Origin of the sequence: Acerihabitans sp. TG2 (genome assembly GCF_035013185.1) — a bacterium.
In the GTDB taxonomy this organism is placed as follows: Bacteria; Pseudomonadota; Gammaproteobacteria; order Enterobacterales; family Enterobacteriaceae; genus Acerihabitans.
In genome coordinates this window covers 1-56,893 of the sequence record NZ_JAYGJO010000008.1, presented here as the reverse complement: position 1 = coordinate 56,893, position 56,893 = coordinate 1, and the positions used below count along the sequence as shown (strand labels likewise).

Genomic DNA, 56,893 nt, shown 5'->3' with positions numbered 1-56,893 from the left:
GGCAATGGCTTTGGGCGCTTCGGAGTAGTGTTTAAATTCCATGGTATAGGTCGCACGTCCTTGCGACATAGAACGCAGGGTAGTGGAATAACCGAACATTTCCGCTAATGGCACCTCAGCGCGAATCAGCTTGCTACCCAGAATATCCTCCATGCCCTGTACCATGCCGCGGCGTGAAGAGAGATCACCCATCACGTTACCCATGAAATCTTCCGGCGTTTCGACTTCCACTGCCATCATCGGTTCCAGCAGAATCGGCTGCGCCTGACGCATACCATCTTTAAACGCCATCGACGCCGCCATGCGAAACGCATTTTCATTGGAGTCGACTTCATGGTAGGACCCGAAAAACAGCGTGGCCTTAATATCCACGACCGGATAACCACCAAGCACGCCGGCGGTCAGGGTATCCTGAATACCCTTGTCAATGGACGAAATATATTCGCGCGGCACCACACCGCCTTTGATGGCATCAACAAACTCGTAGCCCTTACCGGCCGGTTGTGGTTCGAGCTTCAATACCACGTGACCATACTGTCCTCGACCACCGGTCTGCTTGACGAACTTTCCTTCCACTTCGTCAACCGTCTTTTTAATGGTTTCCCGGTAGGCAACTTGCGGTTTGCCCACCGACACCTCTACGCCAAATTCACGCCGCATGCGTTCCATCAAAATTTCTAGATGCAGCTCGCCCATGCCGGAAATAATGGTCTGGCCCGAATCATCATCGGTTTTAACCCTAAAAGAAGGATCTTCTTGCATCAACCGACTCAGCGCGATGCCCATTTTTTCCTGATCGACCTTGGTCTTAGGTTCGATGGCTTGCGAAATCACCGGATCCGGGAAGACCATGCGTTCCAGGATGATGGGATGTTCGGGATCGCAAAGCGTATCGCCGGTAGTGACATCTTTCATACCCACGGTGGCGGCAATATCACCCGCATGAACTTCTTTAATGTCTTTGCGTTCGTTGGCATGCATCTGCAACAAGCGTCCCAGACGTTCTTTTTTACCCTTAACCGGGTTGTAAACCGAATCACCGGTGGAGATCACCCCGGAATAAACACGGAAAAAGATCAACTGACCGACAAACGGGTCGGTCATGATCTTAAACGCCAGCGCGGAGAAGGGTTCGGTATCGCTAGGGTGGCGTTCGGACTCATTATCATCTTCATCATGACCGGCGATGGCCGGCACGTCGATAGGCGACGGCAGATAATCTACCACGGCGTCAAGCAACGCCTGCACCCCTTTATTTTTAAAGGCGCTGCCGCAGAGCATCGGTACGATCTCATTGGCGATGGTCCGTTTACGCAGCGCGCCCTTAATTTCATCCTCAGTAAGGGATTCGCCGTTAAGGTATTTAGTCAAGAGCTCTTCGCTGGCCTCAGCCGCCGCTTCCACCATATGGTTGCGCCATTCCTGCGCCGATGCCAACAGCTCGGCGGGAATCTCCTCATAGCTAAAGCTCACCCCCTTAGTGGCGTCATCCCAAAGGATAATTTTCATCTTGACCAGATCGACCACGCCCAGAAATCCCTCTTCAGCACCCACCGGGATCTGCACGGGTACGGCTACGCCTTTCAGGCGTTGGGCGATTTGTGTTTGCACGCGAAAGAAGTCCGCACCGGTGCGATCCATTTTATTAATAAACGCGATACGCGGGACCTTATATTTATTGGCTTGGCGCCAAACCGTTTCCGACTGGGGTTGTACGCCACCCACCGAGTCATAAACCATCACGGCACCATCAAGCACCCGCATTGACCGTTCCACCTCAATGGTAAAATCAACATGTCCCGGGGTATCGATAATATTAATATGATGTTCCGGATAGTTCCCGGCCATCCCTTTCCAAAAGGTGGTTGTCGCTGCAGAGGTAATGGTAATCCCACGCTCCTGTTCTTGTTCCATCCAGTCCATGGTGGCTGCGCCATCATGCACTTCGCCAATTTTATGGCTAACGCCGGTATAAAACAGGATACGTTCAGTGGTGGTGGTCTTGCCGGCATCAATATGTGCACTAATGCCGATGTTGCGATATCGCTCAATGGGAGTTTTACGGACCATACTATTACCTTAATGCCTTACAGGACAAAACCTGCTGTGAAACACTCCCCCGACGGCCAATGGCACCGGGGCCTATGTAATAAAAGTCTTATTAATGTAATCCCAGACGAGCCGGCGAAATGTCTTTCGATAATGCCGGGGCGCCCCGTCAGAATGCTCCTTTTACCTAGCGTCTACAACGCTCCACCATCGCTTTATTCACCATGGGACGCCCTGGATCACATCCTGGCCGATTAGCCGATCGGCCAGGCACCCTTCACCTTAACGACAGAGGTTAAATCCGCGCATACCCAAATGAAAATGGTTGGCGTGGGCGTCGTTGTAGTCCGGCCCAAGCGCGTTACCGAAAAAACCACAACTGCCGGCCAACACACCGTGGAGATACTGACCTGCCGCATCCTGCTGCGGCCATTGAGGCAATATGGCAATTCGACGTCCGTCCGCCAGCGTAAAAGCGGCAACATCCAGCGCATCGGCGCTGGCATGTTCGCTAAGACGTCCCTGGGCTCGGTTGTATATATTACGACAGGCATAACTGCCTAGATGATCAATCCGGGCTAAGGGCGATCCGAGTTCTTTAACCGCCAGCGGCGCGGCAATTTGACCAACAAACATGGCGCTGCGTAGCGCCAGCGGACAGCTAGCCAGGAAACTAGAGCTGAGTCTCACTTGCCCAAAGCGGCGAACTCGGACCGCGGACACCAGTGGGCAGTCGCCGATCGTGTCGTTAACCAGGCTATATGAGATATACCCTGCCGTATCGGCTCGTTGCAGGGCCAACAGGCAGGCGGAAGGATCGGCAGCAAGCGCGTTAAGTTTAAATCGGGTGACAACGGTAGGTGGATCGGTTACCTCCAGCGGCGCCATGGGATGGTAGCCAGGAGGCAAGAGAGGCAGCAGCCGTGGCACGACTACCCACAGCACCAAAACTGCAATCAACAGTAAGGCTAACGCGCGCACCCTACTCCTTATGCCATACAGACAGAATTATCAGGAACCACGGTAAGGGTTTGGCAAACCCGACCGTTAACGACATCTGGCATAAGTATAGACGGTATAACTCAGCTCGCATGACCAAATCGACTCAGTATAGGAACCCTATTTGCCGATCATCTGATATTACCAACCACCACCAGGACATTTTCCCGGCCATTCTTCCAACCGGTTGTACAAGTATTGAATTGTGTTGGCTATGATGGCACAGAATGTGATACGCAGTTTTGCAAAATTGTTCTCGTGCAAAATGCGCTCTTTGTTTTGCTGTGAAGTTCTTGCCCGCTCCTCTGTGCGGGCTTTTTTAGTCCACCAGGGCCATGCTTACGGGGCAAAAAACCGGCCCCGTGACGTTATTGCGAGCAAATGTTGGACAACCCGTTATCGGGCCAAAAAAACTGTCAGTTTTGTTGTTTACGGCTTAGTCATTTAGGTTCATACTTGCGTCGGTTTCATGTAGCAATGAGCTAGACTTTACGCCTCGAACTTCGTGTTCGGGGCATCCTAATTGCCCCATATTGCACCTTCCGTCACGTCAATATATCGTTGCACAATCTTAATCATTTCACGTTTCATACATTGGTTAGCCTGTACAGGTCGACTGGCTTGTTTCAACCCTTATTCCGTTCATAACTTCAGCTTACGCAGCTCATGCGAAACGGCCTCTCATCGGGCAAAAACCCATTATTCTCCAGACACGCGTTGGATCGAAATACCGTCGTCAAAACACCTGTAGTTTAAAACAGTGTGGATCTCGCCTATAACTAGAGTAGCGCGTTATACGGGACACCAACCCATTAACATGCCTATATAATAAACGCAGAGTCTATTCACTCACATGCAGGAGCATCTTATGCACATCGACCTCTCCAATAAAACCGCCCTGGTTACCGCATCCACCAGCGGTATTGGCTACGCTATCGCCATCGGGCTGGCGCATGCCGGCGCGTCCGTGGTGATCAATGGCCGCAGCCAGACTTCGGTGGATAACGCGCTGGATCGCATTAAGCTCGAACAGCCCTTGGCTAGTGTGCAGGGTATCGTGGCGGATCTGTCCGACGCGGCTGGGGTCGCGCGTATCACCAGCGTGGTGGCCAAAACCGACATTCTGGTCAATAACGCCGGCATTTATGGCCCCAAACCTTTTTTTGAAATTGAGGATCAAGAGTGGGAGCGTTTTTTCCAAACCAATGTCATGTCTGGCATACGGCTGTCGCGCTTTTATTTGCAAGGTATGCTTGACCGCGATTGGGGCCGTATCGTTTTTATTTCCTCCGAGTCAGCACTCAATATCCCGCCAGATATGATTCACTACGGCATGACAAAAACGGCACAGCTCGCCGTGGCCGGTGGTTTGGCCAGGCTGGCTGCCGGCAGTCAGGTGACGGTCAACTCCGTCTTGCCCGGTCCGACGCTTTCCGACGGCGTCAGGGCGATGCTGAAGGATTCCGCCCAACACGCGGGAGTCAGTATCGAACAAGCGGGTACGGATTTTGTTCGTCAGCAGCGCAGCACCTCAATTCTTCAACGTTTGGCTACACCCGAAGAAGTGGCTAATCTGGTAGTTTATACCTGTTCGAGACAGGCATCGGCGACTACCGGCGCCGCGCTACGAGTGGACGGTGGTGTAGTAAATAGCATAGTTTGACCCGATTTTGGTTATCAACCGCCTGCACTTGACCGGCAGGCGGATATTGGCGTTTTTCTGCAGCAAACACAGAGTCATTCACCCTTTTTTATCACAATGCCTTCCTTTAACCACGCAAAAATGACGTTCTTGGCGACATTAAGCGCGCTGGCCTCATGCTGGGGAAAAATGATCCCTGTTCAACGGCAAGCAAAGAGGGCGCCGAAATGATATTCGTTGCGGGGACAAAAATTTGTTGATTCCACTGTGAGTCACGCAGTGGATAAGGCATAATCAGCTCAGAATTTTTGTTAATGGAATGTAAAGGTATTGCTATGCAAAATGCATTACAGGCAGAAATAGAGCTAAAAAAAACGCGTGCCATCACCACCGTCGCCAAAGTTGTCTTTCCCACCACGATTAATCATCACTCTACGCTATTCGGCGGCACCGCCTTGGCTTGGATGGATGAAGTTTCATTTATTACCGCTACCCGATTTTGCCACAAGCGGCTGGTCACAGTATCGACGGAAAAAATCAGTTTTACCCGCCCTATCCCTTCCGGCACCATCATTGAACTGGTGGGAACCGTGGCCCGGGTTGGCACAACCAGTATCACCGTGGATGTGTCTATTTTTTTGGAAAATATGTACGCCGAAGGTCGGGAAGAAGTCGTACATGGCAGCTTTAATTTCGTTGCGGTGGATGATAAGGACAAAGCCATACCGCTGTTTTAATGTTGACAATATGCAACGTTAAATTCCGTTCCCGGCCCATCAAAGCCGTAGCGCTTTTGCCCTCCTGGTAAAAACATGCTCTTTATTATGTGATCCACATCACATATCATTGCATTTTTGTGATGAAGGTCATACTATTGATACATCAAGAGTCAATAGTACACAGGGTAACCTGATGAGGGGAAGCGTATGAAATTCCGTAAATTTCTGAAAAAAATTCTGCTATCTTATGTTAATACTGTTAAAGACGTGCCGCCAGGTGCCATGTATTAAGATCGGATAGTGAGAAAGCTGCCGCTTGGCAGCTTTTTTTTTGTCTGAATCGGCCGATTATCATCAAGCCATAATCCGTAGACATCAGCAAATACGGCAGCCATGAAGGCTGTTTTTTTCCCCTCAATCCGGCAGAGAATGCTTGCGTGCGCTAGGTTGTGGAGCAACATATCCAGTCGCAAAGGAGGGCAATGTCAGTAACCAGGTTTCCCGTTCGGCTTCCAACACCGCACCGTGCGTAGCATCTTCGTGATAATCACCCGAGGTCGTCTTCACCGTGGGCGGCAGTGTGAACGTAGCCCTGCGGATCTGCTGTTGGTAGCGTTTTTCACCGGTGGCATTATCTGCCCATGACAGCAACGGCACCGGACGCACGCGGATCTGATCGAGGGTTTTGTACGGCCACGGCACATTATCGTCAGTAAAATTCGCCATGAAACTCAGCGACTTCAGCACGCTGCCGCCCTGTGGTGTCTGGTAATGCCAGAGATCGATGCCGTTTTTTTGTGCCAGCACCGCCATCATGCTAATCGCCTGCAAATTGAAATAGCTGTAGTGAAATGAGCGGGTGCGCGCCAGCTCCGCAGGCTGAGTACCGTCAGGTTGGAGCTGTACATCCAGTTTTTTTTCCATCAGCGTCGCCATATGGCGGATCACCGCGTTATCGCCGAGATACCACGCAATGCCTGCAACCTGCGTGAGGTACCAGTTCCCGTGATTATTCTTGGTACGGCCTTCTTTTTTGGCGAGGTTACTGGTCAGTAGCCAGTGCAGATAATCCTTCAACCACGTCTGCATTTGCTGTTCGTCGTTGTCTTGCCATGCTGGATTTCCCTGTAGCAACACCAGAGAATCAACAATTCGGGTCGAAAAATAACGGCCATCCAACACGCCGGCGTTACGCCCTGGCGCGATTCCCGGTACACCCTGCGCGAAATTCAGGTTTGGATTCATCCGGGTTTGTGGCGTAATAAACCAGGTACGCAACAGGCCCGCAGCCTTATTGGCATATTTCTGTTCACCGGAAAAATACCAGGCCAGCGCCAGGTTCTGCACCCGCGCCGTGAAGTCCGCCAGCCGCACTCCATCGCTTTGATCGTTTTTGCTCGCAGGATTCACCTGCCCGTCTTTACGGATCCACGGTAGCCCAGCGGTTTTGCGCTCGTCCGGCCACCAATAAGCACTCAAGCTGAGGTAATCATGTTTCGAACCGCTGGGGGGCATCATACCTTTGTCGGTGATACTGAGATTCGGTTTTTTCAGTGCGGCATCCGCGGCCATCAGTAAATGACGGTATGCCTCAGCGGTGGGTGGCGCGGCGCGATGATGGCGCAATTGCTGTCGCACCACCGCCATTTGCGCAATATTCAAAAATGCCGGTTCCGCCGCCTCAAGCGTGCCGAAGCAACTGAACATCAGCATGATAACTAGTGCGACCCTGGCTACAGCAAATTTGCAGCACTGCAATGACATCATATTGTCTTCCGATGCAGCCGTTAGTGCTTTAGTCATACATCGACCAAGGCCGAAAAATACTGCTCTCGCTGGCAGTAAAGCGATTATCGGGCAAAAATTTTGCCCGATTCAACGAAAAAATCCGCCGCGCTTGCGCCGTCATTCCCAATATTCATATTGAGTTGCGGTACTGCGGTGTCGGTAAATAATCCCTTGAGATGAAATTTCCATTTCACGGCCATAACTTAATATGCAGTTGCCCATACTATCGTTTCTCTGGCAGGACTCTTTTTTGGTGATCTCACTTACCGGTGTGCGAGAGAATGAGAAGGAGCCCTTTTCATTACCTTTAGCATCATACTGGAAAGTGGTCTTGCCATCGGATGAGATCACCTCGGAGAATAAATCTTTCTTATCGTAATGATAAACGCTGTGATCATTGCTTAACGCATCAGACCCTCTGGCTGTGCTTTGCACCAGCCTTAGCCGAGGGTCATAATCGTAGGTGGCGGAGGTAAACCCAGGTTGGTCATTAAGGGTAAACACATCGCTGGACGAGGTGATCACCCCGTGTTTCCCGACAAAAAAATGCGTTTCACCCTGTTTATGGTTCACTAACTTCACCTGATCACCACGCCTGGCAAAAATGGCAATATCGTACACCGAGTCCCAACCACCGTCTGGCGTGCGGCGAATATGATTGGACATGCTTAGCGCGACGTTGCCTTCTGCCTTGTGGTAATCATAGGCTTCTTCCGTCAGCACGCCACAGTGATCAAATAGAATGCTGGATCGCGCTTGCTCATCGAGATCCTTGCCCAGCATGCCGCCCACCACCCTGTGGATGTTGCCCTTGGCCGTGCCACTTAGCATAATCAGGTTATTGCTGTTATTGATCATGTCTCCCGCAGCGGGACAGGCTTTTTCCTCGGCGAGCGCAGACCCCGCCAGACCGGCCAATAGCATCAGCACCGATGCGACACAAAGATTCTTAAGCATAATAATTCCCACGCGGTTCTGGTTAACCTGATTATTTCATTAAAATCAGTAAGATATATCGAAAAAATCGACTCTTACAAAGTCAAAAGTATAGGGCATTTGGTGGCTAATTGTTAGTGCTGGTTAATAACCTCACCTTCAAAATAGATCCAGCCTAGGGTCATCTTCGGCCCTCAACCATCATTTTTACCGCTAACCCGGCCAGGACGGTGGCCATAAACCAGCGCCACGCCTGTTAGCGATATCAACCCCGCCCGTTTTCCTTGGGAAATAGAGCGCGATACCAAATAGATCATGTTCGGGCCAGGTGTCAGCACCAAACCCAGCGCAATAGCAGCAAACGGGAGTAACTGTGACGCAGTGATCATCATTTTTTGTCTCCAAGATGAAGCGTACATAAGATCAGCAAGGTTAAATCCCGTAGCGCCAGGTCATAACCGACGCTGGCGCAAGTACCGAACATCGGGTGGTAAACGCCATGGAGGGTGATTAAGCGGCTCTGGTTCATCTGTACGGTATCAGTGCAGAAAAAGGCCTGTCCACCATGCCATGGCAAACCCTATATTCAACTGGATGGCGGCAGTTGGGTGCCTTATCCGCAATAGTCCACCCGGACATATTCTTACCTTCGCCCAAAACCCGGCTATAATGAGCCAAACAAATGGAGGGTCTATGGGCGAATTTGCAAGCGTGGCTAATGCATTAGCGGTGCCACCAAGGCACACATTAAAAGGGTCCCTGCGCATACCGCCAAACCAAACGCTGCTCCACCCACGGTGGGGAAAGATGTTGCTGCTAGCGGGCATGTTGGCCATCAGCGCCTGTTCATCCCATTACCAAGGCAAAGTGTGCCAAGCCAACGTACGCACCCTATCAGGGCAACCCCTGGGTACCACGCAAGCGTTGATTCTCGATAAATATACCTCGTTTCAGGTCACCCTGCCGGACAAAGAGATCGATAGCGGAACGTTGTTCACCACCGATCGCACTAAATATGTGCCTTCCGCCGTCACACCAGAAGGTTTTTTAGCCCAACGGTTATCTGATAACCGTTTTAGCATAATCAATGCACCGCAGGATCAATGGGTCAGCTATACCTGCCCATAAGCAGCGTTTTAGCTTTGTTGCCAAAAATAGTTACCAAAAATAGCTGAATCCTTTCAGCCAATATATAGTCGAAACATTAAAAGGGGAATAAACTGGTGGTGCCGGACTGATCTACTCGATGGTTCTATAAGGAATAGTTACATGAAGTGCGAAACCGTAAAGGACAAAATCATTCTCGCCATATTGCTTGGCCTGATTGCCGGTGCAATTTGCGCCATTACTAAGTTTGGTTGGGAAATCCCCTTTCCCCCCCGCACCGCAGCGCGGGATCTGATTAATCCCCCGCAGGAAATACTGCAACAACTCGGATTTTCTTTTAATTTCACCCACACCACCTATTTGTATAACGGCAGCCCTCGTCCCATCATCAGCTTTATTATGCATTTTGGCTTTTCGATTACCTTCGCCATGCTGTATTGCATCATCGCCGAATTCAAACCGGGCGTAAAACTATGGCAAGGTGCGTTCTATGGACTGGTAGTCTGGTTTGCTTTTCACGTGGTATTGCTGCCCTTATTTGGCACCGTACCCGCACCATGGCATCAGCCGCTGGCGGAACATTTTTCAGAAATCACCGGCCATATGTTCTGTTTCTGGGTAGCTGAACTTGCTCGCCGCGATCTGCGTAACCGCTTTACCGGCCAGATCGAACGCGTTTAATCCCTTCCCCTTCGGTCCGGCGTTATACAACCTGCCACCACACTCCGCCGGCAGGTCACCCATTTCTCTGCGCCAGCAGGCTCCAACACCCGGCACGATGGCAACGCGTCAACCTTTCGCCGCGTCAGGCAAACCGTCATGCGGGCCAAATTGTTGTGCCGGCGGCGCTACCCATTGATCCCGCCGGGTCTGCTCATATTCGCTATTTTTAGGGTAATGAATCCGGTTTTCCGCTTTGGCCGATTCCCCCACCACCAAGAGTCGAACCTCTTGTTCACTGTTGTTGATGAACGTATGGCAAATCCCCGTGCCGGCCGGCAACCCTACCGCATCACCCGGATTGAGCTGAAACAGCTCACCGTTGATCCAGGCGTGGGGATGACCTTCCAGCACATAGACAAACTCCTCTTCCGCACTTTCTGCGTGGGGATAAGTGGTGCGGCGCCCCGGGAGTAAACGCTCGTGATGAATGCCGATACGAGTCAGCCCCAGCGCGCGGCCCAGCGGCGCGCCAATGGACATCAGCTCCGGGCTGTCGTCAGGATAACCGGGCCGGTCCTGGGTTTCCAAGGCGCTCCAATGCTGGATAAATTCTGGTCTCATACCCTTCTCCTTATTCGCGCGCCGGCATGGTGCCAGCGTGCATTAAACCGATGGTGATCGGTTCTCTAATCAATTACTCCCATAAAACTGTAGATTAAAACTCCACATCTTCCAAACTGAAGAATTCCGTCTGGTCGTTATACGAGAATATTTCGGCATAACGTCCCCAGTTGATCACCGTATCCAGCGTCTCTTTAGCGGCACCATCGGACAAAGAATCCTCCAACTCCTGCTCGAATCTCAAGCGCGGTGCGCGGTGACCGGGGCGTTCATCAAGCACTGTTTTAATCAGCGCAGCCAGTGGCACATATAACAGCAAATGCTCGGCAAACATCACCTTGCGCGGCTGAGTATCGGACTCAGCAAACACCCGCGCAGGCGGTGTCAAAATAATATCCCCTTCACGCACATCGGCAAATCCCAGGAACTGCAAGACTTCGGCGATAGGAAACAGATCATCCACTTCCAGATGCAGTGAATGGGCAATATCCGGCATATCGGCATGACCATGATATGGTGCCCCCGCCAGGGTTTCGATCAACCCGGCAACGAGATTGGTGGAAACATGGGGCAATCGGGTACCCAGCACCAAGCCTTTTTTTACTGTATCCCCCGCCGGCCGCGTAGTCATTTTGGCGTACACATCGTCAACCAACCGGCGAAACGCCGGGTCAAGACGATGGCGAGGATGCTTAAACGGCACTTTTATCTCAGCCACCACCCGCCCAGGGTTGGAGGAGAGCACCAAGATGCGATCGCACATAAACACCGCTTCTTCGATATTATGCGTCACAATCAACACCGACTTTATCGGCATCCGTCCCTGGCTCCACAGATCCAACAGATCAGTACGCAAGGTTTCCGCCGTCAGGACATCCAGCGCCGAAAATGGCTCATCCATCAGCAGTAAGGTGGGATCAACCACCAACGCCCGGGCAAATCCCACCCGTTGGCGCATACCGCCGGACAGTTCACGGGGATACGCATTTTCAAAACCGTCCAAGCCGATAAGATCGATGGCCGCCAGTGCGCGTTTACGACGTTCCGCCGCCGCGACCCCCAAGGCTTCCAGACCCGCTTCAACGTTTTGCAACACCGTCAGCCATGGAAATAAGGCAAAGGTCTGGAATACCATAGCAATACCCTTGGCCGGCCCATCCAGCGGCTTACCAAGATAATCGACCACCCCGGCACTAGGCGTGATCAGCCCAGAAATAATGCGTAGTAGCGTAGACTTACCCGACCCGGAGCGACCCAATAAACCGACAATCTCACCCGCGCCTAGCGTCAGGTTTACATCATCTAAGATCAGCAACTCACCATGGGTTTTATTAAAACCATGACTGACCTGTTTTACCGATAAAATAGCGTTGCCAGTGGCCAACTCATTAGGACCCGCCCCAATAACTGGGGCAATGTTACAGTGTTGCATCGGGTGTTATCCTCTAATCGGCGCGAAACTTGGATTCAGCATAAGCGTACATAGGCCGCCATAGCAGGCGGTTAAATAATGTCACAAACAACGACATCACCGCGATGCCCAGAATAATCTTGGGAAAATCACCTGCGGCAGTATTTTCAGCAATATAGGCACCCAGTCCATGGGCGGTCACCTGCGTACTGCCCCATTGAACGAACTCCGCAACAATGCTGGCATTCCATGCCCCACCAGATGCGGTGATGGCCCCGGTAATATAATAGGGAAAAATGGCTGGCAACATCACTTGCCGCCACCACTGCCAACCGTGGATATGGAAATTAGCCGCCGCTTCCCGGTAATCGTTGGGAAACGCCGTCGTGCCGGCAATCACATTGAACAAAATGTACCACTGGGTACCTAGAACAATCAGCGGCGACAGCCAAATGTCCGGGTTAAGGTGGAAATGCACAATGGTGATGACAAATACCGGGAACAGCAAATTTGCCGGAAACGCCGCCAGGAACTGCGCAATCGGCTGGATTTTGCCGGCCAGGGCCGGGCGCAGACCAATCATCACCCCAAGCGGTACCCAAATAAGTGAGGAGATGAAAATCAGCACGCTCACCCGCAGTAGGGTAAAGCATCCCAGCATCAGAACATGCCAAACCTCACCAAGTGTAACCCCGGTCTTGGTATAGACCACCACCCGAGACACCACATACGCCGTCACTAGAATGGCCAGCACCACACAAATGATGTCGCCCAGGCGCGAAAGTTTTTCTCGTGGCATCACCCGGGCGTGCGGCCAATTGAGCCGAGGCAAATGCAACGGAATGCGCGCGGCCACGGCGAGCAACACGCCCAACGGTGCCAAAAGCTGATGGATCAAGCGGGTACGCCGCATCAGGTTCAGCACCCAGGAAGTCGGCGCACTGCCCGAGCGCGTATTTTCCATGCGAAACTTATCCGCCCAAGCCACCAATGGACGGAAAAGCAATTGATCATAAGCCAGAATAACCACCGCCATGGCCAGTAATACCCAGCCGACAGCATGCAAATCCTCCCGCAGAATAGCCTGGGCAAGGTAGGCGCCAATACCCGGCAGTGTAAACGAGTTATTGCCGACGGTAATGGCTTCCGACGCCACGATAAAAAACCAGCCGCCGGACATGGACATCATCATATTCCAAATGAGACCTGGCATGGAAAAGGGAACATCAAGCTTCCAAAAGCGCTGCCAGGGACTCAGGTGAAATCCGCGGGACACTTCCACCAAATCGCGCGGCACGGTGCGCAATGACTGATAAAAGCTGAATGTCATATTCCAGGCTTGGCTGGTGAATAAGGCAAAGATCGCCGCCAACTCAACCCCAAGCACCCGGCCAGGGAACAAGGCGATAAAAAACGTCACGGTAAAAGATATATAGCCGAGCACCGGCACCGATTGCAGAATATCCAGCATCGGCACCAGCACTTTTTCAGCGCGGCGACTTTTGGCAGCCAGGGTGCCATACACCAGTGTGAATAATAGCGATACCGCCATAGCCACCAACATACGCAGTGTGGTTCGCATGGCATATTCCGGCAAGTTGCCCGGATCCAGCGAGATGGCTTGGGTTTTCAGGCTGGCTATCGGCAACAGGGTTTGATGGAAACCCACACCGATCATCGCGATCAGACAAATAATCAGTGGAAACGCGATAACATCCCAGCCGTTTGGCAGTAAGCGCCAGTTGGCGGCGTTAATATTGAATCTGACGTTCATGAAGCCTCTCTTTGACCACCAGAAAACATAGTGATCTGCACCACACGGTTTTATCGCGTGAATATACGGCTATCATAAGACAGGGATATTAAACACATTATCTCTTTGTTCGATTTATTTATTTTAAAATTAATGAATCCGATTTGGATACGTTTTGCACCTTTTGGCTAGCCATAACGAGGATAACTTTTGGTTTATGGGAGAGAAAAAACACATAAAATCAATAGATAACATTCTTAACCAGATGACTTAACAGGAGCACGTAATGTCGGCCGATCCTCTTTCAGCAGCAAAAAAACCGTTCAGCATGACAATATTGGCCGGCGGAGCGCTAGGTGTGGTATTTGGAGATATCGGTACCAGTCCGCTATACACCGTGAAAACAGTCCTGTTTTTATCGGGAGAAGCACCGTCGCCAGCGGTGATGCTGGGCCTGCTATCGTTGATTTTTTGGACATTAGTTATTGTCACGTCATTGAAGTACGCGTTGTTCGCCATGCGCATCGATAACCATGGCGAGGGGGGTATCCTGTCTTTAATGTCGTTATTGGTCAATAAACAGCACACCCGGCCAATCGTACTGTTCTCCGGTCTGTTCGGCGCGGCTCTAATCTATGGTGATGGTGCCATTACACCGGCGATTTCGGTGCTTTCCGCGTTGGAGGGGCTCAATATGATCCTACCGGAATCCAAACCCTACATTTTGCCTGCTACGGTCGTGATATTGGTCATCCTATTCGCCATACAACCGCTCGGCACTGCGCGCATCGGTAAAGTGTTTGGCCCCATCATGGCGCTGTGGTTTGCCGTTATCGCCGGGTTGGGTCTCTGGGGGATAGCTCAATATCCTGCTGTACTGGTTGGGTTAAACCCACTGTACGGCATCCGGTTTCTCTTCTCTAACGGCATGGTCAGTTTTCTGGTGCTGGGCGGGGTATTTTTGTGCGTGACCGGTGCTGAAGCGCTGTATGCCGATATGGGCCATTTTGGTAAACGGCCAATCTGGCTAGCATGGTTCGGCCTGGTATTCCCCAGCCTGCTGCTTAATTATGCCGGGCAAACAGCGCTAGTTCTCTCCGGCGCGGACGCTAGCCAAAATATTTTTTTCCGACTTTGCCCACCGGCAATGCAGATCCCACTGGTAATATTAGCGACCGTGGCTACCATTATCGCCAGCCAGGCAATTATCAGTGGCGCCTTTTCTATGACCCGCCAGGCGATCCAGTTAGGCTGGCTACCGCGGCTGCGGGTGAAGCAAACCACCGAAGAGAGTTATGGCCAAATCTATATCGGTGCCATCAACTGGTTACTCATGTTCGCTACCGTATTCCTGGCAGTATTTTTCAAGTCTTCGGACAATCTGGCCGCTGCCTATGGCATTGCCGTTTCCCTCACCATGATCATGACATCCGGTTTGCTGTTTGTCGCTATGCGCGAAGTGTGGCATTGGACATTGCCGGTTAGCCTGACGGTGGCGGGTGGATTTTTCATCGTTGATTTGAGTTTTCTGGCTGCCAATTTCGCCAAGGTGCTTGACGGTGGTTATGTACCGCTGCTACTGGCCTGCGCCGTGTATGGCATCATGCTGATTTGGCACCGGGGAGCAACGGCTGCATCACGGGCTATCAGGGATAAGGTGATTCCGGTAGCTGATTTTTTGGCTGAAATTGATGCGGACTCGATACCACGGGTGCCCGGCACAGCCATATTTTTAACGCGATTACAAGATGGCACCCCACCGGTAATGAAGTGGCACGTCAAGCGCAATGGTTCACTACACACTCAAATTTTGGCCCTTAATATCGACATCGATAACGTGCCGCGCGTCGCGGCGACCGAACGGATAATCATCACCGAGCCAGTGCCTGGGTTCCGGTGCGCCATTGCACGTTATGGCTTTATGGAGCGACCGAACATCCCCGTCTTGTTGCGCGAAAATAAGATATTCTCTTCTGAGATAAACATGGATAATGCGACCTATTATTTGGGTCATGAAACCATTATCCGCCGAGAACACCCGGGTAGGTTGCCGGCCTGGCAACGCCTGATTTTTGCGTTTATGGTGCGCAACGGAATGCATGTCACCGATTACTACTACCTGCCCAGCGATCAAGTGGTGGAAATCAGCCGCCAGGTGCCGATTTAACTAAGGGGAAATGCGTGCCAATCAAGGGGATTATCTGCGTTATTCTGGTCGTTATAGGACTGACTATCATGGTTCACGAGATCACAGAAAATGCTATAGAATATTTGGACAATAAAATAGTACAAAAAATCAGTCATAAACAGAACATCCACTGGAACCTGATACCCTGCCCTGCCGATCATCACTGCCGATAATGCACTCATTGGATGTAGTGGTGCCGCGACAACATCAACAAGACTATTGTCTGGATTAACCGTTCGAACAGTCGCTTATACTGCGCGCAGCCATGCCTTATAACGCGCAGGCCATTCGATAGTGGGCGTGCCGGGTTTGCCCATGCCAAAACCGTGTCCTCCCGAGGAATAGCGATACATCTCTACCGGCACACGTTCACGCAGGCAGGCCGCCGCCATGATCAATGTGTTATGTGGATCGGATATAGGATCGTCCTCAGCCTGTACCAAAAACATCCGCGGCGTTGTGGCCGTCACAAAATTTTGAACCGACCACTGGGCATTCGCAGCAGCGGTCGCATGCGGGCCGACCAGCAGCTTATGAGTAGACGTATGACTGTAGGGCGTTTCCAGGGTGATAACTGGATAGATTAACGCCGCGCGGTCAGCATAAGCCGGCGTTTGGTCCAACGCATCGCCGGCGGGATAAGAAGAAAAATCAGAACGAGTGACGGCCATCCCCAACAGATGCCCTCCAGCCGAGAAGCCCAGCACACTAACGTACTTTTCACGACGACGGATAATGCGTAAGGCGCGCTGGGCATCCTGCAACGAGACCAGATTACCGTCCCGCCAGCTCTCGTCCGGCAGTCGGTAACTTAGCACGTAGGCCGTATACCCCAGCGCACTGAGCCAGCGAGCCGCGGGCCAGGCCTCTGACCCCATTTCGATGCGCTTATAGCCACCGCCGGCGGCAATCAATACTGACTGCCCGTTAGGGGTCTTAGGACGAAAAACGCTCAGAGATGGGCAGGTTATGTTGCTCAGCGCCCCTTTGGCCGACAACGTCTCACTGCCGGATGGCCCACCGCCGCCTGGAGGTACGCCGTTCCATAACGCAATATGACTATGTTCTCCGGGTAATGTGTTGTTCCCAACCAAGCCAGCGCTGCTTTGCGGCGCAATCATTGCCGCAGCAAAACCGATCAAAAACTGACGACGATCCATTATTATTCTGCTCCAAAACAGTTAACCGACACGTCATGACACCACAGAAAACGACGGAAAAATTGACGTCTTTTTGCGGGTTGGTAACGAAATATTTTATATACGATGATGATGTATCGGCCCGCCGGTATGCTTTGTGTACTCCCATGGCGGGTCATGTTTAACCTTGGTTAACCCCTTCTATGCTAAACATTGTGTGACGGCATCCATACGGGTCACTGCGGTAAATGTTACCGACAGCGCTCCGATACAAGCACGCTGATCTATTAATTATGTGAGGGAATACATGAAAAAAAATCGTTACACTTTGCTGATTACGCAATGTGTCGTTAGTGCTATCTGTTTACCGTTTGCCGTGGCTCAGGCTGGGGAGTTAACCGCGCGCAGCGTTGAAGGTGCGCAGGTCACCACCTTAACCACTACGGTGACAAAAGGGTCACTGAATATCGCTAATGGCCGAAATTGCCTGACTGAGAACGTGCGCGGTGTTCCGGTGCTGGCAAGCTGCCAAAACACGACAAATGCATCACCAGAAACGTCAACGGTGATCTTTATCGAGGTCACTGCCGGCAAGTGTCTCACGGACGCAGGAAATGAAGAGCCATCGCTGGCAACCTGTGACCATCAGGATAAAAAACAGCAGTGGATGGCGTTGCCCGTCGGCGGAACGGACGTTAGAAACGTAGCGTCCAACACCTGCTTAACGGCCGCTGGTCTGGATAAGCCAGTGAAAATGGCCTCGTGCAGCGGACTCCCAGGGCAATCCTGGACATTGCCACGTTGATTTATCCCGAGCGCCTTATATCCCCGGTCTTCATTCATGCCGGGGATAATAAGGCGCATTTTTTCACCTGACTCACCACCGCGTGTTTTGCAGATTCACGCCACACACGACCATAAAGTCAATTGCATGGATCGGGCGGTTAAGGATAAATACTGCCGTGCCATTAACCCCATAATGCTGCGCCACAGTATTGGCCTCGGACACTGTTGGCAGGATTTGGGGCACCATTCCCGTCCCCCTTTCATATTTTGAAACATAATGGCCGTCTTTTTGCCCAAGTTAGCGTACGCTATAGAGTATAGCCAGTGCTATATTCATCATCATCATCGAATGGACGCCAAATACACCAACAGCACGCGATCAACGCAAAGGCAGGAACGGGTATGAGTAATCTGGGTCGGGCTTCTTCTTTGACCGAGCGGACTAACGAGGCGATTGCCAATGCACTGTCTGGACGTAAGCGCGGCCTGATGACCCCGCTATTATTTATCGGACCAGCCGTTATCGCTTCAATTGCTTATATGGATCCTGGCAACTTTGCCACCAACATTCAGGCGGGATCGAAGTATGGCTATTCGCTGCTATGGGTCGTGGTGGTAGCCAACGTGATTGCCATGCTGTTTCAGGCGCTGTCGGCCAAACTTGGGATCGTTACCCAGAAAAATCTGGCGGAAATGTGCCGAGACCAATTTTCACAACCGGTGGTATGGGGCATGTGGGTGGTCAGTGAAGTGGCGGCAATGGCCACCGATTTAGCTGAGTTTTTGGGTGGAGCATTGGCCCTGTCACTGCTATTTCATTTGCCGTTAGTGGTCGGGATGGGCGTCACCGCGGTGGTCACATACGTGTTGTTAATGGTGGAAAAACGCGGTTTTCGGCCATTTGAACTGATGATTGGCAGTCTGGTCGGGTTGATTGCACTGTGCTATCTCATCCAAATGTTTATCGTTCCGGTTGACTGGGCCGCCGCGGGTATGGGGATGTTGATGCCACAATTACCGGACGCCCAGGCGCTGACGATTTCCGTCGGGATTATCGGCGCCACGGTGATGCCGCACGCCATTTTTCTGCATTCGGGCCTCACCCAGCATCGTACAAATGCCAAAAACGCCGGTGAACGACACAAACTGCTGCGGTTCTCCAATATTGAAGTGGTGCTCGCGCTGAGCGTCGCAGGATTAGTGAATATCGCGATGGTAATTATGGCCTCCAGCGCCTTTCATGCTGGTCATAGTGATGTGGCTGAAATCGAAACGGCCTACCATACGCTTACGCCATTATTAGGTGTTGGTGCGGCGGGGGTGTTTTTGCTGTCGCTGATTGCTTCCGGTATTTCTAGCTCTGTGGTCGGCACCATGGCCGGCCAGATGATCATGCAAGGTTTTGTCGGTTTCCACATTCCGGTGTGGTTGCGACGCCTGGTGACCATGGTCCCGGCATTCGTGGTGGTAGCGCTAGGGGTTAACGCCACCGATGCGTTGGTCTATAGCCAGGTGGTGCTCAGCCTGGCGCTACCAGGACCGATGATCGCACTGTTAATCTTTACCTGCCGTCGCGACATTATGGGCGAATTCGCCAATAGCCACCTGACCACCGTTATCTCGATCATCGGTGCCATTATCATTGTCACGCTCAATATCGTGCTGCTGCTGCAGTTTGCTGGTGTGGTTATTCCAGGCTTTGCCTAAAGCAAAAATGCCGATGGTGATCGTATTAACATTGCCAAGGGTTAATGACAGTAAGTCCTGCCGCTTCGAAAGGCGAGGTGTCACGGGTTGCCACACTCATCCCATTAACGGACGCGGTAGCCGCGATGTAGCCATCCGCATTACCGATGGCTTTACCTTCGGCCCTTGCCCGCGCCATGATGTCAGCATAGGCTTGAGAAGCCGCAGCATCGAACACCAATATCCGACCGGTAAACAAAGGGACGACGCACCGGAATCCTTAGTGATATTCGCCAATAGCGCCGCCCCAAGGTTAGCCACCGAGATAATCCCGATTGTACCGCTGCTCGGTTAATCAGTGTGCTCAGCGCCCTGTATCCATTATTTTTTCTGCCGTTGGCTACGATAAGTGTCCAGTACCACCGCCACAATAATCACCGCGCCGGTGATCACGCGTTTCGTGGGCTCGCTTGCCCCAATTTGGGCCAATCCTGCCGCCAATACTGAAATAATCAACGCCCCGAGAAAGGTACAAATGACCGAACCGCGCCCGCCCATTAAGCTGGTCCCCCCGATCACAACCGCAGCAATAACCTGCAGTTCCATACCAACACCGCCATTAGGATCCGCCGCCTCCAGACGGGCAACCTGGAATAATGATGCCAGGCCGGCTAATCCTCCCATCAACGCAAAAACGGCAATTTTATAACGTGCAGGATTGATACCCGACAGACGCACGGCCTCTTCATTCGTACCAATACCAATGAGATGGCGGCCAAAGATGGTTCGGGTGAGCGCCAGGTGACCCAGCAAAATCACGACGATCGCAATCAAAAATGACGGGGAGATCCCCAAGATGATCGGGTCGGCTAAATAATCAAAAATTGAACCCACGTAAGCGGTCCGTGAGTCAGTTAATTGATAAGCCGCCCCGCGCGCCATTTCCAACATGCCCAACGACACAATAAATGACGGTATCCGCCAGAAGACCGTGATAAAACCGGTGAGCGATCCCGCTAAAGTCGCCAGTACCACACCCGACAGCGCCGCTATCCAGGGATTCCAATGTAGGTTCAGGTACGTTACGCTGACAACAGCGGCGGCCAACGCCAGTAGTGAACCAACGGAAAGATCGATGCCTGCAATGATCAAGACAAAGGTCATACCTACCGACATCACCATTAAATCAGGGATCTGATTCGCAATAGTGCTAAAGGTACCTATGCTTAAAAAATGATCGCTTAGCAGGGAAAAAAGCACAATCATGCAAAGGAGTGCACCGATAAGCCCGAGGTAACTGCTCAGGCCTTGCCAAGAAGAATGAGATAACGTTTTAGTCACCGGTTGTGGATCCCTCTTATCCGGCCCACTATGTTGAGACAGTGAAGTATTCTTCATAGCATGGTTTCCCCTGTTTTTTTCTGGGTGCCGTTAAGCCGTTCTGGTTGTTGATAACCAGAAAATGCCGCCGCCAAAAGTTGGTCCTGAGTCCAGGCGCCTCGGGTGAAAATGCCCACCAATTTTCCGGCGGAAAGCACGGCAATACGGTCGCAAATTAACATTAATTCCCGCAGATCGCTGGAAACCACCACCAACCCCTTACCATTCTTGGTCAGCTCATTTAATAGCAAATAAATATCTCTTTTTGCCCCCACGTCTATTCCACGCGTAGGTTCGTCAAATAAAATAACGTCGCAATTGCGCTCCAACCAGCGGCCTATCAGGACCTTCTGCTGGTTACCACCGGACAAACTTTCTACGAGCTGCTCACTGCCTGTGGTACGAATTCCCAAACTAGTAATGTGTTTTTGTGCCAGCTGTTGTTCATGATGTACATTCACCACTGAAAAACGGCTGATCTTATTACTGTTGCCTAGGGAAATATTGACGGCAACGGATTGCGGTAATAATAGACCTTCACCCTTACGATCTTCGGTAACCAGCGCAATGCCGTGTGCAATGGCATCGGCGGGGGATCGCACCGTGACCGGTTGGAGGGGATCACCCACAGATATCTGCCCACTGTCCGTATGATCTGCACCAAAAATAGCGCGTAATAATTCCGTACGTCCCGACCCCACCAAGCCACTGATGCCTAAAATTTCGCCACAATGCAGCGTAAAAGAAACATCATTAACAATTGTCCCGCGGGTAAGATTGTCGACTTTTAATATTGGCTTGCCCTGCCGACGCCCACTGACATCAAGCGTACTTTCCAGATCACGGCCGACCATCAACGACACCAATTGGTCACTGCTGTAACGGTTTATCTTTTCGGTACACACGACATGACCATCGCGCAGGACGGTAACATCATCGGCAATCATCGCCAGTTCGTCTAAACGATGAGAAATGTAGATTAGCGAGACACCTTGCTGCTTAAATACGCGTATTTGGTTAAATAACAATTCGACTTCCCGGCTAGTCAGCATTGCCGTCGGTTCGTCTAAGATAAGGATGCGGCTTTCACCGATCATATTACGGGCAATCTCAATCATTTGCTGGTGACCCAAGCCTAATTCACCCACCAGCGTATCGGGGTCAATCATGTGCAGGCCCACCATCGCCATCACTGGCCGAGCCATCTCCCGCAGGCGTTTACGATGAATCCAGCCCGCCCAGTTCGGTAATTGATCGAGAAATAGATTTTCCGCAACGGAAAGTGTAGGAAGAAGATTGAGTTCCTGCATCACCATGCGGACCCCCATTTTTTCCGCCGCTTTGCGGTTGGCCGGTGCGTAAGGGCTGCCTTGATACACCATCGTTCCCGTGGTGGGTGTGATGAGGCCACCAATGATTTTAGATAACGTGCTTTTACCGGCTCCATTCTCACCGGTGAGCGCCATGACTTTTCCTGGGTATAATTTCAGGCTAACTGCCGTCAACACCGGTTCACTGTAGGTTTTACCGATACCCGTTATAGAAAGAATGTCGAGTTCAGGTGCCATGTTATTAAGGCTTTATCCGGTAATGGCAGTACAAAAATAGACTGCCGAAGTAAACATGATGGGATAGATGCGCTTTTTCTTATAAAACCCATGTTTTCTCCAGACTTGACGTTGCTGTAATTTACGCGGCAACGTCAAGATAGGAGGATATCCCAGCCCGTTGTATTACTTCATCGTTAATAGTGTTGAACGCTTATTGCTTAATCACGAGTTTTACCGGTGTTTCTACGCTGCTCGCCAGATCACTCTGTTTGGTATGGTTTTTCAACGCCGCCAACGCCGCATTGATACCGAAAACCGCCTGTTGCGACGCGAACTGATCGGCGGTGGCCAATACCCGGCCATCAGCCAGCATCGGTTTAATGGCTTCAATATTGTCATAACCGACGACTTGCACCTGGCCTTTTTTCCCCGCAGCGCGAACGGCGGAAACCGCACCCAATGCCATATTGTCGTTATCAGCCAATAACGCTTTAATGTTGGGATATTCGCTCAGCATCGCCGCAGCAATGGCATTTGCATTATTAATTTCCCATTGCCCAGACTGCACCGAGACAACCTTGATACCCGCCTGTGCCATGGCATCCTGATAACCTTGGGTGCGTTGCTGAGAATTAGTCGACGTTGGTATCCCTTCAATAATACCAACCTGATCGCCGGCCTTGAGATGTTTAGCTAAATAGTCACCAATATCTTTGGCGCCTTTACGGTTATCAGGACCAACAAAAGGCACATTTAGCCCTTTATCTTTCAGCACCGCGGCATCGAATTTATTATCAATATTGATAACGATAATGCCGGCATCGACCGCTTTTTTGACCACAGGAATCAGTGCTTTAGAGTCTGACGGGGCAATGATGATAGCATCTGCTTTTGACACAATCATCTGTTCAACAATCTGGATTTGATTAGCCGTATCGGTTTCGTTCTTGATACCGTTAGAAATAAGATCAAATTCATCAGCATGTTTTTTCTGGTAATCCTTGGCGCCCGTTTCCATCGTCAAGAAAAACTCATTGGCCAGTGATTTCATCACCAGGGCGATCTTAGGCTTATGCGTCTGAGCGTCAGCGGCAGAAGCGGGTAATACCATGGCAGCGGAAAAAACCAGCACCGCAGCGACACTGAGGACTCGATAAAATGGTTGATTATTCATAGAGTTATCCTTTCGAGAGTAACGATAAAGCGACAACCTTGTGTTCACCACAACGCTGTCGATCATATACCCTGCTTGATTAGCGTTGCCTTCAATCGCTCGGGTATAAATAATAAATATTCACATTATTAAGGTAAAAAAGTATTATTACTGCTGCATTCGATGATAAACCAATGAGCTATTGGGCATATTGGATGCACCTTTACGCTCTACTTTAAGGGATGCAAATGCACAGGCATATTGCACAGAATCAATTAGCTTTTTCCCGTTGGCAATACAGGCTGCCAGCGCGCCGGTAAATGCATCGCCTGCGCCGCTAGTATCAACCACCGCTGATTTATACGCTGGAATGTAAGTAAAAATAATGCCGTCGAATAATAAACAACCCTGTCCCCCCAGCGTAATGATGACGCACTTGGCGCCTTGTTCATGAATATTTTTAGCGGCTGATTTTGCTGAATCAATGTCAGTGATTACCATGCCGGATAACGCCTCAGCCTCGACTTTATTAGGTGTAATAATATCAATAAGATGCAATATTTCTTTCACCTCTGATACATAAGGCGCCGGGTTGACTAACACCAGAGCATGAACCGATTTGGCTTGCATAATCGCAAAACGGGTTATAGGGAAGTTATTTTCCAACTGTGTCAGAAATAATTTACATTTTTTGATAATATCCACATCAAACAAAATATCTTCTTGCGTGAAGGTTTCATTTGCACCCAAGTCAATGGTAATCATATTATCGCCGGTGGCATGAGAAACCCAGACAAGAGCAATACCGGTGGACGCGATCTCATTTTCAAAAATGGTAAAGGATGAAATTTCTGTATTCGCGATATATTTTCTCGCTTTTTCCGAAAATTCGTCCATTCCCAATTTTATCGCCAAATGAACATTATTATTTAACTTAGCTGCGGCTACTGCTTGATTAGTCCCTTTTCCTCCCGCGTAAAAATGGGTTGAGGAGGATCGAATGGTTTGTCCAATCCGCGGCAACATCAACGTTTCAGAGACAATATCAACATTAAAAGACCCTAAAATATAGATACTCCCATCGAGCAATCTCTCTTTTGACGAGGGGACAATCGCGGGAGCAATGCTATTTTTACCCAGCCCGCGCAAAATGGTATTCATCACAGATTTATCGAAAAGGGACTCTTCCTCCACGTCCACCAAACTTGCGCCACCATGAAAGGGCACACAGAGGGCGTGCGAACTTAATTCTTTTAAATCATTACGTATCGTTCGAGTCGTCACCTGTAAGGCCTCGGCCAACTCACCGACATAGACTTTTTTGTCCTTCACCAGCTTAACTCGAATCTCGTTTTGTCTGTCGTTTTTAGTCATCAAGTCTCACCTCGGAGGATAGAGTACTCAATGAGAATGATTTTTTATCACGTTAGCCTCATAAAAATGGCTAAAAAAGGGAAATTTCCTTTCCGATTACTTTTCAAACAATGGGTTACAAGACTGCTGATAGAGAATAAAAATATCCATATTGTGATCCAACCTAAAGATGTGTGAGCGCAACACGGGGTCATGCAACCTCGCAAGGGGGTAATCCCCCGGCTTGCTGGAAAGCGGATCGTTTGTGCCGATGACGTTGCTGCACCGCCAGCGGGCGCTGCAGTCAGGGTAAAAAACGTCTCATCAGGAAATTGACAACATTGTGCCACGGCATAGGCTTAAGCTGCTCCAGAACGGAGCAGCGGGTCATTAAACGGGACTGTTTTACTCATGCCTGTTTGACAATATTTTTTTGACAATGTTTTTTGACAATGCTTGTTTAACGATACTTGTTACCAATGTTAAACAAGCAGATTGGCATCAAGATAATTAATTATTACATCGCATATTCGCGTTGTATTTAATGTGTTTATACAGGCGAAATATGGAAATATAATGACTTCTATTATATTTCCATATCCAATGTTGCATTCAGTAAATCCAGTCGTTCCGCTAGGAAAAACGTCAGTATCGCCTTGACAACCAGGTGATGAATTTCAATAAGGCAGAAGGCTAACGCGCGGCAATGATCGACAACTTCTTCAATCGTTAGCGGGATATTGTCATACAGAGGACACCCCCATTCTGACATTATTCATTAGTGAGTAAGAGATAAGAGTGTTGCTTGGCATAATTCGCCTCCAATAGTTTATTTTATAAACTATCACCAGGACTGCTAATCCCATGGTGGTAGCCTAGACAAGGTTAGCAGTACCGGCACTATTAGAAACCGGTCAGCCATAAGGCTGCCTCACCTAGGCTACCGATGAGACTAAGATAAACACAATTATCATATTAAGTCTATTATGGTGAACCAAAGCGCCAACGAAAGCATACAGGGAGCATACCTTGTTGCTAATAGTTATACCGGACTGCTAATCCCGGCTACGGATGTTCCCGTAGCGAGGACTACTATAACCAGATATGTATTGATGCCACAACGAGACAATAAGCAAATAGCCAGCAATGTGATAGACCTTGCAGTAACCATGAAATCATCAACTAGCTATTGCATAGCCATGTATGCATATCCCTATATTTTCAAGCATTAGGGAATGCCAATGAAATTATTTAATCAATTTATTATGTATAAATATATCCAATGAAACACAAGCATTATTTATTGCAAACCATTTCGATTTTATTAACTCAATGCGAAATGAATAACCATCATTTTGTTATTGAGTTAATATCTTATTAAATAATTCATAACTAGAGATTGAATGCCTTGTTGAATGCCTTTCTGACGCAGTTGTTCTGCTATGGTCATAACGTCCTCCTTGTAATCTGTGGTCTGTCGGGCGATGTTCTGCAGGAACTGCTCCGCAATGGGCGGGTTCCGCACTAGCGGTTATTGCAGCGCCATCAGGCTATCCAACTCTTCTTCGGTCAGCTTTGTAGAACGTATGATTACTGAACGTTCGATGCCGCTGGCAATGAGTTCGCGAGCAATTTTAATCGAGTTGTCTTTTGCACCTATTTGTTTACCGATCAGAATGCCTTTCTGACGCAGTTGTTCTGCTATGGTCATAACGTCCTCCTTGTAATCTGTGGTTTGTCGGGCGATATTCTGCAGGAACTGCTCCGCATCTGAGGTATTCCCACATTGCGCCAAATAAAACAACATGCTGCGGAACTGTTCGTGTGGTAAAGACCATTGGTTCAGCAGTTGGGCAATATCGTTGCTTAGCTCCAGCATATCGCGGGTTCGGATGTGTTTTTGGATCAGTTCCAGAACCGCCACGCGCCGATGGGTCATGATCTCATCATCCGGCATAGCGGTGATGTCGATTAACGGAAATGCCTGACTGTATACAGATTCTGCCAGTTCAGGGTCAGCAAAGCAATCCAGCCAACATGTGGTATAAGGATAAGGCGAGGTGCGACCGTGGTAAAAAAGCAGCGGGATCACCACCGGCAACTGCTTATGCCCCTGATCCAGATGTTGCTGCATGGCCTCTAGGCAATAACGCAGCATACGATACGGCATCATCTTTTCAGGTCGTGATTGATGCTCTATTACTGTATAGATATATCCCGGTTCTCTGGTGGTCTGTACCGAATACAGCATATCGGAATAGAAACTTCGCAGATTATCTTTGATAAACGTACTCGATTCCATAGCCAACGTGCTTAAATCGCAGCGCTCTCGCAGCGAAGCCGGCAGATGAATATCCAGAAAATCCCGGGCCACGGCGATATTACCGAGAAACTTTTTGAACAGCGCGTCGTGATGTGACAATGAATTCGACATATCGCCTCCCTGGCAAATTGAGGCGCGATAGTATCGTATCAAAGAGGCGTGGATCTATACCGAAACCCGTAATTGCCGCGCTATCTTAATCAATAAAACAGCGTTACATGATATTTGGTTGATATTCCATTTATGCTTCTTTTTATTTTTACATTCCTGCTTTGCTAACTATTTTACAAGCCAACTTTGCTAACGAATAGCCAAGTATAATTTGGCTATCTTGTGGGGTTAACGCTAGCGCTGGATACTATTTAGCACCATAGCGGTGAGTTGCAATATTAGCTAATACTCACGCCAATCAAATGCCCGAGCAAGAAGGTCACCAGGGCGGCGACCAAGCCGATAGCTAATTGGCGTAGCGCCGAAAACGCCATTTTTCGACCGGTGAATAAACTGGTGGCCGCGCCGATCCCAACCAGCGCCAATGCGCTCAGCGCAAAACTTGCGGCGAAGGCCAAGGTCCCTTTCAGAATAAAAAAAGGCAACACCGGGAAAATAGCCCCGAGCGCAAATAACCCGAACGAGGCTGCCGCGGCGGACCAGGGTGAACCGCCCAGATCGGTGGGATCGATACCCAGTTTCTCGCGCGACATTGAATCCAGCGCATCTGCCGGCGACTGGAACAACTTATCGACCAGTTGACGCGCGGATTCGGCATCCAGCCCTTTAGCTTGATAGATAACCACCAGATCCTGCTTTTCAATCTCAGGAGTTTCAGCGATTGCAACGGTTTGGGCCGCAATCGCACGCCGGGCCATTTCCCGTGCGCTGCTGACCGACAACCACTCCCCCATCGCCATCGAACAGGCACCGGCGGTAAGACCGGCGATGCCGGTTAACAGGATAGCGCGCTCACCCACCATCGCGCCGACGACGCCCATCACCAGGCTCAGATTCGAGACAAGGCCGTCATTAAGGCGGCATGCCGGGTTTCGGATGCGGCCAGACGCTGGTAGACCTCCCGTACGCCCTGATCCATCTCAGCTCGAGCCAGTTCGGCGTAGATACAGGCGGCATCAACCTCGCTCTGGAAATACCCTCGCAGCGTCACGATGCGGGCGTTTAACGGCTGCGTCATACGACGACTCCTTGGCATGTTCTGATAACACAGGGCCGGAGAAACAGAACAGCCGACCTCACCAGCGGTAGCCGTATTTCAGCCGAAAACGTCAATAGCATCATCGCGATCGTTCCTCTTTGTAAGGCTAAATATCTTCAACATTTCCGGTAATTCAGGCTAACCGACCGCCACACAGGAGTCAAAGCCAAGCACGAAAATAACGGGGGCAATATCATAAAAATTTGATATAAAAGAGGACGTAATGACAGAGGAAAGGCTGGAGAGTATTGCGCGCTGCATTATGGCATGGTGGATCCGTTTGCATTATGCCAGCATCGGGTTGCTCATTATAAAGCCGGTTACCAGATGGACTTTTCAGAAAAAAGAAAGAGGTTACGTCATGATCTTAATTGGAATACTGGATTCACCCTACGTCAGGCGCGTCGCTATCTGCATGAAAGTATTGGGACTGGCATTTGAACATCGCCCACTCTCGGTATTTGCCGATTTTGACGCCATCAGGCAAATTAACCCGGTGGTAAAAGTCCCGACGCTGATAACCGCTGACGGCCAGGTGCTGATGGATTCCACCCTGATACTCAGTTTTTTAGAACAACTGGCACCTAACGCGCCGGGCCTGATACCGGCATCAGGGCCTGAGCGGTTGCGCGCACTGTGCCTGACCGGTCTTGCCCTGGCGGCCTGCGAGAAGGCGGTCCAGCTGGTTTATGAAAGACGTCTCAGACCCGAAGAAAAACAACACCAGCCTTGGGTTGACCGGGTGGTGACACAGATCCACGGCGCTTGGCAGTCCCTCGAGGAGAGCCTGCAGGAAGGCCAGCCAGATGTGCTGACCGTTGCCGGCATCAGCATTGCGGTGGCATGGAGTTTTACCCGGATGATGATACCGGACGTAATAACGACTGACCGGTATCCCGACGTCGACCGGTTTACACAATTAGCCGAACGACAGCCGGTTTTTCTTGCTACGCCGCAGGTGTAAACATAGCGGACAGTATTTGAATATCCGCGCTGAATTTAGCTAAAAACGGGGTTTACTCCGCTGACAAAGCATTAGGGTCTTATCGTAGGTAAACACAAACACGAAAAAGGATACTCAGCCCCACCGCCCTCACAAGCTCAGCCTTGGTCGCCTAACCCATTGACGTCAATGCGCTGAAATCGAATGCGGACACCGCTGTGTGTTTGCACGTTTTGCACATGATGATTAACAGGTTTTTCAGTATGAATTTATCCCGTCAGGAATAACGTACCTTACACATTCTCGCCAAAGGCGGATGAATAAAAACGCACTCTTTACCGACAACTATGACATCTCTTTTCTTTTGGAAACAATGATGGGGCCGAATGCCATGCGCATTGTGGAAGAAATGGCAAATATGCTTCCCATTTCTCCGGATATGCGAATTCTTGACCTTGGTTGCGGAACCGGGATTTCTTCCATCCTGCTGGCGGAAAAATATGATGTGACGGTGTTTGCGGCCGACTTATGGATTTCCCCCACCGAGAATGCGCAACGGTTCTCACGTCTGGGACTCGATTCTAAAATAATCCTCCTCCAGGTTGACGCAACGAAAGAGATCCCCTTCGCCCATGAGTATTTTGACATGATCATCAGCGTGGATGCCTATCAGTACTTTGGTGGCAACCAAGCCATGCTGCCAAAACTCCTGCCTTTTGTAAAAACAGGCGGGCTGATAGCCGTTGCCATACCTGGGTTTATTCAGGATTATCCAGAAGGGCAGTTGCCGGAAGAAGCCCAGCCCTTCTGGGCGCCGGATTGGTATTTTTATTCCTGTAACTGGTGGAAAGCGTTATGGGAAAAAGAACCCGGCATAACGATTACCATGCTGCGCGAAATGGACGCATGCCAGCAGGCATGGGATGAATATCTACAATCTCCCAGTTGGCATGCTCAGAAAATGATTCCCATCATGCAGGCAGGTGCCGGGAAATATTTCAATATTATCCAAATCGTCGGGCGGAAAGTGTCATAGAACCTCGCCGTTAATATCCGCCCCACTCCTGATGGGTGGGGAGGATGGCGGTAACCCACTTCCCGATGCTGATTGTTTATGGCGAGAACGTTGCGGCTCCAGACATGTTCTATCTAGATCGACCTCAATCAAAGGCTGCTTCGCCCGCATTTTAACCCGATCAGCAAGTTCCTGATCGTCTAGCGATGCCAGTATGCGCTCATAAAGTGCTGCCGAAACACAGTAAAACGCAGGCTGATTCCTGTTCAAAATAGCCACCGGAAAACCTGCCCCGGCACTTACCGTAGCCATAGGATTTTTCTTTAGCTCACCGACGCTAGCACTGGTATCACTTAAAATGACGTTTGGCATCGTAACCCCAGAAAAGACTTGCAAGTCTTACGGTGTAAGAGTACCGTGAGGTCACACGGAGTAAGAGTGAGCGCAGCAAATGGATCTGCTACATTTTATTGAAACCCCGATTTTTCAGAGGAAAATTGACGGTTTATTGAGTGCTGATGAATATCAAAAATTTCAGGAATTCCTTAGTTTAGATGCAACGGTAGGCGATACGATTGCGGGTACCGGCGGATGCAGAAAAGTCCGTTGGATGCTGCCCGGAATAGGTAAAAGCGCAGGCGTCCGGGTAATCTACTATTACTTGACCAGAGACAGCGAAATATACCTGCTGATCGCATATCCCAAAAATGAAAAAGACAACCTAACGAACAGCGAAAAAAATCAGCTTAAAAAAGTCATAGTAGCTATCGAGGGAGCAAAATGAAAGCGGAACTGTTTAACGAATTACTTGCCAGTGCTAAGGAAGCGGTCGCCATCAAAAACGGTGAGATCAACGCTGCCCGGATAACCACCGTGGTTTTACCGGATGTGAAAGCTATTCGGACCACAGCGCATTTGAAACAAGATGAGTTTGCACAGGTAGTCGGCGTTTCTCCTTCCCTTGTCCAGGCCTGGGAACAGCACAAGCGCACACCTACTGGAAGCAGCCTGAAACTTCTGCGGGTTATCGAAAAACATCCTGATATGTTGAATGTGTTCAGAACTGCCTAAGTTACCTTGCTCACCGAAGTTCCTGAGCTTTATGCAAAATTCGGTTTCAACATTGTCCGGCCAGAAAAAGAAGACATACCTCTCGTTTGGGGATCTCATCAATGAATAAAACCGTCGAGATACTGCAATACACCTTACGCAAAGGCACTGGCGAGGTTTTCCACAGCATCATGCATGACATTAGCGTTCCCCTTCATCGACGCCACAGGATCGATGTTGTGTCGTTTGGCCATTCGCTGCATGACCCGGATTGCTATTATCTGATTCGGGCCTTTGTGAGTACTGAAAGCATGGCAACGGTTCTTGATACTTTCTACTCAAGCGCTGACTGGCGCGACGGCCCACGCGAAGACATTATTGACTGCATCGAAACCAGCCTTAAGACCGTGATGATTTTGCCATCGGAAAGCGTGGACGGGTTACGAGTACAAGTGTAGGTCATCAGGCTTCACCAGACGCTCTCAGAGAAATTCGTTTAATCAGATGGTTACCTACTGCGGGTGCGTGATCAACAAGCCGGCTACGCACATAACCGGCTTGCTCAGTTTATTGCACGGCAAATAGATATCAGTGATCAGTTCATGTTCCGCTACCTCATGCACAAAGTTGTGATAGTGGAAGAACAGCGGGAAATCGCGCAGTTCCTCTCCACTGCCAGGCAGCCAGTCACGATACAGCACCTGTGCCAGTTCGGTTAACGCATCATGCGATCCCTGATGACGCAACACCGCGCATCGACCTGCGGGGATTTCGCTGTTCACCACCCCGAAACTATTGTCTTCCGGAATCGGCGACGTTACGGTGCCGCAAATACGGAACTCGAACACCTCCGGCGGTGTTGAGGTGGGATCGTGTGGTGCAACACCGAATGTCTGGCTGCTGGCAACAGGTGAGTAACCCGTGGTTTTACGCCATTCAATAAAGCGAGCCGCGGTTTCGTTTATGCGCTCCGGTTGTCCATAATGAGTCAGCATGGCAACTGATGCCGCGGGAAAATTGATGATCTTGACTTGGCCTTGCATCGTTTGTCTCCTTGCTTTATAAGGTCCTGATATGCGCTGATGCCAGTCTATCCAGGGGGGCTGCTGGCGAAACTGCGTCGGTGACAGACCAAACATTTGTCTGAAAGCCCGGCTAAATGATTCAGCATGCTGAAAACCGGCGTCGAACGCGATATCAGTGATTTTCTCTAACGGATTAAAAGCCAGTCGATAAGATGCGCGTTTTAAGCGCATCATTTGAATGTAGCGACCAGGCGGCACCCCGCAATAACTCGAAAACTGACGGTGGAAGTGAAATGGTGAAAAGTATGCCACTTCACTGAGCTTATCCAGTAATAGCGTGTCGTCGAGATGACGGTCAATATAATCAAAGACCTGATTGAAACGTCTGGCGTAACTATCGGTTTTATTATCACACATGGCATCCTCCGTGCTGCTTAATATGCTCGAAGACGATTCAGTTTGCCTGACCGATCTTGCGCAAAATAGTGAGACGCGGAAAAGAATCAGTATCTACGTGACTCTCTGTCAATACCGATCGAATGGCGAGCCACCAGACGAGGCTGATCACTTATCCCCGATTGAAGCGCGCTTTCGCTGCTTGCGTCACTGGGGTATAAAGTGAAATCAGCGTGCCTTCAGGATCACGAATTTGTGCTGTTCTGTTGCCCCATGGCAAATTTTTCGGCGCATGGACCACTTCGACCTGCTCTTTTAAGCGGTTAAATTCGTCATCGACATTTTCTACCCTAAACTCCAGAATCACAGAGCGGTTACATGCAGGTTGGGCGCTGTTCTCTTTAAACAGTGCCACTGTCTCAACGCTGCCTATAGCGATAACCGCTACCGGTGTCACGATTTCGGCAAAAACCGGGGCTAACCAGTCGGCCTTGCAATGGGTAACTAATTCATAAAATTGAACGACATCTTTGATGTTTTGCACAATCAGACGGACAGATACAAATTTCATAGCGACGCTCCATTATGGCTGCGAATAGCGCGGCCTGCGAAAACATCATCACTCAGGTATGCTGACAGCGTGGTGGCAACAGGATTAAAAAATGCGACGTGCAGACAGATTATTCCAAATTCTCCAGATACTCAGACGCTCAACACGTCCGGTAACCGCAGCGAGGTTGGCCGAAGAACTTGAAGTATCAACGCGAACCATTTACCGGGATATTGCGGATCTCGCAGGGCAAAGGATTCCGTTAGTGGGGGAGGCTGGCTCTGGTTATATTTTGAGTTCAGACTATGATATGCCTCCTTTGATGTTTACGGCTGAGGAGTTGGAAGCTGTATTTCTTGGCGCAGAACTGGTGCGACGATTACCGGATGCAACTCTTGCGAATAATGCCAGCGATGTGCTGGCAAAAATCGCCTCGGTGATCCCGGCGCGACTACTCGGTTATTTATCTTATTCGGCGGTAGGGCTAAAACCGGATGAGTCAGGTAACGTCAAACCCGATACGCGAAAAATCAGAACTGCCATTCGGGAAGGAAAAAAGATTTTACTGGAATATGGCTCCGCATCCGGTGACATCACCAAAAGGACCATCTGGCCGGTGATGCTAGGCTATGACCAAACCTGTTGCCTTCTCATCGGCTGGTGTGAATTACGCGGCACCTTTCGTCATTTCCGGGTCGATCGAATACGCCATGCTGCGATATTGAATGAAAATATTGGCACCAACAGAAACGAACTCAGGAATCGCTGGGAACGCTGGCGGGATAAGGAGATGAAGCAACTCAATGCAGAATAATTTACATGCACCTCGCGCCGTTTGAGGATTCAATCATCATGGCAGCACCATTACTGTCTATGAATCACACATCTGGATTCTACTGGATGGATTCGGACATATACGGATAGAAAATAGATAAACCGCATGAATTAAAAGGATTTTTAGGACTTTCTTGGATGATTTTGGACCTGCGGATGGTGCCGATAATAGGAGTCGAACCTACGACCTTCGCATTACGAATGCGCTGCTCTACCAACTGAGCTATATCGGCATGATGTGGCTGTGTCATGCGGGATGAATCTCGGGGCACACGTTATGCAAAAGCGGCTTAAGAGTCAATAGCCCGGCGTTTGTATGCTGATAAAAACAACAAACCGGTGTTAAAGATCAAGGCGTGGATACTTTATCACCAGCATCACCGTCAAAAAAGCCGTCAAAACTGATCTAACATTACTGCTGACCGTTTTCAGCGCCACTGTGAAGCAATTTCACCGCCCGGCCCCCTAATAGCCGCCGGGCGTAGGCTGTTAGTTGGTCAAGCGCGCACCAGATTATCGCCGTAGCCAATCCATTTATACGTGGTCAGAGCTTCCAGCCCCATTGGGCCACGCGCGTGCAGCTTTTGGGTACTGACCGCCACCTCAGCACCCAGGCCGAACTGGCCACCGTCGGTGAAACGGGTGCTGGCATTAACATACACCGCCGACGAATCCACTTCACGGACAAAACGTTCCGCATTGGCCAGTGACTGGGTCAAAATCGCGTCCGTGTGCTGGGTGCCATAGTGGCGGATATGTTCTACCGCCGCGTCAAAGCCGCTCACCAGCTTGACGTTCAGGTCCAGAGATAACCATTCATCGCCATAGTTGGCCTCTTCCACCGGGACACAGACGGCCGGGCCGTCGGCCAGATAAGGCCGGGCGGCCTCGTCGGCATGCAGCGTGACACCTAAGGGCTGCATATACTCGCTTAAACGGCTCAGAAAGGCCGGCGCAATCGCCTGGTGGACCAGCAGTGTCTCCAAGGAGTTGCAGGCACTGGGGCGCTGTACCTTGGCATTTTCAATCACCTTGAGCGCCGCATCAATATCGATGGTTTCATCGGCATAGATATGGCATACCCCAATACCGCCGGTGATCACTGGAATGGTGGAGTTTTCGCGGCACAGCTTATGCAGGCCGGCCCCGCCTCGTGGTATGAGCATATCCACATAGCGGTCCAAATGCAGCAGTTCGTTGACCAAGGCACGATCGGGATTGTCGATGGCCTGTACCGCACCGGCGGGCAGGTTACAGTCCACCAGCGCCTGCTGAATCACTTTTACCGTGGCGGCATTGCTGCGGCAGGTCTCTTTTCCACCGCGCAGGATCACCGCGTTGCCGGTTTTCAGGCACAGCGCCGCCACATCTACCGTGACATTAGGACGAGCTTCATAGATGACTGCCACCACGCCCAGCGGCACCCGACGGCGTTCCAGTTTGAGGCCGTTATCCAGCATATGTCCGTCGATAACCTGCCCCACCGGGTCGGTCAGGCGACAGACCTGGCGTACATCGTGCGCAATTGCTGATAAGCGCGCTGGTGTGAGCAGCAGACGGTCGAGCAGCGCCTCGCTAAGACCACTTTGCCGTGCGTCCGCCATATCCAGAGCGTTAGCCGCTAGGATAACCTCGGCGTGAGTTTCCAGGCTATCGGCAATCGCCATCAGTGCCCGATCTTTAGCCGCAGCACTTTGCACCGCCAATTGCCAGGATGCCGCTTTGGCTGCTTTACCCATTTGCTCCAGCATATGCAACTCCTTAATAAATAATCATGTCGTCGCGATGGATCACCACCGGGCCATATTCATAGCCAAGAATGGCGTTGATCTGCTGGGAGTGTTTCCCGGCAATCATGCGCAGCGCGTCGCTATTGTAACGGCTAACGCCATGCGCAACATCCTCGCCATCCAGGCCACGGAGCCGCACGACCACTCCGCGGGAAAAATCGCCGACGACGCTACGGATCCCCTTGGGCAACAGCGAACTACCCTGCTCCCTGATCGCCAGCAGTGCGCCATTATCCACCGTAATATCGCCGGCGGGCGGCGGTCCAAACAGCCAGCGTTTGCGGGCCTCAAGGGGCATCCCCTGGGCATGGAACCGGGTGCCCACTGGCCGGTCATCCATCATATCGCCAATCACCCCCGGCCGGCTACCGGCGGCAATCACCACGTCGATACCGGCACGAATGCCCACGTCGGCAGCCTGAATTTTAGTAGCCATGCCGCCCGTGCCCAGCCCTGAAACGCTGTCGCCGGCGACGCCACGCAGAGCATCGTTTATACTGTCCACTTCGGGGATCAGTCTTGCATCCGGATTGGTGCGTGGATCTGCAGTATACAAGCCGTCCTGGTCGGTGAGCAGCAGCAATTTGTCGGCATCCGCCAAGATTGCCACCAGTGCCGAGAGATTGTCGTTATCGCCGACTTTTATTTCGTTGGTGGACACCGCGTCATTTTCATTAATCACCGGAATGATGCAGTTATCTAATAAAGCGCGCATCGTGTCGCGAGCATTGAGAAAACGCTCGCGGTCTTCCATGTCGGCGCGGGTCAGCAACATCTGGCCGATGTGAATGCCATAGATTGAAAACAAATGATCCCAAAGTTGGATCAGGTTGCTTTGCCCGACCGCCGCCAACAGTTGTTTCGAAGCGACGGTGGCGGGCAGTTCTGGGTAACCCAGACGCTCCCGGCCGGCGGCAATGGCCCCGGAGGTCACTATGACGATCCGGTGTCCCGCAGTGTGCAGTTGCGCGCATTGGCGCACCAGCTCGACGATATGGGCGCGATTCAGCCGACGGGAACCGCCGGTCAGCACGCTGGTGCCCAGTTTAATTACTAAGGTCTGGCTGCCTTCCATTACATTCCTACCGTAAGTCGGATTGAATTCGTACCTGGTCTTTAGAAAGAACAGCCTTATACCTGCCGGCATAAGGCGATATACTTGTTATCTTCCAAGCCGCAGGGCTGTTGGCTAGCGGGCTGTCAGGATAAACGGCTCGTCGTTAAAGCTGTCCGCAGATTCAAGTGTCATGTCCAGCGAAACGATATAGGCCTCAAGGCGAGGGAAAAAAGCACGCAAAGAGCTTTCCAGTTTTTCCAGCACCGCGTCATCGGTGATGTCCTGTTTATTCCAATTGCCCACTTGGTCGAATTTACCGATATAATAGGTATAGGTATAACGGTTTTCTTCTACCTCAAGATCGATCCACCAGCCCCAAAATTCGCGCAATTCCGGCGATAATTGCATATTGATGCATACCGCCAGGCAGTCAAAGAAAAAATGGCTATCACTGCACTGCTCTTCACGAATATAAGGGCCGAGAGACGTAAATCCCTTCATCAGTCTGCTTTTAGGATGTCCACTTATTAACGCCATGCTGGTAACCTCAAATGCCTTAACAGAGAATGACTTCTCTATTTAGCAAACTAATAAAATCGTGGAACTGCAAATTATCCGATATTTTTTAGCCAAGTACAAATTTCGGATAAGGCCAACTGGAAGTTAGCATAAATCGGTGCCGATTTGATCTGCATGAGTTTACTGTCCATGGACGACGCTGCGATCAGTTCTGCGTCTTGCTTAGGACTGAAAGGATCGTCATTCCAGTAGCCGGCCAGCATCGGCGTGGGGCAACGGTGCCCCAGCAGTCCTTGGGTTTTTAGCGAATAGCGATTAAGTTCGGCTTTTAATGCCGAGTCGGAGGCCTGCGCCATGCCAATTCGGCTGGCAAGCACATCGATATACATATTCGGCGCCCGGTCCTGGCGAACAGGATCGGTAAGCAGACCGTGCACGATCGGTCCCAGGCAGGCCACGCCACGCAACCTCTGCGGTTCCAGAAATGCCAACCGAACGGCAATATTGGCGCCAAAACGAATGCCAAAGGCTGTCACGCGCTTGGCATCAATCCATGGTATATCCGGTAATGCCCGTAGTACCTGCTGATGCAGAAAACTGGAATCCTGGGTCAGTTTCCATTTTGAGGAAAAGCCAATGGAGGGCATATCGATAGTCAGCATCGCCATACCCGCCGGAGCAAAATAATCACGGAATAGTCGATAGGTGTCGTTTTGCAGCATATCCAGACTGCCGCAAACCAGTACCGTGGGGAAAGGACCGCCGTTTTTGTGCGGCAGATGCAAAAAGCCGGTCAGCTTGCCGCCGCCGCTAATCGGAAAGGTTAGCGCTTTTAGCTCATAACTTAACCGTTCGGTAGTCTCTACCCAAGCCCGGTTGGCCAGCGTTTGCGCCTGTTCGGCCAACGCATCGCCGCACAAGTGTGGATAGGCAGCAATACTGTAGAAATTGGCCGCCTGCAGCCAATGCTTGCCCGACAGAACGGGATCGGTCTCATCCATGCCGCGTTGTTGCCAGACCATGCCCTGGTGAGACCATTCATAAATCCAGTTACCTGGACGATAGCCAACCACGGTATCAAGCAAACACCTATCCGTGCGATCGGTTTTGCTGGCGGCAATGCGCGCTAGCACTTCTTCGATTTCCCAAGGGTCAATACCACGCCAAATCCATAATAACCGGTTGATCATCCGGTACCAGTTTTGCGGATTGGTGCCTTCCAGGGTGGCAAGGATCGGGGATTGTCCGTCGCTATGACGCACGCGGGTGACCAGCGTTGAGGTTTCAGGTAGTTTGAATGAGGGTTTGAATAATGTTTCGCTTAGATTAGTGCCACTCATTAAGCCTTCGCCTCCGCACAGTCGTTTTTGCCATAATTAAGGCTAATCTTAGCAAGATTGACCATTAAGGGACAATAAAACAAACGCCCGACAGTGTCGGGCGTTAAACGAAATCGTTATGGGTTGATTAAGCTCACTATTTATCCAGGCTTATTTTCCCACCAACGGCGGGATAAATACCACACCCATGTCCCAGGGTTGTTCAATCCAGGTGTCTTGCGGGATATCGACCATATAGTCATCCACCAGCGGCCGGCCGGCCGGCTTGGCAAAAATGGTAACGAAATGCGCTTTTGGATACATGTCACGGATCGCTTTAGCGGTTCCACCGGTATCCACCAGGTCGTCAATAACGATAAAACCTTCACCATCGCCTTCAGCACGTTTAAGCACCGTCAGTTCACGCTGGTTGTTATGGTCGTAGCTGGAGATGCAAACCGTATCAACGTGGCGAATATTCAATTCGCGCGCCAACAGTGACCCAGGGACCAAACCACCGCGGCTGACCGCAATAATGCCTTTCCACTGATTTGCGGGCAGTAGCCGTTCGGCCAGTTTCCGCGCCTGGATTTGCAACATATCCCAGGTTACGACGTATTTTTCGCTCATAAATGCTGTCCCAGCCGGATTGGGCCGGCTTAAAAGTACAGGGGAAAAAGGTTGCGCGAGATTATAAAGACGCCATCAACGAAATACCAGCGCTACCGCCCTTTTTAAGCGCACTTTCACCATTATTCAGGCTAAAGTGGTATGCTTTCTTTCGTCTTTGGTAACCATCAGACCGTCTGAACGCGGTGAAAAACGCGCAGACCGGGTCTTAGGTTGTAACAGGAGTTATTATCGTGTCTGAACTGACTCAACTTTCGCCTCAGCCATTATGGCAAATTTTTGCCAAAATTTGCTCCATTCCACACCCCTCGTATCATGAGGAAGCCTTAGCCAGCCATATTATGCGCTGGGCACAGGAAAAAGGGTTGCACGGGGAACGCGACGAGGTTGGCAATATCCTGCTGCGTAAACCCGCAACGCCGGGTTATGAAAAACGTCGTCCGGTGGTGTTACAGGCGCATTTGGATATGGTGCCGCAAAAAAACAACGAGACCCTTCATGATTTTACTCGCGATCCCATTCAACCGTATGTAGATGGCGATTGGGTAAAAGCGCGCGGCACAACCCTTGGTGCCGATAATGGTATCGGCATGGCATCAGCGCTGGCAGTGCTGGCGGATGATGGGGTACAACACGGTCCACTGGAAGTATTACTGACCATGACCGAAGAAACCGGTATGGCTGGTGCCTTTGGTCTGCAGCCAGGCTGGCTGCAAGGCGATATTCTGATCAATACCGATTCAGAAGAAGAGGGCGAGATTTATATGGGTTGCGCCGGCGGGGTTGATTTTAAAACCATCCTGCCTCTGGAGCGCGAAGCAGTACCAGCGGGCTATCACGTGTTGAAGCTCACCATTAAAGGCCTCAAAGGAGGGCATTCCGGCGGTGATATCCATAAGGGATTAGGCAATGCCAATAAGCTGCTGGCACGCTTCCTGTCAAAACAGGCTCATGCGCTGGATATCCAACTCATCGATTTCAACGGCGGCACGCTGCGCAATGCTATTCCGCGCGAAGCCTATGCGACGCTGGCCCTACCACAAGAAAACGCCGAAAGCCTAAGCCAACTGGCGCAGAGTTTCCTGTCGGTGATTAAAAGTGAACTGGCGGCGGTTGAGAAAAAGCTGGCAATTCAAATTGACCCCATAACCCCAGACGCCCCGGTGCTGACCAAAGTCACCAGCGATCGGTTTATCGCCCTGCTCAACGCCATGCCCAACGGCGTCATTCGTTTTAGCGATGACGTGAAAGGCGTGGTGGAAACCTCGCTCAACGTCGGCGTGGTGTCCATGGAGCCGGAGCAGGCTCATATCCGCTGCCTGATCCGTTCACTGATTGACAGCGGTAAAGACGATGTGGTCGGAATGTTAACCGCGTTGGGTAGCTTGGCTGGTGCACAAACCGCCGCCAAGGGCAGTTACCCGGGCTGGAAACCGGACGCTAATTCACCGGTGATGCATTTGGTGCGTGAAACCTATCAAAAGCTGTTTAATAAAACCCCGAATATTCAGGTCATCCACGCCGGGCTGGAATGTGGTTTATTTAAAAAGCCCTACCCGCTAATGGATATGGTATCTATCGGGCCGACCATTACCGGTCCACACTCGCCGGATGAACAGGTGCATATCAAAAGTGTCGGCCAATACTGGACCCTGCTGACTGCGCTGCTCAAAGCCATCCCTGAAAAAGACTGACCGCGATAGCCTAACGATTTCACGTTGCAGGAAAGCCAACGCATCTGCAACGTGAAGTATGACGGGATACCCTAAATAATTCGCGTGGCAGGAAGGCGGCAACGCAGCAAATCCCAGGAGCTTACTTTTGTAAGTGACTGGGGTGAGCGAGGAAAGCCAACGCATCTGCAACGTGAAGTATGACGGGATACCCTAAATAATTCGCGTGGCAGGAAGGCGGCAACGCAGCAAATCCCAGGAGCTTACTTTTGTAAGTGACTGGGGTGAGCGAGGAAAGCCAACGCATCTGCAACGTGAAGTATGACGGGATACCTTGTTACGGCATATCATCTTCCCACCTGAGCATCAGCTGACGCTCAATTTGCGGGTCGATCAACGTGACATGCAACCCCACCAGCCGTACACCACGATCGCCGCGGCGCTGCTCCCACGCCTGACGCGCAATAGCGATCAAATCTTGCTTATGCAGGCGCGGCCATACATGTTCCTGTGTGGTTTGCTGGAAATCGGCAAATTTAAGTTTAATGCCCTGTCGGGCGATCAGCAGATCCGGTCTGACCTTTGCCAGCCGCCGCTCAAGTTCGGGGTAGAGTTGTTCAATAATTGCCACGCAGTCGGCCCAATCGCCGATATCTTCCGCCAGGGTATGCTCCACCCCTACTGATTTACGCAGACGATCCGAGGATACCTCGCGTTGATCGATTCCCTGCGATCGTTCCCACAACACCCGACCAAACTTGCCAAACTGTTTTAGCAACGCCGCCAGATCGTAACGCTGCACATCGGCACAGGTTATCAGTCCCATATCGGCGAGTTTTTTGGCGGTGACTTTGCCCACTCCCGGAATTTTACCCAGATCGAGTTGTGCCAAAAATAGCGGTACCCGTTCTGGAGTGATAACAAATTGTCCATTGGGTTTGTTGAATTCAGAGGCGATTTTAGCCAAAAATTTTACTGGTGCCACGCCGGCCGACGCGGTGAGATCCAACTCATCGGCAATGTTTTGACGAATAGCCTGGGCCATTAGGGTCGCCGAGCCGCTACAGCAGTCGCTGTCAGTGACATCCAGGTAGGCTTCGTCCAGCGATAAGGGTTCAATCAATGACGTATAACGGCTAAAAATACGCCTGATATGTTCAGATGCCTCTTTATAAGCCGCCATGCGCCCAGGCAGCAACGTAAGGTGCGGACAAAGCTTCAGCGCCATGGCGGTCGACATGGCGCTATGCACGCCATAAACCCGCGCCGGATAATTAGCGGTACTGATCACGCCGCGCCGGTCCGCGCTGCCGCCGATGGCCAGCGGGATGTCGCGTAGCGTCGGATTGTCGCGCATTTCAACCGCTGCGAAGAAACAATCCATATCAACATGTATGATTTTACGCATCCACCCCCCCCTTCAACTGTATAAGTATACAGTAAGAAGATCAATTTATACAAAACGTATCTTGATAAATATGCCGGTGGTGCTATCTTGTCGCTGTTTTATTTGTTTTACTTGACGTTTCTAGGGTTTGCCGCCAACGACCGTTGCCTGGCATCTTATTTAATATGACTACGCAGGAATAATAATGGGCAAAATCGCACAGTTATTTGCGATGTTGTTTTGCATAGCGGCAATGACGTCAGTCAGTTATGCCAGTGGGCAGCCGCAGCTATCCAAAGAATTAAAGGCACAATTAATCGGATCACCGGTTTTTATTCAGATATTTAAAGAAGAGCGAACCCTGGAACTCTATGCCAAGGTCGGTAATGAATATCGCCTGCTTGACAGCTACCGGATTTGTGACTTTTCCGGCGGACTGGGCCCTAAACGCCGAGAAGGGGATTTCAAAAGCCCGGAAGGTTTTTACAGCATTACCCACCGCAATCTGAACCCTAACAGCCATTACTATCGGGCGATAAATATTGGTTTTCCCAATGACTATGACCGGTACCAGGGGTATTCGGGCGCCATGCTGATGATCCATGGCGACTGTCGTTCCATTGGCTGTTACGCCATGACCAACAGTTATATTGCTGACATATATCGTTACGTTGACGCCGCATTATTAAACGGTCAGGCCGAGGTGAAAATTAATATTTTCCCGTTCCGCATGACCGAGGCAAATTTACAGCGTCACCGCCTTTCAAACTATTATTCATTCTGGCGTTCCCTGGAGCCAGGGTATGCCTTTTTTGCCCGTTACCACCAGCCACCAGCGGTGGCGGTGGTGAATGGGCAATATGCCGTGAGCCCACCGCTGCAGTTGCACAGCGGTACGCCGGCGGTATCACAGTTCGCGCTCACCCAACCGAAATAATACACTCTCCCCTGGCGCTACCCGGTGCCAGGTTTCATTGCCGGTCAACGGCTGCGTGGCAATCACCGTCACCACATCATGAGGCGTGGTTTGCCGCTGAAAATCAATCTCCACATCCTGATCGAGTAACGTAGCCTTGCCGAACGGTGCCCGACGAGTGATCCAGTATAAATGTGTTGAACAATATCCCATGACAAATTGACCATCGGATAACAGCATGTTAAATATGCCCTTTTGTCGCAATTCATCCGCCAGCAGTGCAATATAACGAAACACCGCCGGCCAGTTAGCCGGTGTGCGTGGATAACGCTCCGCCAGCAGTGCCAACAGCCAGCAAAAGGCATATTCACTGTCGGTCTGTCCCACCGGCCGGTAGGATCCGGTTTTTAGCTGCTTATAGCTTTTTAGCTGACCATTGTGGGCAAAGGTCCAGTTACGGCCCCATAATTCACGGGTGAAAGGATGCGTGTTCTCCAGTGCCACCTTACCGCGATTGGCCTGGCGGATATGCGATATCACCGCGCAGGATTTGATCGGATAATCCTGCACCAGCCGGGCAATTGGTGAATTAAAACTGGGCAATGGATCTTTGAAGGTCCGGCAGCCCAGCCCTTCATAAAAGGTGATGCCCCATCCATCCTTGTGCGGCCCGGTGCCACCCCCTCGTTGCACTAACCCGGTAAAACTGAAGCAAATGTCCGTCGGTACATTGGCACTCATTCCGAGCAGTTCACACATGACCCCTCTCCTTACCAAATCACCTGACGCGTTGTTTCAACGCCGGAGCTATGCTGCTGTTGCCGCCATCTCTTTTTCTATCAGTTGAATCAGAATATGGATCACTTTGATATGAATTTCCTGGATACGATCGGCGTAACCAAAGTGCGGCACACAAATTTCAACATCAGAGGTGCCGGCCATCTTGCCGCCGTCCTTGCCCGTGAGCACAATGACTTTCATGCCCTTGGCGCGTGCCGCTGCGATGGCGCGAATAATGTTGGCCGAATTACCAGAAGTAGAGATACCGAGCAGCACATCACCCTGATTGCCGAGCGCTTCGATATAACGTGAAAACACAAAATCATAGCCAAAATCGTTGCTGACGCAAGACAAGTGGCTAGGATCGGAAATGGCGATGGCTGGGTAGGCTGGCCGATTGTCGCGATAACGGCCGGTCAGTTCCTCGGCAAAATGCATGGCATCACAATGAGATCCGCCATTGCCGCAGGAGAGCACTTTGCCCCCGTTCTTGAAAGAGGCGGCGATAAGGGTGGCGGCATCTTCCACGCTTTGAATATGGCGGTCATCGGCAAGAAAGTTGGCCAAGGTGGCTGCGGCTTCGTTAAGTTCACTGCGAATCAAGTCCTGATACATGAATTCCTCGGTATATGCTGGAGTACACACCCTTCATATTTTGGGTATATGTTAATGATCCCAGTTGCCAGTTTACCGGATTGGCGAAACCGCGAGAAGCAAAGTTGGCTTTCTCGGCTTGCGTTACCACATAAAAATCACTGTTTGTGAGCCAGGTTATAAATCTAGGCAAGGAAATTGAAAACAAAATCGACTCTTTTTCAACCACCGATCGCAAGTTTTGCCGGTAAATCGAACATATCTACAGTAACTTATCGCTTTTACGCCGTTTTGCTCTTTTCACGTCGAACCGCACGAATACATTATTGGTCGACATGGAATGGCTGATGCTTTTTCTGACGGACTGCGCCAGCGCCGAAAATATTTCATCGATACCATTATGAACGAGGTAGTCATTTATCATCTCCGCCATGGCAGCCAGCTTATCCTGAGGTTTGACAACCTTTAGCCAATGAGCGAACGCCAATAAGCCATCGATATTCGGGAATGCTTTACTTTTATTAAGCGATAACGCCAACTTATGATCATCGGTTGATCATCGGTTGATCATCGGTTGGGTATATATGGGTGCAGACAACATCATACATCGGCACCAGCCAGCGTTCCTCGGGCTGAAAAGGATCGCTTAGCAACGCAAAATTTTTCAAATGCGCGTCGCCATTACCCACCATACAGCTGAACGCGACGTAGTTGAAAAATTTTGCGCTTTCAGCCCCACTCCCGGTATACAACGCGATGGCATCGGCAATTTCCTCATAGGAACCCTGATATTTTTTTTCTGAGGATCGCATTTCAAGACGCAAAAATCTTCCATCACCAGCCGACGCTGTACAATGATGTCAAACCTTTCCATGATAAGAATGCAACCCGGTTATTGATGACTACCCTCAATAAAAAGCTCCACCAGTTTAGCCGTTTACCCATCTATACGTCCTGATTGTCAATTGCGCTGAGCGTGTTATATTGGTTTAAAAACCGGCTTTTGAGAGTGGTAATGAGCCATGAGCAGTAGAACCTTGATTCCAGAAAGTAAACTCCCCGCGTTGGGCACCACCATTTTCACCCAGATGAGCGCCCTGGCGCAGCGCCACCAGGCGATTAATCTGTCGCAAGGTTTCCCCGATTATGATGGGCCGGAATATCTGAAATCGCGGCTAGCACATCATGTCAACCAGGGCGCTAATCAATATGCCCCCATGACCGGGGCGGCCCCCCTGCGTGCGGCGATTGCCGATAAAACCGAACTCATTTATGGCTGGCGCCCTGACCCGGATCGGGATATTACCGTCACCGCCGGCGCCACCGAGGCCCTGTTTGCGGCCATCAGCGCGTTGGTACGTACCGGCGACGAAGTCATCAGCTTTGATCCCAGCTACGACAGCTATGCGCCAGCAGTGACCCTGGCCGGTGGTATCAACCACCGTATCGCACTGCAACCGCCGACGTTTCGCGTGGACTGGGCAGACTTCCGTGCCAGGCTAACCGACCGTACCCGGCTGGTGATCCTCAATACGCCGCACAATCCGTCCGCCACCGTCTGGCAAGCGGCAGATTTCGAACAACTGTGGCAGGCTATTGCCGCGCGGGAAATCTATGTACTGAGCGACGAAGTTTATGAGCATATCTGTTTTGCCGCCGGCGGCCACGCCAGCGTACTGGCCCATCCAGGGCTGCGGCAGCGATCGGTTGCCGTTTCGTCGTTTGGCAAGACCTATCATATGACCGGGTGGAAAGTGGGTTATTGTGTGGCACCGCCGGCGCTTAGCGCCGAGGTACGTAAGGTCCATCAATACCTGACCTTTTCCGTCAACACTCCGGCCCAGTTGGCCCTGGCGGATATGCTGCGCGCCGAGCCGGAGCATTGGCGCAGCCTACCCGAATTCTATCGCGACCGTCGGGATCATCTGGTACAAGCCCTAGCACCCAGCCGGCTGGAATTGCTGCCCTGTGAAGGGACCTATTTTCTGCTGGCTGATTACAGCGCTATCTCCGACATGGACGATGTCTCTTTCTGCGAGTGGATGACCATCAACGCCGGGGTGGCGGCAATTCCTCTGTCGGTGTTCTGTGCCGATCCATTCCCGCACAAATTAATCCGTCTGTGCTTTGCCAAGCAAGATGCCACCCTTGACGCCGCCGCGGAGCGTTTATGTCAACTTTGAATATCAGCCTGTTGCAGCAGCCGTTGACCTGGATGGATGGCGAGGCGAACCTGGCCTATTTTGACCCCCTGTTGGCCGCCGCCAGCGGTCGCGATCTGATTGTATTACCGGAAATGTTCACCACCGGTTTTGCCATGGAGACGGCGGGCTGCGCCCTGTCCCAGGATCGGGTCGTGGCGTGGATGCGACAATGGGCCAAAACAACCGATGCCATGATTGCCGGCAGCGCAGCTATCCATACTCCTGACGGCGCGGTGAACCGCTTTTTATTGGTGGAGCCGCAAGGACAGGTACATTGTTATGATAAGCGCCATCTATTTCGCATGGCTGATGAGCACCACTATTACCAGGCTGGTCAGCAACGGCTGGTCGTAGCCTGGCGCGGCTGGCGCATCCTGCCACAGGTCTGTTACGACCTGCGTTTCCCGGTATGGTCACGTAACCTTGGGGATTATGATTTGGCGCTGTATGTCGCCAACTGGCCGGCACCGCGTGCCCTCCACTGGCAAACCCTGCTAGCGGCGCGCGCGATTGAAAATCAGGCCTATGTGGCAGGCTGCAACCGTGTCGGCACCGACGGTAATGGACATCAATACAGCGGTGATAGTCGCATTATCGACCCGATGGGCACCGTGCTGGTCCAGGGCGAGTCAGGGGTCGCCACCTGTTTAGATGCCTCCTTGTCACTTGAGGTACTGCAGCAATACCGTAAAGCCTTTCCTGCCGCGCTGGACGCCGACACTTTCAGTCTGGACAAGTAGCCCTGCTCGCCGGGCAACCTGCCCGCGAGCGCGAGCCATCCCACCACTTATGTCTGGTTGCCTGTAACGACGCGTCTACAGAGCAAACCAGGCGTTCATGCGCTAACGGCCTCCCTGATGAAATGATCATCAAAACATAATGACGTCAGTGATGCCCAGCAGTGCTACTCTAACCGGCCCGGCGCTGGAGCGACGCGGTATTGTCAACATGACCATAGCAAGAGTAAACGTAGCATGAAAAGTGAATTTATTGATCGACCCGCCATCCTGGCGGAAGTGAACGCTGCCTTTTATCGCTATGAACAAGCGTTCATCACCAATGATGTAGCCATTCTGGATGAGTTATTTTGGCACGATCCCCGCACCGTCCGTTATGGCGTTGTTGAGAACCTCTATGGCATAGAAGCGATTCAGGCGGCCAGCGCATCGCGGGCGTCTCCCGGACTGGAGCGCATCTTACAAAATACAGTGATCACCACCTATGGCGACGACCTGGCGGTGGCCAGTACCGAATTTACCCTTGAGGGTAGCGACAAGACCGGCCGGCAAACCCAAACCTGGGTAAAATTGGCCTGCGGCTGGCGAATCGTCGCCGCTCACGTCAGCTTACCAAGCTGAGGGCGTCTGATAGTCCAACAGTGACTGAAATGGATGTGTCGTTAGGTTCGGTCTCTTTGGCCCGCAAATCAGACCTGTACCGTCCGATACTGAATCAGGGCAATGAGGGTAGTGGTTGATGTTTACGTTAACTAAAAGACCCACATACCGATGGTCGCTAGTTGCATGGCGTGGGGCCATAACTTACTATGCTGGCTATTAGCCATCGAGATCCCGATGGCAGGCAATACCCACCCTTACTAAGGAGTTAATTATGCCGCTGGTCCGTATCGATATTAAAAAAAACCCCGACCCTACCTATATCAAACGCGTCGGTCGGGTGGTGTACCAATCGTTGAAAAGCGCCATTAACGTTCCCGAGCATGATAACTTCCAGATTCTTAATGAGCATGGCGGCGATCATTTTATCTATGATGCTGGCTACCTTGGCATTAACCGTACCGATAAGTTGGTCATTATCCAGATTACGTTAAATGAAGGGCGCAGTATCGAGCAAAAAAAAGCACTCTACAAAAGTATTGCCGTCGGTTTGCATGAAGCGCTGGGCATATCGCTGGAGGACGTGTTCATCAATCTTGTCGAAGTACGTAAGGAGAATTGGTCTTTCGGTAATGGCATTGCGCAATACGCCGGTTAAGCCAACAGACTGACCAGACCGGCTAGAACCGGCAGTTCGCTACACATTACTTCAACGCCGCGCCCAAAGCGCGCAGAGCTGGCTGGTACCAAAAGATCCCGCCACCGCCAGCACTATCGGTACCAAAAAATCATGATCGATGCGGGTAAATTCGGTAATCAGCACGATAGCAGTCAGTGGCATGCTCATAGAGGATGCCAAAAATGCTGCAGCGCCGATCACTGCATAGGCACCCATCGGCACACCGGGCCATATCTGGCTCCATAAACCACCCAGTACCACCGCCATCAGCGCACCATTCGACAATCCCGGCGTCAATAAGCCGCCTTGTGCGCCAGCACGCAAGGTACTGGTAGTGATGGCAACTTTGCAGATCAATAACATTCCGGCCATACCAACGGTGAGCAGGCTACTAAACCCCAATTGCGCCGGTCCTTTGCCATTGCCCAGCAGTTGCGGCAGCCAAACGGCCATGCAGCCGATAATCAGGAAGTTTATCAGCGCAAATACCGGTAGCCGCCAACCACGAGCCGCCTTGCGCCGCGCTGCCGCGCTCAACCGTGCAAAGCCATAGGCTGCCAGGCCAAATAGTGGGCTAGTGAGCAACGACCAGGTAATCAGTCCGGCGCTAAGGGGAAAATGTGCGACAACATATTGCGATTCCGCCCCCAACCCCATCCAGGCCACGGATGCTGCAATAGCGGAAGTTGCCAATGCCATAATGGCAGCGGGCCAGCTTAAGGTTGCCAACAGCACCTCTAATACAAATACCGCGCCGCCTAGCGGAACATTATATACCGCAGCCAACCCGGCACCTGCGCCGCAGGCGACGATCGTGCGTCGTTGTTCCGGCGACAACCCGGCAGCATGGGATAACCATCCCCCCATCAATGCCCCCAGCTCTCGAGGCGCCACTTCACGTCCCAGAGGTGATCCCAAGCCTACTGTGCCTATTTGCAACAGCACGTGGGCCAAGGTGGCAACGGGTGGCATAAGAGGCGCATCACTGGCAGTAGCTTGCTTGATGCCAACCAGCGGCCGGCCAACGCGATAGAGCACCCACCACCCCACTCCGGCCAGCAAACCACAAAATCCAAGTATCAACATTCGCCGCCCCCCGGGAGCAGCACTCACCCCCATCAGGAATGTTTCGGAACTGATAATTTGGTCTAGGCTGTAGCCATAAGCAAGATGTTGTATCCCGTGCAGTAGCAATGCCAAGAACATGCCCCCTAGCCCGGCGCCAACACCGGTTAGCATGACAACCATGACCATCAGGGCAAGGTGCCTTACATTCAAGGCCGACGGCCACGTCGCGTTTGTCGGGACGGCGGACTGATCACGTTGGGGATATTGACTGATCGACATGCTATTTCTCTGAAAATTACCGATGGGGAATCTCCATCGTGGGGGTGGCATATTTTATCTGGCTGTTTTTATTGGTGGAAGACGTCTAAAAGATAAAATTGTCGCAAAATATCACTGAAATAACCCATGCGTTATGCGCGAAGGGATCATGTCACCACAAGAAAAAACGGTGTTCACATGGATGTGCCATGGCTCACGGCAAAAACGGTGACTGTGCAGGCTAGCAATGTGGCAATGTGGCAATGTGGCAATGTGGCAATGTGGCAATGTGGCAATGTGGCAATGTGGCAATGTGGCAATGTGGCAATGTGGCAATGATAAATTAAGCGGGAATATTGGGTAAAGATAGGCATTAGGGTGAAAAGGCCGGCAAAGAGTTGGGTATGGTATGACTAGTTGCAATGGACTGGAAAATTGCAATGGACTGGAAAATTGCAATGGACTGTAAAACGACATGAGCCGCTGCAAAATTTGCAGCGGCTCATTGGAATTTATTGGCGGTGTGGACGGGACTCGAACCCGCGACCCCCGGCGTGACAGGCCGGTATTCTAACCGACTGAACTACCACACCGCACATGTGCTTTGTCGGGAAAGCGAGGCGAATAGTACGGTTAGCACCTTACCGCGTCAATGCTTTTCACGTTTGATCATCTCGTTTGGCGATAATTTCAGCATTACGTTGTTAAAATCAGCTGAATGAATGATTTTAATGGGGTTGCGTTGTATTTTCTGGTCGCCACAAACAGCTGCCGCCTTTTTTCGTAACCAGGTCTAGGCGAGATTCATGTGCCGCCAACTCCTCATCATTGGCATAAACGACTTTGAGTTTGGTTTGCGCCCGCTCTACCCTCTGGATGGCTTGGCCACCATCTGCGTTGCGCTTGCCACTTTCACCTTCCATGGAAAATCGCATAGAGGTTTGGCCACCGGTCATGGCCAGATACACCTCGGACAAAATTTCGGAGTCGAGCAACGCGCCGTGTAAAGTACGTTTGGTATTATCTATCAGATAACGATCGCACAATGCGTCAAGGCTGTTACGTTTGCCGGGAAATAATTTGCGCGCCAGCACCAGACTATCGGTCACCTTGCAAAACGTCTCGGTTTTACCGATGTTAAGGTTAAGTTTGCCGAACTCATAATCCATAAACCCGATATCAAACGGCGCGTTATGAATAACCAGTTCGCCCCCGCGGATAAAATCGAGGAACTCATCGGCGACCTGCCCAAAGGTAGGCATATCCGCCAGGAATTCGTCACTGATACCATGGATATTATAGGCTTCGGGGTCAATCAGCCGATCCGGTTTCAGATAAACATGGAAATATCGTCCAGTGAGGCGTCGATTGACAACTTCAACCGCGCCTATCTCAATAATTCGGTGGCCTTCGTAATGAACCCCCAGTTTGTTCATACCGGTGGTTTCAGTATCCAGAACAATCTGTCGCGTAATTGCAGTGCCCGTAGCGTTCATTTTATGTCAGACTTGTTTTTTTAACATGAAGGGTAGTCTACCAGAGATGCAGAAACAGGTAGAAATTTTCACCGATGGATCTTGCCTGGGTAATCCAGGTCCAGGCGGTTACGGCGCGATTCTGCGCTATAAGCAGCATGAGAAAATTTTCAGCGCCGGTTACCGACTTACCACCAACAACCGCATGGAACTCATGGCGGCGATTGTTGCCTTGGAGGCGCTAAAAGATCCCTGTGAAGTGGTTATCAGTACCGACAGCCAATACGTTCGGCAGGGTATTACGAAATGGATCCACAACTGGAAGAAACGAGGCTGGAAAACGACTGATAAAAAACCGGTGAAAAATGTCGATCTCTGGCAACGGCTGGATTTAGCGATCCAAACCCACGTACTGCGCTGGGATTGGGTCAAAGGCCACGCGGGCCATCCGGAGAACGAGCGCTGCGACGAATTGGCCCGCAGCGCAGCGGGGAATCCGGCATTGGACGATATTGGCTATCGGCCTGAGAAGTAACGATCGCATCAGCTATTGCGGCTGGCCGCACCTACCGTGCGGCGCACAGAAGCTTTGAGCGACTTGCTCTTTAAGGGATTGAGCGTAAGAGGGAAGGTGCGTTTTCGTGCCACTATCACGCTCAAACAACCGATAGCGGGTAGATGCTCATTAAGCAGGCGGCCCCCCCTGCGACGCCAGGGCAGCACCTGAAAACGCGCGCGATGCATCACTTCAAAATTAAGGATGCTTAACCAGTCCAACAGCCGCATCTGAGTATACATGCGGCTGCGGTAGGGCTGGCGACACTGCAAAATGGGGCATAATTTTCCCAGACCCAATAAACTTACCGGATTAAAGGTGGTGATAATTAACCAGCCGTCGTCAATGAGCACCCGATCCACCTCCCGCAGCAGCCGATGTGGATCTGAGGTGTATGACAGGGTATGAGCCAATAAGCATGCATCGGTGGACTTATTGGCAAAGGGCAGTTGAAACGGATCGGCAATAACATTCAGGGTTTCCCCCCGTATGCCGACGTTAACTTGATGAGAAATTACGCAGTCACTGGTATCAATATCTGCACTGAGTGCGCCAATTTTCAATAAATGGAAACCAAATAATTTAGGCCACCAGGGGAGCAGATTAGCTTCTAGCGCCCGCCGATAGTTATCCCCGTACGGTAGTTCGTCCCATCGGGTTGGCGCGATGATAGGCTGAGTGATTTGCGCTGGTTTCATGATCGGCTATCTTCTTAGTGCCATAAATAAATTAACGGAGCTGAACAATGAATCTTATCAGTATTCCTGCGTTGCGGGACAATTACATTTGGCTTTTGCAAAACGACCTGCAGGAATGCATCATCGTTGACCCCGGTGAGTCCGGCCCGGTCTTTGCCGCACTGGCTGAACGGCAACTCACGCCTAAGGCTATTTTATTGACCCACCATCACCATGATCATGTTGATGGTGTCCCCGAGTTGCTGACTCGCTTTGACCTGCCGGTGTATGGCCCTCAGGAAACTGCTGATAAGGGCGCTAGTCACATTGTAGGGGAAGGCGATAGCATAAATCTGCTTGATACGACCTTTTTTGTCCTGTCATTGCCCGGTCATACCCTAGGACACATCGGATTTTATAGCGCACCCTATCTATTTTGTGGCGACACGGTATTTTCAGCAGGTTGCGGGCGTCTTTTTGAAGGAACACCCAAACAAATGTTTGAATCTTTTCAAAAGGTTAAGAAACTTCCTTTGGAAACATTACTCTGCTGCGCCCATGAGTATACTTTAGCCAATCTGGCCTTCGCCAAGTCCATAATGCCGCAATATGATGAGATCACTGCTTATGAGCGTGAAATTAAGCAGTTGCGGGCGAAAAACCAAGCGAGCGTGCCCACAACACTACATTTAGAGGGTAAAATTAACCTATTCTTACGTTGTCATGACATTGATTTACAAAATAAATTAGACCCATATCATACGCTGCATGAGGAATGGCGTATTTTCGCCTTGTTACGGGAGAAGAAGGATCTTTTCTAAAGGTTTTAGTTGTAATGTCGGCGCATTCAACGTATTATTGTTCGTCTTTTAAGCAACTATTGACATACAGATGAAGACTCATGCGATCCTAATCGCCTCGGTCTTGCTAGTGGGTTGCCAGTCGTCCAAGCAGGACGATTCTCCACCCGAACAGCATGCACAGAGTGTTTCTTCGGCAGGTCAAAGTGAAGCAGGAAAGTACACGGACAGCCGAGCGACCTCGGCGCAATGGTTGGAAGATTCAAGCCAAGCGCAGCCTGATTTGTGGAACTTCATTAGCGACGAGCTGAAGATGCAGATACCGGATAACGCCCGGGTCCGCGAACAAAAAAAACGTTATTTAAGTCACAAGAGCTATCTCCACGATGTAACATTACGGGCAGAGCCGTACATGTACTGGATAGTCGAGCAGATAAAGCAACGCAAAATGCCGATGGAACTGGTACTGCTACCCATAGTGGAGAGCGCTTTTAACCCAAAGGCAACATCTTCTGCTAACGCAGCGGGCCTTTGGCAGATTGTGCCCCAAACAGGTAAGCATTATGGTTTAAAACAAAATCAGTGGTATGACGGCCGGCGTGATGTTGTGGCATCTACTACCGCTGCACTTAACATGATGCAGCGTCTTAACCGTGTTTTTGGCGGCGACTGGTTACTGACCATCGCAGCTTACAACAGTGGTGAAGGTCGTGTGCTGCGGGCAATCAAGGCCAACAAAGCCAAGGGGAGACCCACTGACTTTTGGGCGCTGGCATTGCCACATGAGACCAGCATTTATGTGCCAAAAATGCTGGCGTTGAGTAATATCATCAAGAATAGCAAAGAATATGGTGTGGTATTGCCCAAAAGCAATAGCGAACACGCTTTGGCGCGAGTGGAAGTAGGCCAGCAGATCGGCCTGACCCAAGCGGCGAAAATGTCCGGGTTATCGTTAACCAAGTTGAAAAGCTACAATACAGGCTATAAACGTAACGTAACCGCACCAAATGGGCCTCATTACATCATGTTGCCCAAATCTCATGCTTCGCAGCTCAGGGATTCTTTGGCCGTTGATGATATAACCGAAGTCCAGTCGACTCAATTGGCGGACACTGCAACAGGCGGCGCTAGTTATAAGGTTCGTCCTGGTGATACGCTTTCAGGCATCGCCGGGCGGCTTAAGCTTAAGACCAGTGACTTGTTGAAGTGGAACAATTTGCATGCCAATAGCACACTAAAGGTCAGCCAAACGTTGATGGTGGCGAATAATAGCAGCGTCAACAGCATCACCTATCGAGTACGTAAAGGTGACTCTTTGTCCAGTATCGCCAAACGACACCACGTTGATTTGCAAGACGTTATGCGTTGGAATGCTGCGCTGGATAAAAGCAATACGCTGCAGCCAGGCCTTAAACTCACGTTATACATTAACGGTACTGCAACTGATTCCTGAGCTCTCGTTGAACGCGCGTAGCTGAGCAAAAAAAACAAGCCCACTTGGTGCTTGTTTTTTTTTTGCTTGATAGGTTCTCACTTATTAGCACGGAGCAATACCAACAATTTGAGTTTCAGGCACAGATTTATCTGTACGCTGATGGGGTTCAAACTCAACCAGCAGTGGGTTATGGTCTGACGCCCGGGTAACCAACACCGACGCCTCAGTCACGTTAAGCCCGCGATAAAAAACAAAGTCCAACGGGCGGCCAAAAGCGCGTCGCCGCTGGTCATCAAGAAATTTCACTTCCCGCAGCGTCATACGATCGGCAAAGCGATACAGTGCAGTAATCCGCTGCCGGCTCCAAGCGTTAAAATCACCCGCCATGATGACTGGCCCTTGGTGATTGAGTATTTGCTCACCTATGGGGCCAAACTGTTTGCTATAAACATCCACCCCCAGACTGAAATTCACCGCGTGAATATTAACTACCATCATTAGCTGGCCGTCAAATAGCGGGTATACCGTCACCAATGCAGATTTAGCCAGACGTAACAGCGGTTCACGCTCACGCAAAGGACAGCAATAAACCGGATGCGCAGCGGAGAGCGTCATCACACCTGATGGATGCTGCGGCAATATCAGCGCGGGAACCTGATCGGTGGCCAAATAGTGCGATGTAGCAAACCGCACCAACTCAGGCGTAGTTTGTGCCTCCTGCAGTAAAACCAGTTGAGCATCCTTTCCGAACCCTTGCAGAACAGAGAGCCAATCAGCACGTTGCTGTTTGAAAATATTCCATACCATTACCCGTAATAACTTCGAGCCTGGCAACGGTTCACCCGGGGGTAACGCCTGACCCGGGCAACAGAAAGCAATTGGTGGAAAAATTCGCTCAACTGGCCGCCCCGCAACATACCTGACAGAATATGTTTTTTTTGGCACGGTTACCGCCTCGTTTACTGTTTCTTTGACGCCGGTGGATAATTTTAATACAAAAGAGCAGCTATTTTTCCACTGACACAGTTACAACCACAATTTTTTCGATGCCGACCTTATCCCCAGATCAACAGATCTCAGTGTACCATAAAACATACAACAGCCTGAGGATAAGCCAGCCCTTACTCGCCCTCTAGTGGGGCATCAGACGTCTACCTTACAGTCTATCAACGATGATGCTCTGCTAATTTTTTCTAAATTCAACTGGATATCTATGCATTTCACTCGAAAGCGTCAATCCTGAGGCCACGTTCTAAGGTGCAAATTATTAACCTATCAACATCTATCGCAGCACACATTTTGTTTTTTGCCTCAAAAAAGTTTGTGTTATGCGCTTTCCGTTTCTGGTTGCGGTGTCATTACTTATTACAGCAACGCTGGCATGATGTACCGGGGCGTGGCTGGTCTAGCGTGCTGATGTGGGCTAGGGTGCTCGGGTGGCGTCAGGTGCTGGAGGGTGGCCGGTCTAGC

The 56,893-nt window shown here is 50.9% G+C and carries 57 protein-coding genes, 2 tRNA genes and 3 pseudogenes (1 of these 62 cut by a window edge); 26 read left to right on the top strand and 36 right to left on the bottom strand.

The genetic code is table 11. The annotated features are described in order from the left end of the window. Both fusA and SJI19_RS09395 read right to left on the bottom strand, forming a co-directional pair. Positions 1–2,070, bottom strand: partial view of an elongation factor G gene (gene fusA, locus SJI19_RS09400; RefSeq protein ID WP_323477999.1) — the 5' portion only. Its footprint begins 33 nt before the window's first position; the window shows 2,070 of its 2,103 coding nt (coding positions 1–2,070); it begins with the start codon at positions 2,068–2,070; the stop codon falls past the left edge of the window. Between the two features lie 261 nt (positions 2,071–2,331). After that, the gene (locus SJI19_RS09395) at positions 2,332–3,030 is read right to left on the bottom strand and encodes an extensin family protein (protein ID WP_323477998.1); all 699 of its coding nucleotides are present in this window, start codon (positions 3,028–3,030) and stop codon (positions 2,332–2,334) included. A gap of 886 nt (positions 3,031–3,916) precedes the next feature. On the opposite strand from SJI19_RS09395, the gene SJI19_RS09390 reads away from it, so the two are divergent. The 3 genes from SJI19_RS09390 to azuC all read left to right on the top strand — a co-directional run bounded on the left by SJI19_RS09390 (position 3,917) and on the right by azuC (position 5,700). Continuing rightward, positions 3,917–4,711 (top strand): SDR family NAD(P)-dependent oxidoreductase, encoded by a 795-nt coding sequence (locus SJI19_RS09390; RefSeq protein WP_323477997.1) that lies wholly within the window; start codon positions 3,917–3,919, stop codon positions 4,709–4,711. A 314-nt stretch (positions 4,712–5,025) separates the two neighbouring features. Next, positions 5,026–5,427 (top strand): acyl-CoA thioesterase, encoded by a 402-nt coding sequence (locus SJI19_RS09385; protein WP_323477996.1) that lies wholly within the window; start codon positions 5,026–5,028, stop codon positions 5,425–5,427. Positions 5,428–5,616: 189 nt separating this feature from the next. Continuing rightward, positions 5,617–5,700, top strand: a complete 84-nt coding sequence (gene azuC, locus SJI19_RS24840; protein WP_162367771.1) for a stress response protein AzuC — start codon at positions 5,617–5,619, stop codon at positions 5,698–5,700. A 123-nt stretch (positions 5,701–5,823) separates the two neighbouring features. Here azuC and SJI19_RS09380 read toward each other — a convergent pair whose 3' ends face one another. The 3 genes and pseudogenes from SJI19_RS09380 to SJI19_RS09370 all read right to left on the bottom strand — a co-directional run. Next, positions 5,824–7,173, bottom strand: a complete 1,350-nt coding sequence (locus tag SJI19_RS09380; protein ID WP_416347528.1) for an alginate lyase family protein — start codon at positions 7,171–7,173, stop codon at positions 5,824–5,826. 141 nt (positions 7,174–7,314) lie between these two features. Continuing rightward, positions 7,315–8,154: a hypothetical protein gene (locus SJI19_RS09375; RefSeq protein ID WP_323477995.1), complete on the bottom strand. Its 840-nt coding sequence runs from the start codon at positions 8,152–8,154 to the stop codon at positions 7,315–7,317. A 221-nt stretch (positions 8,155–8,375) separates the two neighbouring features. Next, positions 8,376–8,522: pseudogene (locus SJI19_RS09370) on the bottom strand (LysE family translocator); the annotation flags it as partial. 304 nt (positions 8,523–8,826) lie between these two features. Between SJI19_RS09370 and SJI19_RS09365 the strand changes: the two are divergent. Beyond that, the gene (locus SJI19_RS09365) at positions 8,827–9,261 is read left to right on the top strand and encodes a hypothetical protein (RefSeq protein ID WP_323477994.1); all 435 of its coding nucleotides are present in this window, start codon (positions 8,827–8,829) and stop codon (positions 9,259–9,261) included. A 141-nt stretch (positions 9,262–9,402) separates the two neighbouring features. Beyond that, positions 9,403–9,921, top strand: a complete 519-nt coding sequence (locus tag SJI19_RS09360) for a DUF1440 domain-containing protein (protein WP_323477993.1) — start codon at positions 9,403–9,405, stop codon at positions 9,919–9,921. Between the two features lie 108 nt (positions 9,922–10,029). Here SJI19_RS09360 and SJI19_RS09355 read toward each other — a convergent pair whose 3' ends face one another. From SJI19_RS09355 to SJI19_RS09345, 3 genes are all read right to left on the bottom strand, one after another. After that, positions 10,030–10,524, bottom strand: coding sequence for a cupin domain-containing protein (locus SJI19_RS09355; protein WP_323477992.1), 495 nt, complete (start codon positions 10,522–10,524; stop codon positions 10,030–10,032). 94 nt (positions 10,525–10,618) lie between these two features. After that, entirely contained in the window at positions 10,619–11,956 is a 1,338-nt protein-coding gene (locus SJI19_RS09350; protein ID WP_323477991.1) for a nitrate/sulfonate/bicarbonate ABC transporter ATP-binding protein, read from the bottom strand. A gap of 13 nt (positions 11,957–11,969) precedes the next feature. Continuing rightward, positions 11,970–13,709 carry an ABC transporter permease subunit gene (locus tag SJI19_RS09345; RefSeq protein WP_323477990.1) on the bottom strand — a complete coding sequence of 580 codons (1,740 nt, stop codon included), beginning with the start codon at positions 13,707–13,709 and terminating at the stop codon, positions 11,970–11,972. Between the two features lie 265 nt (positions 13,710–13,974). On the opposite strand from SJI19_RS09345, the gene SJI19_RS09340 reads away from it, so the two are divergent. Continuing rightward, entirely contained in the window at positions 13,975–15,855 is a 1,881-nt protein-coding gene (locus SJI19_RS09340) for a KUP/HAK/KT family potassium transporter (protein ID WP_323477989.1), read from the top strand. Positions 15,856–16,124: 269 nt separating this feature from the next. Here SJI19_RS09340 and SJI19_RS09335 read toward each other — a convergent pair whose 3' ends face one another. Next, entirely contained in the window at positions 16,125–17,036 is a 912-nt protein-coding gene (locus SJI19_RS09335; protein WP_323477988.1) for an alpha/beta hydrolase, read from the bottom strand. Between the two features lie 286 nt (positions 17,037–17,322). On the opposite strand from SJI19_RS09335, the gene SJI19_RS09330 reads away from it, so the two are divergent. The 3 genes from SJI19_RS09330 to SJI19_RS24835 all read left to right on the top strand — a co-directional run bounded on the left by SJI19_RS09330 (position 17,323) and on the right by SJI19_RS24835 (position 19,842). Then, on the top strand, positions 17,323–17,820 hold the full coding sequence (locus SJI19_RS09330) for a ricin-type beta-trefoil lectin domain protein (RefSeq protein WP_323477987.1): 498 nt from the start codon (positions 17,323–17,325) through the stop codon (positions 17,818–17,820). A gap of 383 nt (positions 17,821–18,203) precedes the next feature. Beyond that, complete coding sequence (locus SJI19_RS09325) at positions 18,204–19,508, top strand: Nramp family divalent metal transporter (protein WP_323477986.1); 1,305 nt, start codon at positions 18,204–18,206, stop codon at positions 19,506–19,508. A 13-nt stretch (positions 19,509–19,521) separates the two neighbouring features. After that, complete coding sequence (locus SJI19_RS24835; RefSeq protein ID WP_416347525.1) at positions 19,522–19,842, top strand: hypothetical protein; 321 nt, start codon at positions 19,522–19,524, stop codon at positions 19,840–19,842. A gap of 26 nt (positions 19,843–19,868) precedes the next feature. Here SJI19_RS24835 and SJI19_RS09315 read toward each other — a convergent pair whose 3' ends face one another. From SJI19_RS09315 to SJI19_RS09280, 8 genes are all read right to left on the bottom strand, one after another. Next, positions 19,869–20,885, bottom strand: a complete 1,017-nt coding sequence (locus tag SJI19_RS09315; RefSeq protein ID WP_323477985.1) for an ABC transporter permease — start codon at positions 20,883–20,885, stop codon at positions 19,869–19,871. Then, positions 20,882–22,435 (bottom strand): sugar ABC transporter ATP-binding protein, encoded by a 1,554-nt coding sequence (locus tag SJI19_RS09310; RefSeq protein ID WP_323477984.1) that lies wholly within the window; start codon positions 22,433–22,435, stop codon positions 20,882–20,884. Before SJI19_RS09310 ends, SJI19_RS09315 begins: the two co-directional genes overlap by 4 nt. A gap of 193 nt (positions 22,436–22,628) precedes the next feature. Then, a complete protein-coding gene (locus tag SJI19_RS09305) occupies positions 22,629–23,591 on the bottom strand; it encodes a sugar ABC transporter substrate-binding protein (protein ID WP_323477983.1) in 963 nt (320 codons plus the stop codon). 147 nt (positions 23,592–23,738) lie between these two features. After that, positions 23,739–24,944: a PfkB family carbohydrate kinase gene (locus SJI19_RS09300; protein ID WP_323477982.1), complete on the bottom strand. Its 1,206-nt coding sequence runs from the start codon at positions 24,942–24,944 to the stop codon at positions 23,739–23,741. A gap of 565 nt (positions 24,945–25,509) precedes the next feature. Further along, positions 25,510–25,695 carry a hypothetical protein gene (locus tag SJI19_RS09295; protein WP_323478107.1) on the bottom strand — a complete coding sequence of 62 codons (186 nt, stop codon included), beginning with the start codon at positions 25,693–25,695 and terminating at the stop codon, positions 25,510–25,512. 759 nt (positions 25,696–26,454) lie between these two features. After that, entirely contained in the window at positions 26,455–27,357 is a 903-nt protein-coding gene (locus tag SJI19_RS09290; protein WP_323477981.1) for an Rpn family recombination-promoting nuclease/putative transposase, read from the bottom strand. Positions 27,358–27,635: 278 nt separating this feature from the next. After that, complete coding sequence (locus SJI19_RS09285; RefSeq protein WP_323477980.1) at positions 27,636–28,238, bottom strand: VIT1/CCC1 transporter family protein; 603 nt, start codon at positions 28,236–28,238, stop codon at positions 27,636–27,638. Positions 28,239–28,246: 8 nt separating this feature from the next. Next, on the bottom strand, positions 28,247–28,435 hold the full coding sequence (locus SJI19_RS09280) for a hypothetical protein (protein WP_323477979.1): 189 nt from the start codon (positions 28,433–28,435) through the stop codon (positions 28,247–28,249). Positions 28,436–28,817: 382 nt separating this feature from the next. Here SJI19_RS09280 and SJI19_RS09275 point away from each other — a divergent pair, with 382 nt between their 5' ends. Together SJI19_RS09275 and SJI19_RS09270 are read left to right on the top strand one after the other, a co-directional pair. After that, positions 28,818–29,420: a glutathione S-transferase N-terminal domain-containing protein gene (locus tag SJI19_RS09275; RefSeq protein WP_323477978.1), complete on the top strand. Its 603-nt coding sequence runs from the start codon at positions 28,818–28,820 to the stop codon at positions 29,418–29,420. A gap of 295 nt (positions 29,421–29,715) precedes the next feature. Then, positions 29,716–30,435, top strand: coding sequence for an SAM-dependent methyltransferase (locus SJI19_RS09270; RefSeq protein ID WP_323477977.1), 720 nt, complete (start codon positions 29,716–29,718; stop codon positions 30,433–30,435). Positions 30,436–30,546: 111 nt separating this feature from the next. Here SJI19_RS09270 and SJI19_RS09265 read toward each other — a convergent pair. Beyond that, positions 30,547–30,786, bottom strand: a pseudogene (locus SJI19_RS09265) (type II toxin-antitoxin system Phd/YefM family antitoxin); the annotation flags it as partial. A 79-nt stretch (positions 30,787–30,865) separates the two neighbouring features. On the opposite strand from SJI19_RS09265, the gene SJI19_RS09260 reads away from it, so the two are divergent. The 4 genes and pseudogenes from SJI19_RS09260 (at position 30,866) to SJI19_RS09250 (ending at position 31,922) form a co-directional block, all read left to right on the top strand. After that, positions 30,866–31,198, top strand: a complete 333-nt coding sequence (locus SJI19_RS09260; RefSeq protein WP_323477976.1) for a type II toxin-antitoxin system RelE/ParE family toxin — start codon at positions 30,866–30,868, stop codon at positions 31,196–31,198. Then, positions 31,195–31,485, top strand: a complete 291-nt coding sequence (gene nadS, locus SJI19_RS09255) for a NadS family protein (protein ID WP_323477975.1) — start codon at positions 31,195–31,197, stop codon at positions 31,483–31,485. The genes SJI19_RS09260 and nadS overlap by 4 nt, the downstream gene beginning before the upstream one ends. Beyond that, positions 31,486–31,590: pseudogene (locus SJI19_RS24830) on the top strand (hypothetical protein); the annotation flags it as partial. It abuts the gene before it with no gap. Beyond that, on the top strand, positions 31,587–31,922 hold the full coding sequence (locus SJI19_RS09250; protein WP_323477974.1) for an NIPSNAP family protein: 336 nt from the start codon (positions 31,587–31,589) through the stop codon (positions 31,920–31,922). The pseudogene SJI19_RS24830 and the gene SJI19_RS09250, both read left to right, overlap by 4 nt. 54 nt (positions 31,923–31,976) lie before the next feature. Here the strand turns inward: SJI19_RS09250 and SJI19_RS09245 are convergent, their stop codons facing one another. Then, positions 31,977–32,906, bottom strand: coding sequence for an AraC family transcriptional regulator (locus SJI19_RS09245; RefSeq protein ID WP_323477973.1), 930 nt, complete (start codon positions 32,904–32,906; stop codon positions 31,977–31,979). 151 nt (positions 32,907–33,057) lie between these two features. Beyond that, positions 33,058–33,456 carry a VOC family protein gene (locus SJI19_RS09240; RefSeq protein ID WP_323477972.1) on the bottom strand — a complete coding sequence of 133 codons (399 nt, stop codon included), beginning with the start codon at positions 33,454–33,456 and terminating at the stop codon, positions 33,058–33,060. A 91-nt stretch (positions 33,457–33,547) separates the two neighbouring features. Between SJI19_RS09240 and SJI19_RS09235 the strand changes: the two genes are divergently transcribed. Next, a complete protein-coding gene (locus SJI19_RS09235; RefSeq protein WP_323477971.1) occupies positions 33,548–34,249 on the top strand; it encodes a YafY family protein in 702 nt (233 codons plus the stop codon). Positions 34,250–34,426: 177 nt separating this feature from the next. Here SJI19_RS09235 and SJI19_RS09230 read toward each other — a convergent pair. The 6 genes from SJI19_RS09230 to gpt form a co-directional block, all read right to left on the bottom strand. After that, positions 34,427–34,502, bottom strand: a tRNA-Thr gene (locus tag SJI19_RS09230). Between the two features lie 264 nt (positions 34,503–34,766). After that, positions 34,767–36,020, bottom strand: a complete 1,254-nt coding sequence (gene proA / locus SJI19_RS09225) for a glutamate-5-semialdehyde dehydrogenase (protein ID WP_323477970.1) — start codon at positions 36,018–36,020, stop codon at positions 34,767–34,769. 10 nt (positions 36,021–36,030) lie between these two features. Further along, positions 36,031–37,134 carry a glutamate 5-kinase gene (gene proB, locus SJI19_RS09220; protein WP_323477969.1) on the bottom strand — a complete coding sequence of 368 codons (1,104 nt, stop codon included), beginning with the start codon at positions 37,132–37,134 and terminating at the stop codon, positions 36,031–36,033. 114 nt (positions 37,135–37,248) lie between these two features. Continuing rightward, entirely contained in the window at positions 37,249–37,653 is a 405-nt protein-coding gene (gene crl, locus SJI19_RS09215; RefSeq protein ID WP_323477968.1) for a sigma factor-binding protein Crl, read from the bottom strand. A gap of 74 nt (positions 37,654–37,727) precedes the next feature. Continuing rightward, on the bottom strand, positions 37,728–38,975 hold the full coding sequence (gene frsA, locus SJI19_RS09210) for an esterase FrsA (protein ID WP_323477967.1): 1,248 nt from the start codon (positions 38,973–38,975) through the stop codon (positions 37,728–37,730). Positions 38,976–39,125: 150 nt separating this feature from the next. Beyond that, complete coding sequence (gpt, locus tag SJI19_RS09205; RefSeq protein WP_323477966.1) at positions 39,126–39,584, bottom strand: xanthine phosphoribosyltransferase; 459 nt, start codon at positions 39,582–39,584, stop codon at positions 39,126–39,128. 233 nt (positions 39,585–39,817) lie between these two features. On the opposite strand from gpt, the gene pepD reads away from it, so the two are divergent. Continuing rightward, on the top strand, positions 39,818–41,278 hold the full coding sequence (pepD, locus tag SJI19_RS09200; protein WP_323477965.1) for a beta-Ala-His dipeptidase: 1,461 nt from the start codon (positions 39,818–39,820) through the stop codon (positions 41,276–41,278). A 316-nt stretch (positions 41,279–41,594) separates the two neighbouring features. Here the strand turns inward: pepD and dinB are convergent, their stop codons facing one another. Continuing rightward, the gene (gene dinB, locus SJI19_RS09195; protein ID WP_323477964.1) at positions 41,595–42,665 is read right to left on the bottom strand and encodes a DNA polymerase IV; all 1,071 of its coding nucleotides are present in this window, start codon (positions 42,663–42,665) and stop codon (positions 41,595–41,597) included. A gap of 184 nt (positions 42,666–42,849) precedes the next feature. Here dinB and dpaA point away from each other — a divergent pair, with 184 nt between their 5' ends. Then, positions 42,850–43,581 carry a peptidoglycan meso-diaminopimelic acid protein amidase gene (dpaA, locus tag SJI19_RS09190; RefSeq protein ID WP_323477963.1) on the top strand — a complete coding sequence of 244 codons (732 nt, stop codon included), beginning with the start codon at positions 42,850–42,852 and terminating at the stop codon, positions 43,579–43,581. Here the strand turns inward: dpaA and SJI19_RS09185 are convergent. The 4 genes from SJI19_RS09185 to SJI19_RS09170 all read right to left on the bottom strand — a co-directional run bounded on the left by SJI19_RS09185 (position 43,552) and on the right by SJI19_RS09170 (position 45,758). Beyond that, positions 43,552–44,319 carry a class II glutamine amidotransferase gene (locus SJI19_RS09185; RefSeq protein ID WP_323477962.1) on the bottom strand — a complete coding sequence of 256 codons (768 nt, stop codon included), beginning with the start codon at positions 44,317–44,319 and terminating at the stop codon, positions 43,552–43,554. The two genes, dpaA and SJI19_RS09185, sit on opposite strands and share 30 nt — an antisense overlap. Positions 44,320–44,367: 48 nt before the next feature. Next, positions 44,368–44,955 (bottom strand): D-sedoheptulose 7-phosphate isomerase, encoded by a 588-nt coding sequence (lpcA, locus tag SJI19_RS09180; protein ID WP_323477961.1) that lies wholly within the window; start codon positions 44,953–44,955, stop codon positions 44,368–44,370. 241 nt (positions 44,956–45,196) lie between these two features. Next, a complete protein-coding gene (locus tag SJI19_RS09175) occupies positions 45,197–45,472 on the bottom strand; it encodes a hypothetical protein (RefSeq protein ID WP_323477960.1) in 276 nt (91 codons plus the stop codon). Between the two features lie 7 nt (positions 45,473–45,479). Continuing rightward, positions 45,480–45,758 carry a HipA domain-containing protein gene (locus SJI19_RS09170; protein ID WP_323477959.1) on the bottom strand — a complete coding sequence of 93 codons (279 nt, stop codon included), beginning with the start codon at positions 45,756–45,758 and terminating at the stop codon, positions 45,480–45,482. A 198-nt stretch (positions 45,759–45,956) separates the two neighbouring features. On the opposite strand from SJI19_RS09170, the gene SJI19_RS09165 reads away from it, so the two are divergent. From SJI19_RS09165 to SJI19_RS09150, 4 genes are all read left to right on the top strand, one after another. Beyond that, a complete protein-coding gene (locus SJI19_RS09165) occupies positions 45,957–47,117 on the top strand; it encodes a pyridoxal phosphate-dependent aminotransferase (protein WP_323477958.1) in 1,161 nt (386 codons plus the stop codon). Then, positions 47,105–47,878 carry an amidohydrolase gene (locus SJI19_RS09160; RefSeq protein WP_323477957.1) on the top strand — a complete coding sequence of 258 codons (774 nt, stop codon included), beginning with the start codon at positions 47,105–47,107 and terminating at the stop codon, positions 47,876–47,878. Before SJI19_RS09165 ends, SJI19_RS09160 begins: the two co-directional genes overlap by 13 nt. Before the next feature lie 234 nt (positions 47,879–48,112). Next, positions 48,113–48,496 (top strand): oxalurate catabolism protein HpxZ, encoded by a 384-nt coding sequence (hpxZ, locus tag SJI19_RS09155; RefSeq protein WP_323477956.1) that lies wholly within the window; start codon positions 48,113–48,115, stop codon positions 48,494–48,496. A gap of 253 nt (positions 48,497–48,749) precedes the next feature. Beyond that, positions 48,750–49,133, top strand: coding sequence for a tautomerase family protein (locus tag SJI19_RS09150; RefSeq protein WP_323477955.1), 384 nt, complete (start codon positions 48,750–48,752; stop codon positions 49,131–49,133). Between the two features lie 51 nt (positions 49,134–49,184). Here the strand turns inward: SJI19_RS09150 and SJI19_RS09145 are convergent, their stop codons facing one another. Then, positions 49,185–50,501, bottom strand: coding sequence for a chloride channel protein (locus tag SJI19_RS09145; RefSeq protein WP_323477954.1), 1,317 nt, complete (start codon positions 50,499–50,501; stop codon positions 49,185–49,187). A 177-nt stretch (positions 50,502–50,678) separates the two neighbouring features. Between SJI19_RS09145 and SJI19_RS09140 the strand changes: the two genes are divergently transcribed. Beyond that, positions 50,679–50,819 carry a hypothetical protein gene (locus SJI19_RS09140; RefSeq protein WP_323477953.1) on the top strand — a complete coding sequence of 47 codons (141 nt, stop codon included), beginning with the start codon at positions 50,679–50,681 and terminating at the stop codon, positions 50,817–50,819. 177 nt (positions 50,820–50,996) lie between these two features. Here SJI19_RS09140 and SJI19_RS09135 read toward each other — a convergent pair. Together SJI19_RS09135 and dnaQ are read right to left on the bottom strand one after the other, a co-directional pair. Beyond that, positions 50,997–51,073: transfer RNA gene (locus SJI19_RS09135), tRNA-Asp, on the bottom strand. Between the two features lie 135 nt (positions 51,074–51,208). Next, positions 51,209–51,976, bottom strand: a complete 768-nt coding sequence (gene dnaQ, locus SJI19_RS09130) for a DNA polymerase III subunit epsilon (protein ID WP_323477952.1) — start codon at positions 51,974–51,976, stop codon at positions 51,209–51,211. Here dnaQ and rnhA point away from each other — a divergent pair. Next, entirely contained in the window at positions 51,921–52,490 is a 570-nt protein-coding gene (rnhA, locus tag SJI19_RS09125) for a ribonuclease HI (RefSeq protein WP_323477951.1), read from the top strand. The genes dnaQ and rnhA overlap by 56 nt on opposite strands. An 8-nt stretch (positions 52,491–52,498) precedes the next feature. On the opposite strand, the gene SJI19_RS09120 is transcribed toward rnhA, so the two are convergent. Further along, positions 52,499–53,209, bottom strand: a complete 711-nt coding sequence (locus SJI19_RS09120) for a class I SAM-dependent methyltransferase (protein WP_323477950.1) — start codon at positions 53,207–53,209, stop codon at positions 52,499–52,501. 47 nt (positions 53,210–53,256) lie between these two features. Between SJI19_RS09120 and gloB the strand changes: the two genes are divergently transcribed. Both gloB and mltD read left to right on the top strand, forming a co-directional pair. Further along, positions 53,257–54,009, top strand: coding sequence for a hydroxyacylglutathione hydrolase (gene gloB, locus SJI19_RS09115; RefSeq protein WP_323477949.1), 753 nt, complete (start codon positions 53,257–53,259; stop codon positions 54,007–54,009). Positions 54,010–54,079: 70 nt separating this feature from the next. Continuing rightward, positions 54,080–55,441, top strand: coding sequence for a murein transglycosylase D (mltD, locus tag SJI19_RS09110; RefSeq protein WP_323477948.1), 1,362 nt, complete (start codon positions 54,080–54,082; stop codon positions 55,439–55,441). 84 nt (positions 55,442–55,525) lie between these two features. Here the strand turns inward: mltD and SJI19_RS09105 are convergent, their stop codons facing one another. After that, a complete protein-coding gene (locus SJI19_RS09105) occupies positions 55,526–56,368 on the bottom strand; it encodes an endonuclease/exonuclease/phosphatase family protein (protein WP_323477947.1) in 843 nt (280 codons plus the stop codon). Positions 56,369–56,893 lie beyond the last annotated feature (525 nt).

Coding starts and splice junctions, on each gene's coding strand:
- SJI19_RS09390 (WP_323477997.1), top strand. CDS start 3,917: ATGCACATCGACCTCTCCAATAAAACCGCCCTGGTTACCGCATCCACC.
- SJI19_RS09385 (WP_323477996.1), top strand. CDS start 5,026: ATGCAAAATGCATTACAGGCAGAAATAGAGCTAAAAAAAACGCGTGCC.
- azuC (WP_162367771.1), top strand. CDS start 5,617: ATGAAATTCCGTAAATTTCTGAAAAAAATTCTGCTATCTTATGTTAAT.
- SJI19_RS09380 (WP_416347528.1), bottom strand. CDS start 7,173: ATGTCATTGCAGTGCTGCAAATTTGCTGTAGCCAGGGTCGCACTAGTT.
- SJI19_RS09375 (WP_323477995.1), bottom strand. CDS start 8,154: ATGCTTAAGAATCTTTGTGTCGCATCGGTGCTGATGCTATTGGCCGGT.
- SJI19_RS09365 (WP_323477994.1), top strand. CDS start 8,827: ATGGGCGAATTTGCAAGCGTGGCTAATGCATTAGCGGTGCCACCAAGG.
- SJI19_RS09360 (WP_323477993.1), top strand. CDS start 9,403: ATGAAGTGCGAAACCGTAAAGGACAAAATCATTCTCGCCATATTGCTT.
- SJI19_RS09355 (WP_323477992.1), bottom strand. CDS start 10,524: ATGAGACCAGAATTTATCCAGCATTGGAGCGCCTTGGAAACCCAGGAC.
- SJI19_RS09350 (WP_323477991.1), bottom strand. CDS start 11,956: ATGCAACACTGTAACATTGCCCCAGTTATTGGGGCGGGTCCTAATGAG.
- SJI19_RS09345 (WP_323477990.1), bottom strand. CDS start 13,709: ATGAACGTCAGATTCAATATTAACGCCGCCAACTGGCGCTTACTGCCA.
- SJI19_RS09340 (WP_323477989.1), top strand. CDS start 13,975: ATGTCGGCCGATCCTCTTTCAGCAGCAAAAAAACCGTTCAGCATGACA.
- SJI19_RS09335 (WP_323477988.1), bottom strand. CDS start 17,036: ATGGATCGTCGTCAGTTTTTGATCGGTTTTGCTGCGGCAATGATTGCG.
- SJI19_RS09330 (WP_323477987.1), top strand. CDS start 17,323: ATGAAAAAAAATCGTTACACTTTGCTGATTACGCAATGTGTCGTTAGT.
- SJI19_RS09325 (WP_323477986.1), top strand. CDS start 18,204: ATGAGTAATCTGGGTCGGGCTTCTTCTTTGACCGAGCGGACTAACGAG.
- SJI19_RS24835 (WP_416347525.1), top strand. CDS start 19,522: ATGGTGATCGTATTAACATTGCCAAGGGTTAATGACAGTAAGTCCTGC.
- SJI19_RS09315 (WP_323477985.1), bottom strand. CDS start 20,885: ATGAAGAATACTTCACTGTCTCAACATAGTGGGCCGGATAAGAGGGAT.
- SJI19_RS09310 (WP_323477984.1), bottom strand. CDS start 22,435: ATGGCACCTGAACTCGACATTCTTTCTATAACGGGTATCGGTAAAACC.
- SJI19_RS09305 (WP_323477983.1), bottom strand. CDS start 23,591: ATGAATAATCAACCATTTTATCGAGTCCTCAGTGTCGCTGCGGTGCTG.
- SJI19_RS09300 (WP_323477982.1), bottom strand. CDS start 24,944: ATGACTAAAAACGACAGACAAAACGAGATTCGAGTTAAGCTGGTGAAG.
- SJI19_RS09295 (WP_323478107.1), bottom strand. CDS start 25,695: ATGTCAGAATGGGGGTGTCCTCTGTATGACAATATCCCGCTAACGATT.
- SJI19_RS09290 (WP_323477981.1), bottom strand. CDS start 27,357: ATGTCGAATTCATTGTCACATCACGACGCGCTGTTCAAAAAGTTTCTC.
- SJI19_RS09285 (WP_323477980.1), bottom strand. CDS start 28,238: ATGGGCGTCGTCGGCGCGATGGTGGGTGAGCGCGCTATCCTGTTAACC.
- SJI19_RS09280 (WP_323477979.1), bottom strand. CDS start 28,435: ATGACGCAGCCGTTAAACGCCCGCATCGTGACGCTGCGAGGGTATTTC.
- SJI19_RS09275 (WP_323477978.1), top strand. CDS start 28,818: ATGATCTTAATTGGAATACTGGATTCACCCTACGTCAGGCGCGTCGCT.
- SJI19_RS09270 (WP_323477977.1), top strand. CDS start 29,716: ATGAATAAAAACGCACTCTTTACCGACAACTATGACATCTCTTTTCTT.
- SJI19_RS09260 (WP_323477976.1), top strand. CDS start 30,866: ATGGATCTGCTACATTTTATTGAAACCCCGATTTTTCAGAGGAAAATT.
- nadS (WP_323477975.1), top strand. CDS start 31,195: ATGAAAGCGGAACTGTTTAACGAATTACTTGCCAGTGCTAAGGAAGCG.
- SJI19_RS09250 (WP_323477974.1), top strand. CDS start 31,587: ATGAATAAAACCGTCGAGATACTGCAATACACCTTACGCAAAGGCACT.
- SJI19_RS09245 (WP_323477973.1), bottom strand. CDS start 32,906: ATGTGTGATAATAAAACCGATAGTTACGCCAGACGTTTCAATCAGGTC.
- SJI19_RS09240 (WP_323477972.1), bottom strand. CDS start 33,456: ATGAAATTTGTATCTGTCCGTCTGATTGTGCAAAACATCAAAGATGTC.
- SJI19_RS09235 (WP_323477971.1), top strand. CDS start 33,548: ATGCGACGTGCAGACAGATTATTCCAAATTCTCCAGATACTCAGACGC.
- proA (WP_323477970.1), bottom strand. CDS start 36,020: ATGCTGGAGCAAATGGGTAAAGCAGCCAAAGCGGCATCCTGGCAATTG.
- proB (WP_323477969.1), bottom strand. CDS start 37,134: ATGGAAGGCAGCCAGACCTTAGTAATTAAACTGGGCACCAGCGTGCTG.
- crl (WP_323477968.1), bottom strand. CDS start 37,653: ATGGCGTTAATAAGTGGACATCCTAAAAGCAGACTGATGAAGGGATTT.
- frsA (WP_323477967.1), bottom strand. CDS start 38,975: ATGAGTGGCACTAATCTAAGCGAAACATTATTCAAACCCTCATTCAAA.
- gpt (WP_323477966.1), bottom strand. CDS start 39,584: ATGAGCGAAAAATACGTCGTAACCTGGGATATGTTGCAAATCCAGGCG.
- dinB (WP_323477964.1), bottom strand. CDS start 42,665: ATGCGTAAAATCATACATGTTGATATGGATTGTTTCTTCGCAGCGGTT.
- dpaA (WP_323477963.1), top strand. CDS start 42,850: ATGGGCAAAATCGCACAGTTATTTGCGATGTTGTTTTGCATAGCGGCA.
- SJI19_RS09185 (WP_323477962.1), bottom strand. CDS start 44,319: ATGTGTGAACTGCTCGGAATGAGTGCCAATGTACCGACGGACATTTGC.
- lpcA (WP_323477961.1), bottom strand. CDS start 44,955: ATGTATCAGGACTTGATTCGCAGTGAACTTAACGAAGCCGCAGCCACC.
- SJI19_RS09165 (WP_323477958.1), top strand. CDS start 45,957: ATGAGCAGTAGAACCTTGATTCCAGAAAGTAAACTCCCCGCGTTGGGC.
- SJI19_RS09160 (WP_323477957.1), top strand. CDS start 47,105: ATGTCAACTTTGAATATCAGCCTGTTGCAGCAGCCGTTGACCTGGATG.
- hpxZ (WP_323477956.1), top strand. CDS start 48,113: ATGAAAAGTGAATTTATTGATCGACCCGCCATCCTGGCGGAAGTGAAC.
- SJI19_RS09150 (WP_323477955.1), top strand. CDS start 48,750: ATGCCGCTGGTCCGTATCGATATTAAAAAAAACCCCGACCCTACCTAT.
- SJI19_RS09145 (WP_323477954.1), bottom strand. CDS start 50,501: ATGTCGATCAGTCAATATCCCCAACGTGATCAGTCCGCCGTCCCGACA.
- SJI19_RS09140 (WP_323477953.1), top strand. CDS start 50,679: ATGGATGTGCCATGGCTCACGGCAAAAACGGTGACTGTGCAGGCTAGC.
- dnaQ (WP_323477952.1), bottom strand. CDS start 51,976: ATGAACGCTACGGGCACTGCAATTACGCGACAGATTGTTCTGGATACT.
- SJI19_RS09120 (WP_323477950.1), bottom strand. CDS start 53,209: ATGAAACCAGCGCAAATCACTCAGCCTATCATCGCGCCAACCCGATGG.
- gloB (WP_323477949.1), top strand. CDS start 53,257: ATGAATCTTATCAGTATTCCTGCGTTGCGGGACAATTACATTTGGCTT.
- mltD (WP_323477948.1), top strand. CDS start 54,080: ATGAAGACTCATGCGATCCTAATCGCCTCGGTCTTGCTAGTGGGTTGC.